Raw genomic sequence first — 57,671 nt, 5'->3', positions numbered from 1 at the left:
CCACGAAGGTGAATGGCTAGCGCTGATCGGTCAAAATGGGAGTGGCAAGAGTACTCTGGCAAGATTGATCGATGGCTTGAACGTTTTAAAACAAGGGCAGATTATAGTGGACGGTTTATTAGTGAATGACGAAAATATTCTTGATATTCGCAATAAAATTGGAATGGTCTTTCAGAATCCAGAAGATCAATTTGTCGGGGCCACTGTCGAAGATGACGTTGCCTTTGGACTCGAAAATCGTCAGGTTGATCGGGAGCAAATGCATCATATTGTTGAGAGAAGTCTCAAAAATGTGAATATGTGGGATTTTAGAGACCGAATCCCTGCTAACTTATCAGGTGGGCAAAAGCAGCGAGTCGCAATTGCCGGAATTGTTGCTTTGAGTCCCCAAATAATTATTCTTGATGAAGCAACCAGTATGTTAGATCCGCGAGGGCGACAAGATATTTTGAATCTGGTGCGTGAGATCAAAGCAAAAAATCATTTAACGGTTATCTCAATTACCCACGATATTGACGAAGCTGCTGGTGCGGACCGGGTTGTGGTGATTAATCACGGTAAAAAGATTGATGAAGATGTTCCAGACAAGATATTTGCGAATACTGAACAATTGGAACAAATTGGGTTAGATGCCCCATACACATCCCAACTCATTGCAGCCTTAAAAGGAAAAGGTGTCAATCTGAATCAGCAATATCTTGATAGCGAGAGGTTAATAGCATGGATAAAGCAATTAGTTTCGAACAAGTAACCCACACATACCAAGCAAATACCCCATATGCACAAAATGCGTTGGCTGATGTTTCCTTAGTCATTCCGAATAATTCATTTACGGCTATCATCGGTCATACAGGGAGTGGCAAATCGACCCTTGTTCAACATATCAATGCCCTGCTAAAGCCCACCAAAGGAAGCGTTCAAGTACTAGGTAAGGTAATCACATCAGCTACGACAAACAAGAATCTAAAAGCGTTTCGTCAGCATGTTGGCATGGTTTTTCAATTCCCTGAAAAACAACTTTTTGAGGAAACGGTTATTAAAGATATCATGTTTGGCCCTAAAAACTACGGTGTCAGTGATGCTGATGCCCAGCAGGCAGCCAAATCGGCAATGAAGCTTGTTGGTTTGGATGAATCTTTGGCTGAAAAATCGCCATTTGATCTTTCTGGGGGTCAGATGAGGCGGGTGGCAATCGCTGGGGTCCTTGCTATGAAGCCGGAAATTCTCATTCTTGACGAACCGACTGCCGGGTTAGATCCCCGGGGCCATAAAGAGATTATGGATTTAGCTCAACAATTGCATGACAAAGATCAAATGACGATCATTTTGGTGACCCATCAAATGGATGATGTAGTGAACTACGCATCTCAGGTTGTTGTGATGGACGAAGGAAAAATTGTCAAAACCGGTACAGCTGCCGAAATCTTTGCTGATCCGGGATGGGTTTATAAAATGCAACTTAATTTACCTAGCAGTGCGGAATTTGCCCAAAAATTGGTTGACTCAGGTGTTCCAATCGGCAAATTGCCACTGACAATTGATCAGCTCGCCACTAAAATTTCACAATTGGTGGCTGAAGGAGCGGATACGGATGAATAATTTCTTATTTGGCAGATATTTACCAGGAAATTCCTGGGTTCATCAAATGAGCCCGCAGTCAAAGCTGATGTTGAGCTTTTATTTTGTGATTGTGATATTCTTTGCTAATAATTTGGCTTCCTACGCTGCCTTAGCAGCATTAATTGCAATTGTGATTTTGTTGTCTGGCGTTTCAATCCTCTTTTTTCTTAAAGGAATTCGGCCGTTGATTTGGTTGATTATTTTTACTGTAGCGCTCCAAATCCTATTTAGTGCTGGTGGAACAGTTCTCTGGAAATGGGGACCATTTTCGGTCACAAATTTAAGCTTGATTAACGGTGGCTTTATTTTTATCCGCTTTTTGCTGATCATTATGATTTCCACAGTTTTAACGTTGACGACAACTCCATTAGCAATTGCGGATGGGGTGCAGACAGTATTAAAGCCACTCAAGAAAGTAAAGTTTCCTGTTGATACGCTGGCACTCATGCTGTCGATTGCCTTACGGTTTGTGCCAACGCTGATGGATGAAATGGAAACGATTCTGAACGCTCAGCGGTCGCGTGGCGTTGATTTTGGTTCAGGAAGCTTAAAGCATCGAGTTCAAGCAGCCGTTCCGCTATTAGTCCCGTTATTTACTGGGGCAATCAATCACGCGGAGAATCTGTCGACGGCAATGGAAGCCAGGGGTTTTTCGGATAGCGAACACAGGAGTAAGTATCGAATTTATCGGTGGCAGTTAAAGGACACGGTTAGTTGGCTCGTCTTTCTGCTGGTCGGTGGGTTAGTATTATATCTACGAAAATAGTTGGGGTGATGATCATCCGTTATAAAGTAACGGTCAAGTATGATGGCACGCTTTTTAGTGGTTTTCAAAGGCAGCCTGGCAAACGAACAATTGAAGGGGTATTGACAAAAAAAGTGAATCTAATGGCCAAAAATCCTGATCCGCCAATTGTGGTCTATGGATCTGGGCGAACTGATTCAGGTGTTCATGCATTTGGGCAGGTGGTCCATTTTGACTTTCCATATAATCTACCGACTGAGGCCATTTATCGTGGATTAAACAGCATGTTACCCCTGGATATGGAAATTATGAAAGTCGAAAAGGTAGCACCGGATTTTCACGCCCGCTATGATGTATCCGGTAAACGATATTTTTATCGAGTGGATTTAGGCGAATTTTTGGATCCGTTTAAACGTAACTATACGGGTCACTGGAAGTTTCCAATTGATTTCAACCGGGTCACCGAAGCATTACCTGATTTCCTTGGCGAACATGATTTTTCTAGTTTTGTTGCCTCTGGCTCGACTGCCAAATCCAATGTTCGATCGATTTATGAAGCAACTGGGAAACTGGATGAGGCTGCCAATGAACTTCAGTTAGAGTTTTACGGCAATGGCTTCCTCTATAACATGGTTCGGATCATGGTGGGGGTAATTGTCGAGATTGGATCGAATAGACGCCCTGAACATGATATACGGCGCTTATACGAGGTCAAAGATCGAAACCAGGCACGGCTAACGATGCCCGCCTCTGGTTTATATCTTAAAAAGGTTTACTACGAGGGTGAAGATCCGGCTCACCCAACAAAATTATCCACTCGGCCCCGATAATCACAAAACTGATTGACTTTTAGTGGAATAATTTGTATTATGTTAGTTGGTATTGTTTGCCCCACGATAAGCCCCGGAATCTTATTTGGTGTCGAACAAACACAGGAACATGGAGGAATATAACGTGCGTACAACATATATGGCAAAACCTGGTGAAGTAGAACGTAAATGGTACGTTGTTGATGCAGATGGCGTTTCTTTAGGACGTCTTTCATCAGTAGTCGCATCAATTCTACGAGGCAAGAATAAGCCTACTTTTACCCCTAACGTCGATACAGGGGACAATGTAATCCTAATTAACGCAAGTAAAGTGAAATTGACTGGTCATAAGGATACTCGAAAGATCTATTATCATCACTCACGCTTTATTGGCGGCTTGAAGCAAAAATCAGCTGGAGAATTTCGTGAGAAGAACCCAGAAAAATTGATCGAAACTTCAGTTAAAGGAATGCTTCCTCATGGAACATTAGGTCATAAAATTGGTTTGAAGTTACATGTCTATGCAGGTCCTGAACATGATCACCAAGCTCAAAAGCCGGAAGCATTTGACATCACTAACCTAATTTAAGGAGGAACTCGCATTGGCTCAAGTACAATATAGCGGCACAGGCCGTCGTAAAGATTCAGTTGCTCGGGTACGTTTGGTACCAGGAACTGGAAAAATTATCATGAATGACAAAGCAATCGAAGATTATATTCCTTTTGCTAACTTACGTGAAGTTGTTGTGCAACCATTTAATGTTACTGAAACTTTAGGTAACTATGATACCTTGGTTAACGTTAATGGTGGTGGATTCTCTGGTCAAGCTGGCGCAACTCGTCATGGTATTGCACGTGCATTACTTGCAGTTGACCCAGATTTCCGTGGACCTTTGAAGCGTGCAGGATTATTAACCCGTGACGCTCGTATGAAGGAACGTAAGAAGCCAGGTCTTAAGAAAGCTCGTAAGGCTTCGCAATTTTCAAAGCGTTAAAATTCAAATTGTTACTTTCAAAACACTTCTTCTCGGAAGTGTTTTTTTGTAATCTGAAGTTTATGTTAAACTTTGTTCTCAAACGACTCGAAGCGTCGCCAATCTACTAGAATGAAACTTGTTATTGTATAATAAACGCAATAAATTTAAAGGAGCGGAACCATGCCAAAAACAAAGAATACTTTGAGGCTTAATTTATTGGCGATGTTTATTGCAATTATCATTCTTCAGACGTCGATCCCGTTGATTGGATATATTCCAATTGGTCCCTTAAGCATTACGATTATCCCGACGACGGTTGTCATTGCCACTATCCTCTTAGGAACGACAGATGGGGCAATTATTGGCGGTGTCTGGGGATTTATTACGTTTGTTCGGGCCTACATCTGGCCAACCAGCCCATTAGCGACAATTGTATTTGTTAACCCGATTGTTTCGGTTTTCCCAAGAATTATGATTGGTTTGGTTGCGGGTTGGGCATATACGGCATTGAGAAGACGATTCAAAAATCAATCGTTAAGCGTTTCGATCGCGGCTATTTTAGGATCAATCACAAATACGGTTTTGGTTTTAGGGCTGATTTATGTCTTTTATAAAGCAAAGGCGCCTCAGCTGTATCAGATTAATATGGAAAAGTTACTCCCGTATTTGATTGGCGTTGTTGGAACCAATGGTGTCCCAGAAGCGATTTTTAGTGGGATTGTGACCCCGTTAATTGCTGTTCCGTTAAGTCGAGTCATTAAACGCCGACAGTGAGTAATCAGGTCCGTTCCAAAAAAGCGTGCGAAGATGAAAAAGGGGCTGCAACAAAACAAAATGTTTTGCCACAGCCTCTTCAATCACTATTTCTTGTTGGGTTTCTTGGTTGTCTTCTCAGAATCTTCCTCGTCGTCTTCAGGATCTTCCTCAACTCGTGGGGCAGCCTTGATCATTTTTAGATGACGATTATTGATAACCACTTTCTTGTGGTACTTATCAATAATTTCAGGATCATCAGATTCAAATGTGATTAGGAATGAGTTGGTATAACTCTTATCAACATATCCTTTAAAAGTTTTCTTTTCGATCTTGAATGAAACCTCATCACCAACGTGGAACTTAGATTGTGCTTCTGATACTTCGGTGTTTTTAGCCATTGGTTTCCATCTCCATAATTAAGTGTCAAGTGATAACATAACTGATATTAGGAGATTTGTCAATTATGTCACCTTTTGTAAATTAAAAATTGTTAAATATTAATTGTCTTTATCGTCATTTATCGTTAGAATTAATGCTAAAGTCAGAAAGTTTGAGGTTGTGTTGGCTAAATATGGGAAACGGCGCCGTCGTCGAGTGAGAAAATCCAATACGATTGTCATGCTCGTTTTGATCTTTTTTGGGTTAATGGTCATTCTAGGATTTCGAGCGTTGTCAAATGGTTATTCCAATTCAAATCAGGTTGATAATGCGACAAATCAAATCGCCATCGAACATCGAAAGTTCATTACGAAGCTTGCTCCCCAGGCTCAGCGGCTGCAGGGTGAGTACAATGTGTTGCCTAGCATCACGCTTGCCCAGGCGATTTTAGAGTCGGATTGGGGTTCCAGCAAGCTGGCAAGCAAGTATCATAATTTATTCGGTGTTAAGGCACAAAGTTCAAGTACTAATTCGGTTTATTTAGATACTCAGGAGTTTGTGAACGGCCGGTACGTGACCGTCAAAGCGCATTTTGAAGTGTATCAGAGTTGGAATGATTCATTGACTGATCATGCCCGGTTGCTGGCATATGGGACCAAATGGAATAATAGTCAGTATCAGGATGTCATTAACGCCAGAAATTATCTGCAGGCTGCGGATGGATTACAACGGGACGGTTATGCAACCGATCCAACTTATACTAAAAAATTGGTTTCAATTATTAAAAAATATAAGCTATATCAGTATGATGATTAGAAAGGAATTTTGTAATGGATTTACTTAAGCAGCGAATTGTTGAGGATGGCACGGTTTTACCAGGCAACGTATTGAAAGTGGATAACTTTTTAAATCATCAAGTTGATACGAAATTGATGGATCAGATTGGCGAGGAGTTTGCAAAGCTCTTCAAGGATGAAAAGATCACAAAAGTCATTACAGTTGAATCATCAGGGATTGCCCCCGCGTTAATGACCGCATTTCATATCGGGGTTCCCCTCATCTTTGCTCGGAAGCACAAAAGCTTAACCCTGACTGATAATCTTTACACAGCCAATGTTTATTCATACACGAAACAAGTCAGCAACGATATCAGCGTAGACAAACGATTTTTGAATCCAGAGGATCGTGTTTTGATAATCGATGATTTCCTGGCCAATGGTCAAGCTGTTCAAGGCTTACTGGAAATTGCCAAAGTTGCCAAAGTTGACGTTGCCGGTGTGGGAATCGTCATCGAAAAGAGCTTCCAAAAGGGGCGCTCAATGATTGAAAAGACAGGGGTTCGATTAGAATCACTCGCCCGAATTGCTTCATTAGATAACCAAAAGGTTACTTTTGTGGAATAATAGGTTATGAAAGAATCAACAAGTTGTTGATAATAATTGGATGAAAGTAGTGAAATAATTGGCAAAAGCAAATGTTCTCTATCCAGGTCAAACAATTGGTATTTTAGGCGAGGGTCCAAGCACACCCGTTTTATTGATGACTGCAAAAAGAATGGGCTTTAATGTCGGAATGTATAGTTCAAATGAAGATAGTAAAGCAATGCAACTTGCCGATTATAAATATATCGGGCCAATCGATGATAAGCAGACGTTGAAGATGTTTGCGGAACGTTGTGACGTTGTGATGTATGATAACGACTTCATTGATTCAGACATTATCCGCTACATTTCGGAATTTACGTCAGTTCCTCAAAGTGACGGCTTGCTAGATATCATTCAAGACCGATTGATTGAACGGAGCTTTTTTGAAACGTTAAATATCAACATGGTGCCTTATTCAACGATCGTTACTTTAGAGGATATTTACCAAGCGATTAATTCCATCGGTTATCCGGCGATTTTAAAGCCAATCCAACGGGGCCTATTGAACGGCAAAGAATTGCTAATTAAGAATCAAGCTGATATTGTCCTTGCTTCTGGATTTTTGGATGCTGGCACTTACATTCTTGAGTCGTATGTTGAGCACGATATCGATTATTCTGTCATTGTGACCCGAACCGAAGCGGGGGATCAAGAAATTTTCCCGGTTGTCGAAGTTGTATATAAGAATAACCAGTTGATGACAGCATTTACTGCTTCCAAGCTAGACCCCAGCGTTGAGAAGGAAATGAAACGCATCACAAAAGAGATCACGAATAATCTGGATTACGTTGGCACTTTTGAAGTGAGCTTATTCTTAGCAAAAAGTGGGTCGATTTATGTGAGTCGGGTGGCGCCATTATTGAGCCCAGCCGGATTCGTGTTTGATTATGCAGCTAATGTGAACGAGTTTGAACAGCATATTCGCGCAATTGTTGGCTTATCACTGACCAAAATTATTACTGCTACGCCGACGGTTTACCAAACCATCCGAAAAAAGGATTATCAGCGGATCAAAACGCAATGGGTCATTAAGGGAAACTGGCACTTTACAATTTACGGTAATCAGGCGAGCGATGATGATCAGGCAGTCGGAAATGTCTTAATTCCTACTGAATCGTTGCCAGACACCTTGATGCAGTTGGAAGCAACTGGAATTTGGAACGATATTGATTACAAGGATAAGTATTTAAAAAAATAACTGGGCGTTCTAATTAATTTATCAAAACAACCGAAAGAATCAATTGTTCCGTACCTTTGGAATGGTTGATTCTTTCACTTATAAATACTCATTTATTGATGTTTATGAATGATTTAAGCTAGGAGCAAAAGCTGGTGTTTTTTGGTATAATTGACAGGATAAATGTGAGAGGATGAAATTTTTAGTGGCAGAAGAAAGTTTATTAGATGGTTTAAATAAGGATCAAAAGGATGCAGTTGTCCATACCGAAGGACCAGTGTTAATTATGGCGGGGGCTGGTAGTGGCAAGACCCGAGTTTTGACCCACCGGATTGCGTACATAATTGAACATAATCATGTGATGCCATGGCATATTTTGGCAATCACTTTTACGAACAAAGCTGCTAAAGAAATGCGTGAGCGGGTTGCTAAGCTGTTGGATGACAGTGGCAATGATGTATGGGTTTCGACATTTCACGCTCTCTGCGTGCGGATTTTACGGCGTAACATTGACCTGTTAGGGTACAATCGGGCGTTCACGATTGCTGATACCAGTGAGCAACGAACCCTTGTGAAACGAGTATTAAGGGACTTGAACATCGATCCCAAAAAATTTGACCCGCGTTCCATTCTGTCATCGATCTCAAATGCTAAGAATGATTTATTGACCCCAAAACAGTATAAAGCTCAGGCCGTGAGTGCATTTGACCAGATTGTGGCTGATGTATATGAACGCTACCAGGCTGAGTTGCGTCAAAATGAATCATTGGACTTTGATGACTTAATTATGATTACCATTCAGTTATTTGAGCAACATCAGGATGTTTTGGAATATTATCAGGATAAATTTCACTATATTCATGTCGATGAATATCAGGATACCAATGAGGCTCAGTATAAGCTGGTGAACACGTTAGCCCAGAAGAATCAGAATATTTGTGTTGTTGGGGATGCTGACCAAAGTATTTATGGTTGGCGGGGTGCCAATATGCAAAATATTTTGGACTTTAAGAAGGACTATCCTAATGCTCACGTGACGTTGTTGGAGCAGAACTATCGATCAACCAAAACGGTGCTGGATGCTGCTAACTCAGTCATTGCTCATAATGATAATCGAGCCGACAAAAACCTTTGGACTGAAAATGAAAAGGGCGACCAAATTTCATATTATCGTGGTCAAACCGAAAATGATGAGGCCCGCTACGTTGTGGCTAAGATTCAAGAGGAAATGAAAAAGCCAAAGCGCAACTATGGCAGCTTTGCGATTTTGTACCGAACCAATGCTCAGTCTCGAGTGATTGAAGAAACGCTCCTTAAATCCAACATCCCTTACACGATGGTTGGGGGCCATAAATTCTATGACCGAAAAGAAATTCGAGATATTTTGTCATATTTGACGTTGTTGGGTAACCCCAACGACTCCATGAGTTTCGAACGGGTGATTAATGAACCTAAGCGAGGAATCGGTGCCACCAGTATTGAAAAGTTACGGCTCTTCGCCAATGATCACGGGTGGAGCCTACTAGATGCAGCTAAGAATGTGGATCTGGCAAATGAAATTTCGTCTCGGGCAAAAAACTCAATTGCCGCATTTGAACAAATGATCAGTCAGATTTATGCCAAAATGGATCAGCTGTCCATTACCGAATTAACGGAAGAACTGTTGGATAAGAGTGGTTACCTGAGTACCTTGAAAGCCTCAAAATCCCTTGAAGCCCAAACTCGGCTTGAAAACTTGGAAGAATTTATTTCAGTTACTCAAAAATATGATGAAGCCAACTCAGAAGAAACCGGTCAAGACAATTTGGTCAACTTTCTCAGTGACTTAGCGTTAGTTTCTGATCAGGATGATCTGGAAGATGATAATTCGCAAGTGACTTTAATGACATTGCATGCGGCCAAAGGGTTGGAATTTCCGGTTGTCTTCCTGATGGGGATGGAAGAAGGGCTTTTCCCACTTGCCAGAGCGGCCGCAGATGAATCTGAGCTCCAAGAGGAACGGCGGCTGGCATACGTTGGTATTACCCGAGCCAAGGAAAAGCTCTATATCACTAATGCCTACTCCAGAATGCTTTATGGTCGCCGACAGAACAATCCGGAATCCAGATTTGTGAATGAGATTAAGCCCGAATTAATTCATTACGACAATCAACAGCAGGCCGAAACGCCATTGACCACGCCATTTGACAGGCGAACTCGGCGGGCAACCGCAACCACTTATCACCGTCCAGATCAGATAGTTGAAAAGCCTAAGGGAACTGGGGCTGATAGGAAAGCCTGGGAAGTCGGTGACAAAGTTTCCCACAAAGCCTGGGGAACCGGCACGGTTGTTAAGGTTTCTGGAACTGGCGAGGATATGGAATTGGATATTGCCTTTCAGGAACAGGGAATTAAGCGATTATTAGCTGCTTTTGCCCCAATCAAAAAACAGGAATAGCTATTAGAAATTAAATAACAGAAGGTGTTATCGTGGCTCTTGAAAAAATCAGTGAGCAACAGGCCGCAGAAGAAGCAGCCAATCTTCGAGCAAAACTAAACAAATGGTCCGATGAGTATTACACCTACGATTCTCCCAGCGTTGAGGATTCTGTTTATGATCAAACTTATGAACGGTTAGTTGAACTGGAAACACAATTTCCCAACATTGTAACGCCGGATTCGCCGACCCAAAAAGTTGGTGATCACACACTACCCGGATTTACAAAAGTGCCGCATGAGATTCCAATGCTTTCACTTGGGGATGTTTTCTCCAAAGAAGAGCTCGGGGATTTTGTTGACCGCCTGACGGACTCGGATGCTGTGCCGTTTAATTACAATTGTGAACTGAAAATTGATGGTTTGGCAATTTCATTGCGATATGAAAATGGAATCTTGGTCCAGGGTTCAACCCGTGGGAATGGGCAGATCGGTGAAGATATTACGCGAAATTTAAAAACAATTAAATCGATTCCGCGTAAGCTCACTCGACCAATCAATATCGAGGTTCGTGGTGAATGTTACATGCCCAAGTCTTCATTTGCTTCATTGAATGAGGAACGGCAGAATAATGGTCTTGAACCATTCGCCAACCCAAGGAATGCAGCAGCTGGCAGTTTGCGACAACTCGATCCCAGGGTAACTGCTCGCCGGAAATTGAGTACATTTATGTATAACGTTGCGGATTATGATGACCTGGAAACGGATACCCAAAGTGGTCTATTGGAAGAATTAAAGGCGTTGGGTTTTACGATCAACCCCACGTACCGGGTTGCTCATTCAATGAATGCAATTGATGCTTATGTTGATCAATATCAGCAACTTCGCGACGGGCTGCCCTACGGAATTGATGGAATCGTTATTAAAGTCAATTCACTGCCACTTCAACGGTCTTTGGGCGCAACGGTAAAGGTTCCTCGCTGGGCAATTGCGTTCAAGTTCCCACCTGAAGAAGTCCAAACGGTTGTCCGAGAAATTGTTTGGACAGTTGGGCGAACGGGGGTGGTAACCCCAACTGCAGTGATGGATCCCGTGACCTTAGCAGGATCGACAGTTAGTCGGGCTTCCTTACATAATCCCGATTATCTACAGGAGAAGGATATCCGCGTTGGTGATACTGTTAAGCTCCATAAGGCTGGCGATATTATTCCCGAGATTTCGCAATATATTGCTGAAAAGCGGCCCAAAGAGAGCCAGCCTTACTCAATCCCGACTAAGTGTCCATCGTGTGGCTCCAAGTTGGTTCATTTAGATGAAGAAGTTGCGTTGCGGTGTATTAATCCCAAGTGTCCTGCTCAACTTCAGGAAGGGTTAACCCATTTTGCTTCGCGGGACGCCATGAATATCGACGGCCTTGGTCCAAAGATCATTGCTCAGTTATTTGATAAGCATATGTTAAATGATGTTGCTGGGTTATATGAACTGACTTTTGACCAATTATTGACTTTGGATAAATTTGGTGAAAAATCTGCGGGTAATCTTCTTGCAGCTATTGAGAACAGCCGGGGCAATTCTTGTGAACGACTGCTCTATGGCTTAGGAATTCGCCATGTTGGGATTAAGGCAGCTCGGTTAATCTCACAGCGTTTTAAAAATATTGATAAATTGATGGCTGCTTCCGCGCAAGAGATTGCGGAAATTGATACAATGGGAATGATCATTGCTGACAGTGTCGTGACGTATTTTTCAATGCCGGAGTCAAAAGAGTTGATTCAACAGCTGAAACAGGTTGGAGTAAATATGGACTATCTCGGTGTGAGTGATGAACAGCTGGCCGAGAGCGGTTCCTTCTTTACTGGTAAGAAGTTTGTATTAACTGGTAAACTTCAAGAAATCACGCGTCCTGATGCCACTCAATGGCTTGAAGACCATGGTGCCACCGTTAGCGGCTCTGTATCAAAGAAAACTGATATCGTAGTTGTTGGTGAAGATCCTGGCAGTAAATATGATAAAGCCAAAAATCTCGGAATTGAAACGTGGGATGAAGCCCACTTCCGTGAGGCGATGGCAAATGAGAAGTAACAGTGGAGGAGAATCAATGTTAAAAAAAGCAATTGTTGGCATCTCGATTATCCTATCCGGGTTCATGTTAGCGGCGTGTGGCAGTATTGATAATCTGTCAAGTGACACCAACAGCTCGAATGGTTCAAAGACCAAGACGCAACTAACCGGTCAAACCAACGATAATTATTATCAAGGGGTCATCAAAAATGGTCGTTACCGGACAAGTAAATCAAGGGGCGTCAGCGTGTCCCAAGAATCCAACCAGTTTAATATCAAGGGATTTGAGAATGGCTTGCTGAATATTTCCAAGAAGGAATTTTCAACTAAAAAGTATGTTTTCCAAGAAGGCCAGTACCTTTCAACTGACCAGGTGGAAAATTGGCTGGATCGTAAATCTAAATCGAACCCAACCGGTCTCAATCCCGAAAAGGTTAAATCCACGACGCCGACTGGGCGGACACCCATTTACCTTTCCCAAATTGATGAACAGGACTTTATGGTTCCAAATGGGAAGTCACTCAAGCTATCAGCGATGACGGTTGGCCTGGCAATTAACTCGGTGGATTATTACAAGAAGACTCAATATGGGCCGACATATCAGACCAACATCTCCAATGCCGAGGTTAAAAAGCATGGCAAGGCGATTGCTAACCAAGTCCTTCAAAGATTGCGAAAGAAGAAGGCCTTGAAGAACATTCCGATCATTATTGCGCTTTATAAGTCGGCATCTGATGATAGTCTCGTTGGCGGGAACTTTTTTGCCTATTCGTTGAATGACGATTCGGAGACTAAGATTAGCAAGTGGACAAAAGTGAACCAAAAGAATTATGTCTTCCCACTTCAATCAAACAAAAAAGGTCCCAGCACCAACGATGAAGATTCCTTTGATAATTTCAAATCAACCATTCAAGGATTCTTCCCGAACCTGAGTGGGGTGACTGCTCAAGCTCAGTACACCGACGGCTCGTTAACTGGGATGAATGTCAATATTACCACCCAATTTTACAGCCAGACTGAAATTATTAGTTTCACTCAGTACATTCAAGGAGCCGCCCAGAAATACTTGCCGGCCAACGCACCAATTGACATTACGGTTCAGTCGACGGAGGGGATCCAAAGTTTCTTGAGCCGGAAAGCCAACGAGAAGAAGTTTTCAGCCCATATTTTCAATAGTTATTAATTTTACAAAAATGATGGACGTTATATGGTAAAATTATTGTTGTGATTAAATTAAGTAATTCAGAAGAGAGAAGGATTTCGATGACTGAAAAGATCTCTGAAGATCAAGTAAAACACGTTGCTGGTCTAGCAAAGCTCAAGATTGACGATGACCAGTTACCATACTTTACAACCCAATTAGATAAGATTATCGGTTTATTTGAAACACTCAGTGAAGTTGATACCGAGGGTGTCGAACCGACAAGTAGTGTCACTGACCAAGTTAATGTTATGAGAGAAGACGTTGCCGAAGATTGGCACCAACAACAAGCATTATTGGATAATGCCCCTGATACTCAGGATGGCTACATTCGAACTCCTACGATTATCGATGAAAGTGGGGAAAATGAGTAATGAATTATTTCAACGAATCTTTAACCAGTATCCACGAGAAATTAGCCAAAAAAGAAATCTCCGCTAAAGATCTGACCCAAGAAACATTGAACAATATCCAAGCAGTTGATGGTGATATTAATGCATTCTTAACGGTTGATGAAGCCAGTGCCGTAAAAGACGCTGAACAAATTGATCAGAATGGGATTGATGCTGATAACGGCTTGTCTGGCGTGCCTGTCGCCATCAAGGATAATATGTTGACTAAAGGGATGAAGACGACAGCTGCTTCCAAAATCTTGGAAAACTTCACGCCAATGTTTGATGCAACCGCTGTTGAAAAGCTCAAGAGCTTTGGCACGGTGACATTAGGAAAGACTAACATGGATGAATTTGCAATGGGGGGTTCAACTGAGAACTCTGCTTTCAAAGTCACGCACAATCCATGGGACACGACCAAAGTTCCTGGTGGTTCATCAGGTGGCTCTGCTGCCGCGGTTGCCGCTGGTGAAGTTCTAGTGGCGCTTGGATCTGATACCGGTGGTTCAATTCGCCAACCAGCCTCATTTAACGGGGTAGTTGGAATGAAGCCAACCTATGGGCGGGTTTCTCGTTGGGGCTTAATTGCCTTTGGTTCAAGTTTGGATCAAATCGGCCCAATTACTCGAAATGTTCAGGACAACGCAACTGTTTTGAACGCAATTGCCGGTCATGATCAACATGATTTAACTTCATCAACTAAGGAAGTTCCTGATTTTACCAGCACCTTGAATAAAGGTGTTAAAGGGATGAGAATTGGAATTCCAACAGAGTTCATGTCCCAAGGGCTTGATGATGATGTGAAGCAGACAGTATTGGACGCTGCCGACGAATTTAGAAAACTCGGGGCCACTGTTGAAGAAGTTTCGTTACCTCATACTAAGTATGGTGTTGCGGCTTACTACATCATTTCCTCATCCGAAGCCTCTTCAAACCTTCAGCGATTTGATGGCATTCGTTACGGTCGTCGGGCTAAAGATGTTAAGAACCTCGAGGACCTCTATGTGAAGTCGCGGTCTGAAGGATTTGGCGATGAAGTTAAGCGCCGAATTATGTTAGGGACCTTCTCGTTGTCTGCCGGCTTCTATGATGCGTACTTTAAGAAAGCCGCTCAGGTTCGGACATTGATGAACAATGATTTTGCCAAAGTATTCAAGGACTTTGATTTGATCTTGGCACCAACTGCCCCAACCCCGGCATATGGCATCGGTGAAGATGTTTCTGATCCAATGACAATGTATATGAACGATGTGTTGACATTGCCAGTGAACTTGGCTGGCCTGCCAGGAATGTCGATCCCAGCTGGTTTTTCAAATGGCTTGCCGGTAGGTGTTCAACTAATCGGTCGACCATATGATGAACTAAGCGTTTATCAAGCTGGAAATGCTTTCGAACAAGATACTGACTTTAATCAGCAAACACCAAAGATGGGAGGAACTAACTAATGAATTTTCAGACAACAATTGGGCTTGAAGTGCACGTTGAGTTAAAAACAAACTCCAAAATTTTTAGTCCTTCTCCTGTAGAATTTGGTGATACGCCAAATGCCAACACTAACGTGATTGACTGGGGCTATCCTGGTGTCTTGCCAACCACTAACAAAGGGGTTGTTCATGACGGTATTATGGCCGGATTAGCGCTACATGCCCAAATCGAGCCTAAGCCTCATTTCGATCGAAAGAACTACTTCTATCCTGATAACCCAAAGGCTTACCAGATTACCCAATCCGAAACGCCCATTGCCCATGACGGCTGGGTTGAAATCGAAGTAGATGGAAAAAAGAAGAAAATCGGGATTGCTGAGATGCATATCGAAGAGGATGCTGGTAAGAATACCCATGCTGCCGAACATTCTTATGTCGACTTAAACCGTCAGGGAACCCCACTAATTGAAATTGTTTCCAAGCCTGATATTGAATCTCCAGATGAAGCATATGCTTATCTGGAACAATTACGGCAAATTGTTCAGTTTACCGGCATTTCTGATGTCAAAATGGAAGAAGGTTCCATGCGGGTTGATACCAACATTTCGATCAGACCACTTGGCCAAAAGGAATATGGTACCAAAGTTGAAATGAAGAACATTAACTCATTTAACTATGTCCGTAAGAGTCTTGAATACGAGGAGCAACGTCAACAGCGGGTGTTGATGTCCGGTGGTGTGATCCAACAAGAAACTCGTCGATTTGATGAAACGACTGGTAAAACCGAATTGATGCGGGTTAAGGAAGGTTCCGATGATTATCGTTACTTCCCAGAACCAGATCTACCCGTTTTGGAAATTTCTCAAGATTGGATTGACCAAATCAATGAGGAACTTCCAGAACCACCTGCTAAGCGTCGTGAGCATTACGTCAATGAATTAGGCATTACCGACTACGATGCAATGGTTATCACCCAGACCAAGGAAATGTCTGATTTCTACGATGCCATGATTAAAGCCGGGGCCGATGCAAAGCTGGCTGCCAACTATCTACAAGGAGACGTTAACGCCTACCTAAATGATAATCAGGTTGACCTTCAAAATACTAAGATTACTCCTGACCATCTGGCAACGATGATTAAACTGATCACCGATGGCACAATTTCGTCGAAGATGGCCAAAAAAGTCTTCAAAGCCATTACCAAGGGAGACGATCCCAAGGCATTCGTTGAAGAAAAGGGCATGGTTCAATTATCAGATCCCGCTAAGCTCCAACCAATCGTAGACGATGTTGTGGCAGCCAACCCACAATCTGTTGAAGATTTTCATAATGGTAAAGATCGAGCAATCGGTTTCTTAGTTGGTCAGATCATGAAACAAACTCATGGTAAGGCCAACCCTCAAGTTGTAAACAAAATGTTGAAAGAATCAATGAGTAAATAGGAAAGTCAGGATTATTATGCGAAAACGGGCAAGAGTCATCTATAACCCAACTTCTGGAAGAGAAATCCTCAAGCAGAAGATGGTGGATATTTTGGATGTGTTTGAACAGGCTGGTTATGAAACCAGTGCATACGCCACCACTGCTGCTAAGGATTCTGCCAAAAATGAAGCTCGCCGAGCCGCTGAAGAAGGGTTCGAATTAATTGTTGCGGCTGGTGGAGACGGAACAATTAATGAGGTTGTCAATGGGATTGCCCCATTGAAGAAACGACCGAAGATGGCGATTATCCCTGCCGGTACGACGAATGATTATGCCCGCGCTTTGCATATTCCCCGTGAGGATCCCGTTGAAGCTGCCAAGATGGTATTCAAGAAGCAAACCATTCACATGGATATTGGCCAAGCTGGTGACAATTACTTCATTAACATTGCTGCTGGTGGGCTACTAACTGAGCTGACTTACGATGTGCCTTCAGATTTGAAGACGGTTTTTGGTTATTTAGCCTATTTGGTCAAAGGTGCCGAATTGTTGCCTCGAATCAAACCCATCCAGATGGATTTGAAGTATGATGGCGGCGAATTTAAAGGTAAGGCCTCGATGTTTTTCCTCGCCTTAACCAATTCAGTCGGTGGGTTTGAGCAAATTGTTCCAGACGCGTCACTTGATGATGGTAAGTTCACGTTAATCATTGTTAAAACCAGCAACCTGGTGGAAATTCTTCATTTGGCTTCTAAAGTCTTGAATGGTGGAAAGCACGTGGACGATCCCCGAATCATTTACAAGAAGGTCCGTAAAGTGACGGCTAAGCCAGTTAATGATCGCATGCAGATTAACTTGGATGGTGAATATGGTGGCGATGCGCCAATGACGTTCGTTGATTTGAAACAACACATTGAAATTTTTGCGAATACTGATGAAATTCCTGATCGAGCGTACACTGATGAAATCGATCGAATTCGTGAAGCTGAAAAGAACTTCGTCAAAGGCGTTGACAAACTGCCTGATAAGGAATAGTTTTATATGATGGTTATGAATTGCGTTGCGATGTTGTCGTTTCGCAATTTTTGTTTCTACGCAAATAAAGGTGAATAAATGAAAAGAACAGCTCCAGTATTAAAAAATGAAAATTATGATGTTGATATTACTGATTTAACTTATCAAGGCATGGGGGTTGCCAAAATTGACGACTTCCCAATCTTTATTGAAGATGCATTGCCGACTGAAAACGTGACAATGAAGGTTATTAAGGTCAAGAAAAATTTTGCATTTGGGAAAGTTATTAAGATCAATCAAAAGAGTGCTGACCGAGTCGAGTCGGTTGATAAGGCATATACGCAAACCGGCATTGCCCCATTACAACATCTCAAATACGATGCGCAACTTGAATTCAAGCGTCATCAAATTGAAGAAGATTTCAAGAAATTGAAGCTTGATGTGCAGGTTGACCCAACAATTGGCATGGATAAGCCCTATGAATATCGTAACAAGGCTCAGATCCCGGTTCGTTTGATCAATGGTCAATTGCAAACAGGATTTTATCGTAAGCATTCCCATGACCTCGTCCCAATCGAAGACTTTTATATTCAGGATCCTGAGATTGATAAGGCAATCGTCGTAGTTCGTGATATTTTACGCAAGTATCGGATTAAGCCTTATGATGAACGGGTAAACGGCGGGGTTATCCGGAACGTGATGGTTCGTCGCGGGCATTATTCTCATGAAATGATGATTGTGCTCATTACCCGAACCGAAAAGTTGCCAAGTAACAAGGAAATTGTTGCCGATATCACTAAGGCGTTGCCAGAAGTTAAGAGCATTGTCCAAAATGTGAATCCGAAGAAGACCAATGCATTGATGGGTAAGGAGAATAAAGTCTTAGCAGGGCAAAGTACGATTGAGGACACGCTGCTTGGACTTAAATTTGAAATTTCTGCTAATTCGTTCTATCAAGTTAACCCAGTCCAGACTGAAAAATTATATGATTTAGCTACCAAAAAGGCTGACTTATCCGCCGACGATACGGTTATCGACGCTTATTGTGGGATTGGGACAATTTCACTTTCGATGGCCCGAGTTGCCAAAAAAGTATACGGGGTTGAAATCGTTCCGGAAGCCGTTGAAGACGCTAAAAAGAATGCCAAGATTAATGGGATTAATAATGTGAAGTTTGTTGCAGGTTACGCCGAAGATCAAATGGCAAAATGGCAAGAAGATGGCCTAAAGCCTGACGTGATTGTGGTCGACCCGCCACGTAAGGGGTTAGATGGCACGTTGATTGACAGCGTTGTTAAGATGCAACCGAAACGAGTTGTGTACGTATCGTGCAACCCAGCAACCCTTGCAAGGGATGTCAAGTTATTTAATGAACAAGGCTATCAAGTAAACCAGCCAATCCAACCTGTTGATCAATTTCCTCAAACGGTGCATATTGAATCAATTACGGTTTTAACAAAATAGCTGTGTGACGATCACATTTGAACGTGTCCCTATAAAAGGTTCTCCCCAAATTTTTTGAATTTTGAGGGGATCTTTTTTTGATGCGTGATTTCTAATCGTGGGCGCTCTTGTAACCTTCGAAACCGCATTTTGATAATATTCAAGCTCTGGCTTGGAAAATGGGGTAAAGATGACGGCTGATTCTAGTGAGTCAATGACAGAAAACATATCAAAGTGACAAGCTAATTCGATTTTAGGAACCGTTTCCAATCACTTTTTGGAGAAATTTTTCAACTTTTTTTGAAAAAAGACGGTAATTCCTATTACCATGCCCATTCAACGGCATTTGTAAGCCTTTTGTTAACTGAATAGTAATAGTTGACCCAAGCCTTATAATATCAGTCGTTACAGCTAACCAATTTAGTCCAGGCTTCAAATTTGCATTTGGTCTATATGTTTGAAACAAGTCCATATCTTTGTTATGCTTTTTAAAGTGAATTTTTAGCGACAGGCACAACCTATTAGGAAGTGCCTTTTTTAATTTCTTAGATCGTTAATACGGAACATTGATAAGGAGGGGCACATGACAGCAAAATTAGAAGTGCGACATCTTACCAAGATCTTTGGCCGCCGGATCCCCCGGGCCGAAGAATTATTAAAAGCAGGTAAGTCAAAAGCTGAGATTTTAAAATCAGCAGGTGCCACAGTTGGTGTGAACGACGCCAATTTTGAAGTGAACGATGGTGAAATTTTTGTCATCATGGGATTATCTGGAAGTGGTAAATCAACGATGATTCGGATGATTAACCGACTAATTGAACCCACATCCGGTGAAGTCCTCATTGATGGTGAAAATTTAACCTCACTTAATAAAAAACAATTGTTGGATGTTCGCCGGAACAAAATGAGCATGGTTTTCCAAAACTTTGCGTTGTTTCCCAATCGGACCATCATCGATAACACCGCCTATGGATTGGAAATTAAGGGTGTTGATAAAGATGAGCGTTTGAAAAAGTCACATGATGCGCTGGAATTAGTTGGCCTTCATGGTTACGACAATCAGTATCCCACTCAATTATCAGGCGGGATGCAGCAACGGGTTGGCCTTGCCAGAGCCCTTGCTAATAACTCGGAGATTCTATTGATGGATGAAGCCTTTTCAGCCTTGGATCCATTGAACAGAAAAGATATGCAGGACGAGTTGTTGGATCTGCAGGAAAACCTGCACAAAACGATTGTATTTATTTCTCATGACTTGAACGAAGCGCTACGAATTGGCGACCGAATCATGATCATGAAAGACGGCGAAATTGTCCAAACTGGTACGCCGGAAGAAATTCTGACCCAGCCAGCAGACGACTACGTTGAGAGATTTATTGAAGATGTCGATCGGACGAAGGTTTTGACTGCTTCTAACGTCATGATTCGGCCGACATTTGTTAACATTGACAAAGATGGACCACGGATTGCTATGCGACGGATGGTTGAAAACGAGATTTCATCCGTTTATGTTGTGAACAATAAACGTGAATTTATTGGGGTGGTTGATGCCAGTCACGTGATGAGCTTAATCAAGAAGAAGGAGCGTAAGCTTGATTCAGTCATTCAAAAGAACGTGCCGACAACTTCACCAGATACCCCAATCACGGATATCATGGATACCATTTCTTCAACGCCAATCCCTTATGCAGTGGTTGACGATCAAAATCATCTGTTAGGAATCATTATTAGAGGTGCCGTTCTTGGCGCAATTTCTGGAAATGAGGTGGGCGAAGATGAATAACATTCCTCAATTACCTGTTTCAAGTTGGATTGACAAATTTGTTGACTGGTTGGCGAGCTTTGAAGGGTTCTTCAATGCTGTTACCAACTTCATCGGCGGCATTATCAACGGATTTCAATGGATCTTTGATCTGTTGCCAATTTGGTTGTTCATGCTGCTGGTTGTTGGTTGTACGTACTGGTTAAACCGAAAAACCAAGCATTGGACATTAATTGGATTCGAAATCGTTGGCTTACTTTACATTTGGAATCAAGGCTTCTGGCGTGATATGACCCAGACGTTGACATTGGTTCTGACTTCAAGCTTGATTGCCCTAGTGATTGGGGTTCCGCTTGGAATTTGGATGGGTAAATCAAAGGTCTTCGAAACCATCAACAAACCAATTCTTGATTTCATGCAGACGATGCCAGCCTTTGTTTATTTGATCCCGGCAGTTGCCTTCTTTGGGATTGGAATGGTTCCTGGAGTCATTGCTTCGGTGATCTTTGCAATGCCGCCAACGATTCGGATGACCAACTTAGGAATCCGCCAAGTGCCGGCAGACTTAATTGAAGCTGCTGATTCATATGGCTCAACTTCTTGGCAAAAACTCTTCAAAGTTCAGTTACCGTTGGCAAAATCAACTTTGATGGCTGGTGTCAACCAAAGTATGATGCTGTCGCTTTCGATGGTTGTGATTGCATCAATGATCGGGGCGATGGGACTTGGAAACAAAGTCTACTTTGCCGTTGGTCGAAATGATGCCGGGGGTGGGTTTGCCGCCGGACTAGCCATCGTTATCTTAGCGATCATTTTGGATCGAATTACGCAGGCGATTAATCGTAGCAAGATCCCTAAGTCATAGAAGGGGGTTCATATGAAAAAACGAAATCACAAATTAATCCTTTTTCTCTCGCTCATGTTCTCTGTCGTTTTGTTGTCAGCTTGTTCGAGCAAGGTTGCGAAATATAACCCCAACGAAAGTCTCGGCAAACAGATTAATTATACGATCACTGGAATTGAAGCCGGGGCTGGTGAAATGACGACCACTCAAAAAGCGATGAAGGCATATGGACTGACCAATTCCAAGTGGCAATTGCAAACCAGTTCAACTGCTGCCATGACAAGTACGCTGGCTAAATCGGTTAAGAACCACCAGCCGATCGTTGTGACAAGTTGGACACCGCACTGGATGATCAATAAATTCCATTTGAAGTTTCTGAAGGATCCTAAAAACATTTATGGAAAATCGGAAGACATCCATACGATTGTCCGTAAAGGGTTGAAAAAAGACAAGCCGGAAGCCTATGAAATGTTGAACAGATTTAACTGGAAACCGGATCAAATGGCTGACATCATGTTAAAGGTGAACAATGGTGAAAACCCTAAGACGGCAACAGCTAAATGGATGAAACAAAATCAGCAGCAAGTCAATTCCTGGACCAAAGGCATTAAGCACGTTCACGGTCAATCGATCAAGTTGACCTACGTTGCGTGGGATTCAGAAATTGCCTCCACAAATCTAGTTGCCAACGTATTGAGATCTCTCGGGTATAAAGTTGAAATCCAAGCAATGGAGCTGCAACCATTATGGGCTTCAATTGCAACCAATGCGGCTGATGGCATGGTCTGTGCCTGGTTGCCCAACACCCAAGGATTGTATTACAAGGATTATAAAGGTAAGTTTGACGATCTTGGAACCAATTTAAAGGGTGCCAAAGTTGGGTTAGCCGTTCCTTCTTATATGAAGAATATTAATTCGATTGAAGATTTGAAAAACTAAAGTGGATTAATTAGAACCGTTTAAAGTCAAAGGATCATCTGAAGTCAAAATCCTCTATGTGAACTTGTCCATGAGGAAATCGAATAGCTAAACTCTCGAAGAGGTTGAAACGCAAAAAATTGCGAATTTCAACCTCTTTTCTTATCGGACAAAAAATCGATGAATAATGTACATTTTTTCACAAAAGTGAACATTATTTCATCATATATCTTTACATATGTTCTCGGTTCCTGTAAACTATGCTTGTAATAATAAATGAAAGGGGTTACATTACCATGACAACAGACTTAACTACTGCCCAATTAGCAAAATACTTGGACCATACCAACCTGAAACCTGACGCTACTGAAGAGAGTATCCGTGAAACCTGTCAGGAGGCGGTGAAATACAACACAGCTTCCGTTTGTGTGAACTCTCACTGGATCCCACTGGTTGCTGAAGAACTCAAGGATTCAACGGTTAACCCAATCACGGTTGTGGGCTTCCCATTAGGCGCAACCAACACTGAGACTAAAGTATATGAAGCAATTACCGCAATTGACCAAGGCGCTGAAGAAATCGATATGGTTTTAAATGTCGGTGAATTAATTGGCGGTAACGACAAATTTGTAACTGAAGATATTCAAAAAGTTGCCGAAGCCGTTCATGCAAAGGGCAAACTGCTTAAAGTGATTCTAGAAACTTCGTATCTTAACAACGACCAAATTGTGAGTGGCTGTCAAGATTCCGAAACAGCTGGTGCCGATTATGTTAAAACGTCAACTGGCTTCAGTTCAGCAGGGGCCAAGCTCGATGACGTTGCCTTGATGCGCAAAACCGTTGGTGATCGCTTGGGCGTTAAAGCATCCGGTGGCATTCATTCACGCGAGGAAGCTTTAGCAATGATTGATGCTGGTGCCAGTCGTTTAGGGGTCAGCGCAACCGTTAAGATCTTATCTTAAAAGACTGCATGGGGAGGCATATCTATGAGTACAAAGAATTATAAACGGGTATTTGGAATTGTAATGGATTCAGTTGGAACCGGCGCCGCACCCGATGCAGCCAAATTTGATGACGTTGGCTCAGATACCTTGGGGCACGTTGGAGAAGCTTATAAAGGCAAGTTGCAGATCCCCAACCTACAAAAGCTAGGGATTTCCAACTTGCGGGACCAACCGATTGAAGGGGTTGCCAAAGTTGACCAGCCAATTGGTTATTATGGCAAAATGCAAGAAATCTCAGCGGGCAAAGACAGCATGGACGGTCATTGGGAAATGATGGGGCTGCCCGTCAACAAGCCGCTGAACACATTTCCAAATGGGTTTCCAGCTGATATCTTAGAAAAGCTGGCCGCCTTCTCTGGCCGTAAAATTATTGGTAATCGGCCGGAATCAGGAACCAAGATTATCGCGGAGCTTGGCGAACAACAGATGAAGACCGGCGATTTAATTGTCTATACTTCTGGTGATTCGGTTCTGCAAATTGCTGCTCACGAGGACGTGATTCCGCTAAACGAATTGTATCGGATTTGTGAGTATGCCAGAACATTGGTCAATGGGCCGGAGTACACCGTTGGTCGGATCATTGCCCGGCCATACGTTGGCCCTGATAAAGATCACTTCACCCGAACAGCCAACCGCCATGATTTCACCTTGGAACCAACTGGTAAGACGGACTTGGATTATTTACAAGCTGCTGGCGTTCATACCATTGGAATTGGCAAGATTAATGATATCTTCTCAGGTCATGGGATTGATGAAGGCTACCACAATGAAAGCAACATGGATGGAATGGATCACGTCGATCATGTGATGGCTGAAGACTTCACTGGATTTGCTTTCACTAATTTAGTTGATTTTGACGCAATGTATGGTCACCGCCGTAATCCGATTGGCTTTGGTGAAGCCTTGATGGACTTTGACAAACGACTGGGAACGGTTTTGAAGAACCTAAAGGACGATGATTTACTAATGATTACGGCTGATCATGGAAACGATCCGGGCTTTAAAGGAACTGATCATACCCGTGAGGAAGTGCCACTACTGGTTTATTCACCATCCATGAAGAATAGTGGTTCATTAGGCGTTCGAAAGACGTTTGCTGACTTTGGCGCAACGGTTCTTGATAATTTTAACGTGACCGGCAATCCGGTTGGAACGAGTTTTCTTAACGAGATTTAAACGGAGGTAATCATATGAGTACACACATTGGCGCCAAGCCTGGTGAAATCGCCGATACAGTCTTAATGCCCGGTGATCCACTGCGCGCAAAATTTATTGCTGAGACCTATCTGGATAATCCGGTTCAGTATAGTCACGTGCGAAACATGTTCGGCTATACCGGCACCTACAAAGGTAAAAGGCTCTCTGTCCAAGGTTCTGGCATGGGGATTCCATCGCTGGCAATCTACACGACTGAGTTGATCAAAGAATATGGTGTCAAGACCATTTATCGAGTGGGTAGCTGTGGTGGGATGAGCCCAGATGTTAAGATTCGCGACGTCATCTTGGGCCAGGCTGGCACGACTGATTCATCGATTATTCAAAATACGTTTGGCCCTGGCCTATACTATTCACCAATCGCTGACTTTGGGTTGCTGGATTCCGCATACCATACGGCTCAGGAAATGAACATTAAAACGAAAGTCGGCAATATTTTTGCTGCTGATCGTTTCTATAATGATGAGTTGGATATTCATAAACTCATTGACTATGGGGTTTTAGCAACTGAAATGGAAACGTCTGGCCTTTATTTATTGGCGGCTAAGCACCACATCCGCGCCCTGACTATCCTGACGGTTAGTGATCATCTACTCACTGGCGAGGCATTGTCAGCCAAAGAGCGGGAAACGTCATTTGATGAGATGGCCAGATTATCATTGGAAACCGCTATTAAGAACATGAACAATTAAAAAAATCGATCGAAGTCCAAAACGATTCGGAGAGAAGCGACCATGGCAGAGATTAGGGATGTTACCAAGTTAAAGCAGAGCTTGCAAGTAGCCGAACTCTACTATCAGGACAATTTAAGTCAGTTACAAATCTCGAAACAATTGGGGGTTTCGCGGCCAACGGTTTCCCGGTTAATTCAGTATGCCAAGGATAACGGGTTGGTGAAAATCCAGATCATTAATCCACTGGTAGATTCCCAGGTGTTGGGCCAACAGTTGGCGGAAAAATACGGGGCCCAGTTTCACGTTGTGCCAAACAACTACGCGGGGATGGCTTCACTTTCTGATAGCGTTGGTAAATTTGCCGCCGATTATTTGACATCAGTGGTTGAACCTGGGGACATCATTGGAATTGGTTGGGGTCATACCATTCATGCGGTGACCAAACAGGTTGAGGAGCAGAATGCAGCTGGTGTTCAGGTTGTTCAACTCAAAGGGAGTATCAGTCATTCTCAGGAGAAAACTTGGGCGTACGAAAGTGTCAATGAGTTGGCACGGGCTTACCACACCCAACCTGAATATCTGCCGTTACCCGTCATCTTTGATCATAAAGTGACCAAGGACATGGTCGAAAGCGATCGGTACATCAAAAGCATATTGGACCTCGGTCGCAAAGCCAACGTTGCTTTGTTCACGGTTGGCACGGTTCGATCTGACGCATTGATTTTTCAATTGGGGTATTTCAACAAACAGGAGAAAGCTCAATTGCAGAAAAAGGCCATCGGTGACGTATTTTCACGGTTTATTGATCGAGATGGCAAAATTGTCAGTCAACAAATTGATGATCGCACAATTGGCATTCAGCTTGATGACTTAAAGACAAAGAAGTATGCGATCCTGGTGGCAACTGGGAACCGAAAAGTTGCCGGGGTGCACGCGGTGTTGAAAGCAAACTATACAAATTGTGCCATTATTGATCAAAGCTTGGCACAGTTGTTGTTGGATTATTAACGAAGAGTCCGGGGGATTATTAAGTGGGGGACTGATAATTTCCCGGATTTTGATAATAGCAATATGTAAACGGTTACTTGGAAGGAGACTTCGTTATGAGAATGGTTGATATTATTCATGCAAAACGTTCAGGAAAAGAATTGACGGACGAACAAATTCAATATTTTGTTGACGGTGTGGTGTCGGGTGACATTCCTGATTACCAAACCAGTGCCTTGTTGATGGCGATCTTCTTTAAGGGAATGACGACTGAAGAGCAGTCGACCTTAACGATGAAAATGATGGAATCTGGCGATCATCTTGATTTGAGCAGCATTCCCGGTGTCAAAGTCGACAAACATTCCACTGGCGGGGTCGGGGACAAAACCAGTATTCCTTTGGCAGCAGTGGTGGCCGCTTTAGGGATCCCGGTACCCATGATTTCCGGTCGTGGCCTCGGCCACACTGGCGGAACGTTGGACAAACTAGAAGCCATTCCAGGCTATCAGGTTGAAATTAGTGAGCAGGATTTCATTAAACAAGTCAAAAAAGATCACTTAGCCATTATCGGTGCCACAGGAAATATTGCGCCCGCTGATAAAAAGATTTATGCTTTGCGCGACGTGACGGATACGGTTGATTCGATCCCCTTGATTGCCGGTTCGATCATGAGTAAGAAGATTGCTTCTGGGACCGATGCCTTGGTGATTGACGTTAAAACCGGTGCTGGGGCCTTCATGAAGACCCTGGACGATTCCAAAGCGCTTGCCAGAGCTTTAGTTGATATTGGTAAAGGCGTCGGCATGAAATGTATGGCATTGATAACCGACATGAACCAACCACTCGGGGATGCCATTGGGAATTCACTTGAGATCGAAGAATCAATTGACTTATTGAAAGGCAATGGTCCAGCTGATTTAGAAAAACTGATTGTGACTATTGGCGGCTATATGGCAGTCATGGGTGACAAGGCTAAAACGACTGCTGAAGGGCAGAAGATGTGTGAGGCAGTCATTCATAATGGCAAGGCCTTAGCCAGCTTCGAAGCGATGGTTAGGGATCAGGGGGGTGATCCCAATGTTGTCAACGATCCAAAAGGGGTCTTGCCACAGGCTAAATACCAAATTCAATTACCTGCCAAAACTTCCGGCGTGGTTGCTAAAATTGTGGCCGATGAAATTGGTGTGGCCAGCATGCTACTTGGTGGCGGCCGTCAAAAAGCTGACGACCAACTGGACTACTCGGTTGGCATTGTGCTCAACAAGAAGATTGGCGACAAGGTCGAATCGGGTGAGCCGCTGTTAACGATTTATAGTAATCGTGAAGAAGTTGATGATATTAAGAAGTTGTTGTATGACAATATTGAAATTTCAGATACGGCCAAAGCACCAGAGTTGATTTATACAACGATTGAATGAGCCGATTTTAATCAGTGAGTATCATTAACAATAATGTGATTTTGGACAGTTATCATCCATTTCCCAAAGCTTCACCTGCTAACGCGAAACAGCGTTTAAAGGTGAAGCTTTTTTGACGGCTCATTCACTTTGGCTGTCCGTTCTTCAAAAAAATCTTTACGCCCGCTCACAACCCGTGTACAATGACGTTTATCGGTATGCCGTTAACCAGAATAGTTTGATATTCAAACTAATATGGTATATGATGTGTTTTGTTCAAAACGAGGGTGCTTCAGGGTTCATTTCTAAAGGACGCCTCTCAGTAATTAGTTCGGGTTTCGAACTAATTTAATTGAATGTAGATGTTTGTAACTGAAAGGAAGAAATCAATGAGTGTATTAGATGCAGCTGAAATTATGGATTTGATTCCGAACCGTTACCCAATCCTATTTATGGATAAGGTCGACGAATTAAATCCTGGTGAGTCAATTGTTTGTACCAAGAACGTGACAATTAATGAAGAATTTTTCCAAGGCCATTTTCCTGGCAATCCAGTCATGCCTGGTGTGTTGATCATTGAGTCACTTGCCCAAGCCGCTTCAATTTTGATTTTAAAGACCGAGAAGTATCAAGGCAAAACGGCTTATCTGGGTGCGATTGACAGTGCCAAATTCAGAAAAGTAGTTCGTCCAGGCGATGTCCTCAAATTGCATGTCACCATGGAAAAGCAACGTGACAATATGGGCAAAGTCAAGTGTGAAGCAAAGGTCGAAGATAAGGTTGCCTGTTCTGCAGAGTTAACCTTTATCGTCCCTGATCCTAAGAAGAAAATCTAATTTGGACAAATTTGTAGGAGACCAATCTCATGAATGCAATAAGTGATGAAATTAAAGAAGACTACAACTTCATTAGCGATTCTTTGGTGGACATTTATGATCAGATTATGCGAATCGAAGAGAGCGAAATCAAGAAAAGCCGTTTTAAGGACATCACCGCAAAAGAATTGCATTTGGTTCATACGATTGGCTTGCATGACCATAAAACGACGTCTGAGGTTGCGCGGATCCTGCGATTAAGCAAGGGAACGCTGACAGCTAATTTAAATAATTTGGAACGCAAAGGGTACATTTCCCGGATAATTAATCAACGAGATCGGCGAATTATCAATTTGGCGTTAACTAGTAAAGGCCGACTGCTTTACCGAGCCCATTATGCATTCCATCGAAAATTGGTTGAGCAGTGTCTCAAGGGATTCGACGGTTCGGATATCAAAAAAATGAAGCAAGCGTTAATGAACGTGGAAGATTTTATTGGTGAGGTTTCGGGTAGATGAAATTTGAAGATTTCAAAATCATGGCAACAGCCAGTTCAGCACCTGACCACGTTGTGACTAACGATGAGTTAGCGACGATGATGGATACGTCAGATGAGTGGATCACGCAACGGACCGGGATTAAGCGCAGACGGATTGCGACTGAGGAAACCACCAGTTCAATGTGTACCGATGTGGCGACCCAATTAATTGCCCAAAGCGACTTGACTGCTAAAGATATTGATTTGATTGTGGTGGCTACGATGTCACCGGATTATCTCACGCCATCAGTGGGTGCGACGGTTCAAGGTCAGATTGGCGCGGATCATGCCATTGCTTTTGATATTGATGCCGCCTGTTCAGGATTTGTTTACGGGTTACATTTGGTAAAACAGATGTTGATGGCCAATCAGCAAAAGAACGCCATTTTGATTGGTGGTGAAACCCTCAGTAAATTGTTGGATTGGTCTGATCGATCCACCGCAGTGCTGTTTGGCGATGGTGCTGGTGGCGTTTTGATTCAGAACACAACTGTTGAGAACGGTTCGTTTATCAGTGAAGATCTTCGGACATTAGGTAATCTGGGTCAATATTTGACTGCTGGCCAAACCGGTAAGCCATCACCGTTTGCAACAGATCAACAGCCATTTTCACCGTTCTTCAAGATGAATGGCCGGCGAGTTTATAGCTTCGCCGTTAAGAACGTGCCAGAATCAATTAACGACGCCTTGAAGCAGGCCAATTTAACGGCAGACGAGGTTGACTGTTTCGTTTTGCATCAAGCCAACCAACGGATTGTTGAACGGATCGCCGATGAATTGGCGGTCTCAATGGCCAAGTTTCCAATTAACATTGATGAATATGGAAACACCGCTGCGGCCAGCGAACCCATTTTATTAGATCAATTAGTTAAACAAAAAATCATTAAAAGGGGGGATGTCATCGCCCTATCCGGATTTGGCGGCGGATTAACGGTTGGAACCATGATTATTAAATATTAGCAAGCAATGAACATTGATGAACAAAAAATGACTAACAAAAATTTGGAGGAAATTTATTATGACTAAAGAAGAAGTATTCAACAAGATTAAGGACATTATCGTAGACCAATTGGACGTAGACGCTGACAAGGTTAAAGAAAACACCAATTTCAAGAACGACTTGGATTTAGACAGTTTGGACATCTTTGAAGTGATTGACAAGATCGAAGACACTTACGATATCGAAATCGATACAGACGAAGGTATGGAAACTGTTGGTGAATTAGTTGATTACGTTTTGAAGCAAAAAGCTGACAAGTAGGTCGATAATTTGAAAATAGGTTATTTATTTAGCGGCCAAGGTAAGCAATTTGACGGCATGGGGCAGGACTTGTATCAGCAGGAACCTGTTTATCGCCAGACAATTGACGAAGCTTCCGAAGCTTTAAATATGGATATGAGTGATTCCGCTGTCTTTGATAAGCCGGTCAATACCCAAGTGGCGATTGTCGCCATGAGTACAGGGATTGAGCGGATTCTCAATCAAGATTTTGGTGGTCCGGTTGGTGCCACTGGTTTGAGTCTTGGTGAGTATAGCGCGATTGTGGCTGCCAAGGGATTGGACTTCAGTGATGCCCTTCAATTGGTTCGTGATCGCAGTCACTACATGGATCAAGCTGGTCAGGATCATCCTGGCAAAATGGCGGCCGTCTTAAAAACGACTGCTGACATGGTGGACCAAGCGGTAAAAGCCGGCTCGAAGCAGGGTGAAATCTATGCTGCCAATTACAACACCGATTCTCAAATTGTGATTGGCGGTTCCGTTGAGGGCCTTCAGGCAGCTACCGATTATCTGCATGAGCACGGTGTTAAACGCGTTGTTCCGTTGAAAATGACGGTCGCATCTCACACACCATTCATGCAGGAGGCCTCCGATTTGTTGGCAAAACGAATTCAAGATGTTTCGTTCAACCAGTTGGCTTTCCCCGTGATCAGTAACACAACGTCTCAACCTTTCGAAGTTAACACGATTAAGCAAACGTTAATCGATCAGCTCATTAATCCAACCCATTTTTATAGCTGCATCCAACAGCTTACTCAATTAGGTGTTGATACGGTTGTTGAACTGGGCCCTGGCGATACACTGATGAAGTTTGCCAAGAATGTGGTGGCGAACGATCATACATTCCATATTGATAGTGTTAAGACGTTAAACGATTTTCGATCAAAAGCAAAGTTGGTGAAATAATGAGTGACACAAAACAAGTTGCATTAGTAACCGGAGCTGCCAAGGGAATTGGCCTGGCAATCGCCAAACGGCTTTCAAGTGATGGGATGACGGTTGTGATTAACTCACATCATCCCTTAACTGACGAGGAGAAACAAAGCTTTTCAGATGCAGGCTTTTCATTTGATAATTTGGTTGGCGACGTGGCTAATGAAGCCGACGCTGAAAAAATGGTCGGCGAAGTTGTTGAAAAATACGGCCAAATTGATGTTCTGGTGAACAATGCCGGCATTACAAAGGACAAGTTGTTAAGCCGGTTAAAGTTAGCTGATTTCAAAGCCGTGATCGACACGAACCTGGTGGGTGCTTTTAACATGACCAAGTTTGCCATGAAGTTCATGCAAAAGAGCCGCTCAGGGGCCATTGTGAACCTGTCCAGCATTTCTGGATTACATGGTAATTTGGGTCAGGCAAACTATTCAGCCAGCAAGGCCGGACTAGTTGGTTTAACGAAGACTGCTGCCAGAGAGGGTGCCCTGAGAAATATTCGGTGTAACGCGGTTGCCCCCGGAATGGTTGCCACTGACATGACTGGTAAAATGAGCGAACGCCGGCAAAAAGAATTTACGGATCAGATTCCGTTGAAACGATTTGCCGAACCCGACGAAATTGCCGATGCGGTCGCATTTTTGATTCATAACCAGTACATCACAGGCCAAGTGGTCACGGTCGATGGCGGTTTAACAATTTAGAATTGTTGAAGGAGTAAATTAATGAGCAGAGTAGTGATTACCGGAATGGGAATTGTTTCCCCAATTGGAAATGATGTTGATAGTTTTTTGAAGAATTTATTTGCTTCTAAAGTGGGCATTAATCCAATTACCAAATTTGACGCAGAGCCAACTGGCATTACCGTTGCTGGTGAGGTGAAAGACTTTGACCCGTTAAAACGAGTTGACAAGAAATTTGCTAAACGGAATGATTTGTTCTGTACCTATGCACTGTATAGTGCCAAAGAAGCAATGGAAATGGCTGGTCTCACCGAAGACAACATTGATCCCGAAGATCTTGGCGTGATTTATGGTTCTGGAATTGGTGGCTTGACCACTATTCAAGAACAGGTCATCAAGATGCATGATAAGAGCCCAAAGCGGGTATCCCCATTGTTTGTTCCGGACTCAATTATTAATATGGCGGCTGGTAACATTTCGATTGCCTTTAATGCGCTGAACACCAGCCAGGGAATTGTTACCGCCTGTTCATCAGGAACGAACGCGATTGGAAATGCCTTTGAGTATATCAAGCAAGGCAAGGCGAAAGCCATTATTGCGGGTGGAACCGAAGCGTCAGTGAATGAAATTGGAATTTCTGGATTCGCGGCCTTAACGGCATTGTCCAAAGCAACCGATCCAAAGAAAGCTTCAATTCCATTTGACAAAGATCGGAATGGATTTGTGCTTGGTGAAGGTTCAGGAACTGTGATCCTTGAAGATTACGATCACGCCAAAGCCCGTCATGCCAATATTTTAGCTGAAATTGTTGGTTATGGAACCACCAGCGACGCCTATCATATGACTGCCCCTGATCCAGAAGGCAAGGGTGCCATTCGGGCCATGCAACAAGCTGTTGACGAAGCTGGCATCGATGAAACCGAAGTCGATTACATCAATGCTCATGGAACCAGCACTCATGCTAACGACAGCGCCGAATCTAAAGCTATCAAACAAGTCTTTGCCAAGAACGACCACGTTAAAGTCAGCAGCACTAAAGGGATGACTGGCCATGCACTGGGAGCTGCCGGCGCAATTGAAGCCGTTGCAACGATTGGCGCAATCCAGCATAACCAGATGCCCGTGAACGTTGGGGTGGTTAACCAGGACGAAGACTGTGATATTGAGTTGGTTAACGATGACAATAAAAAAGTCCCCGTTAACTACGCAATTAGTAACTCATTTGGTTTTGGAGGCCATAACGCGGTAATTGCATTTAAGGGATGTGATTAAACAATGAACGAGAAAGAAATTGAACGCTTGCTTGAGAAATTTGATCAATCCTCACTGAAGGACTTCGAATTGACTCAGGATGACTTCAAATTAAAGTTGAGTAAACGTGAGCAGAATGACCAAGTTGTTGTCCAGCAGCCGGCTGGTGCTAAAACGCCGGTCAGTGAAGCACCAAAATCTACCGATGCCAGTTCTCAGCCTGCTGGTGAACCGCAACAGCCAGTTAAAGACAATGTTGCCGAAATTAAGGCACCGTTGGTCGGCGTCGTTTACTTTGCGCCAAGTCCGGATAAACCGGTTTATAAAAAGCAGGGTGACCACGTTGAAAAAGGTGAGGTTGTTTGTGTGATTGAAGCCATGAAGATGATCAACGAAGTCAAGAGCGACGTCACTGGAACAATTTCTAATATTTTAGTTGAAGATGGCAGCATGGTCGAGTACGACCAGCCGATTTTTCAAGTTACGAAGGGGTAATTAAATGAAGCCAGCAGTAAATGATGTCATTCCACAGCGTTATCCCTTTGAAATGATTGATAAGTTTATTGATGTTCAACCAGGAGTTTCAGCATCAGCCATTAAGCTGATTTCGATTAATGAGTGGTTCTTTGCCAACCAAACGAGTAGTCGATTAGCAGTGCCACGTCCAATTATGATCGAAGCAATGGCCCAAACTGGGGTTGCGGCGATTTTGTCGATTCCTGAAAATAAAGGGAAGAATGTCTTATTCGGTGGAATCAAAAATGCTACTTTTCAAGATGACTTTCACCCCGGCGACAAGTTGGAATTTGAAGTTGTTATGAAAAAATTGAAACGGAATATTGGCTTGGGTCACGGGACGATTCATCGTGATGGCGAGTCAATTTGTGAAGCTGATTTAATTTTTGCAGTTGAATGACGGAGGTGAGCAGATGTTTAAAAAAGTATTAGTGGCTAATCGTGGTGAAATTGCCGTCCAAATTATTCGGGCACTGCACGATATGGGCATCACAGCGGTAGCGGTCTATTCTAGTGCTGATAAAGACAGTTTGTTCGTTCACTTAGCTGATGAGGCAATCTGTATTGGTGGTCCGCAGCCGAGCGAGTCGTATTTAAATATGGCTCAAATCATTAGTGCTGCCAACCTGACGGGGTGTGAAGCAATTCATCCCGGCTATGGATTCTTGTCAGAGAACGCCGAATTTGCGGAACTCTGCGAAACCTGTCATATCAAGTTCATCGGCCCAAGTCACGAATTGATTTCGCTGATGGGTGATAAGTCAAATGCCAGAGAAGCCATGGAAAAAGCTGGCGTGCCGGTGATTCCTGGTAGCCAGGGAGTTGTGAAAACAACTAACCAAGCAGAAACGGTTGCCGAAAAAATTGGCTTCCCAGTCTTACTGAAATCAGCTGCAGGTGGCGGTGGTAAGGGAATTCGTGAGGTTGATCGGCCAGAAGACCTTCGCAGTGCCTTCGAGCAGACTCAACAAGAAGCTCGAGTATCGTACAATGACGATGATATTTATGTTGAAAAATTGATTCGAAATGCCAAACACGTCGAAATGCAAGTCATTGCCGATGAATTTAACGACGTGGTCTATCTGCCAGAACGGGATTGTTCCCTTCAGCGGAACCACCAAAAGGTGATCGAAGAAAGTCCCTGTGTCCTGATTTCGCCGACTGAACGAAAAAAATTGGGCGAAATTGTTGCCAATGCGACTCTAAAGTTAGGCTATACCAATACAGGGACTTATGAATTTTTGATGGATGAAGACCACCACTTTTACTTTATGGAAATGAATACCAGGCTTCAAGTTGAGCACACGATTACTGAAGAAGTGACCGGTATCGAATTGGTTAAAGCTCAGCTGATGGTTGCTGATGGGCAAGAGTTGCCATTTACCCAAGCGGATGCAGCCGTAAAGGGACATGCCCTTGAGTGTCGTCTCAACGCCGAAGATCCTAGTCATAACTTTGCTCCCCGACCAGGTCGGATTAATCATTTGTTCTTTCCGGCTGGGTCACTCGGGGTTCGAATTGATTCCGGGGTTGCCCAGGGAAGCTTTATTTCACCATTTTATGATTCAATGATTGCTAAAGTGATTGTTCATTTGAATGATCGGAATACCGTAATTGCCAAGATGAATCGAATTCTAGGGGAACTCGAGATCAATGGCGTGGTGACAAATCAAACCTTCTTAAAGTATTTGATTAACACTACTGAATTTAATTCGGGCCAGTATTCAACCAGCTTTATCGAAAATCAGGTTTTAACGAACAAGGAGGGATTCCATGTTGCAGAGTCGGTTTAAAATGCCCAGTCATGACGAATTAGTCAAACGAATGGATGCCATTCCCGACCATGTACTGCGGGAATGCCCAATTTGTCATGCTAAGTTTTTATCGATGAGGTTGGGCCGTGACCATACGTGTCCAAAATGTGGGTATGGTTTTCGGATTTTGGCCAAACGGCGTGTCAAGATCACATTTGATAAGTTCACTGAAATTGATCAAAATGTCACCGTCCCTGATCGTTACACTGATGAGAAGTATCGAGCTAAGATTGCCAAAGCCAAGAAAGTAACGGGCCTTAACGAAAGTGTGCTGACTGGAATTGGGTCGCTGAATAAGCAACAGGTTGCTGTTGGCATTATGGATCCATTTTGGATCATGGGTAGTCTGGGGAGTGCAACCGGTGAAAAGATTACCCGGTTGTTTGAATTGGCCACCCGAAAGGATTTGCCGGTGGTCATGTTCACTTCTTCAGGTGGGGCTCGGATGCAGGAAGGCCTACACTCCTTAATGCAAATGGCAAAGGTTTCCAGTGCGGTTGCGGAACATAGTGCGGCTGGGCTATTGTACATCGTGGTTCTTTGCGATCCGACGACTGGTGGGGTGACTGCCAGTTTTGCAATGGATGGTGACATCATTTTGGCTGAACCACATGCTTTAGTGGGATTTGCCGGTCGTCGTGTAATCGAACAAACAATCATGCAAACACCCCCCAAAGATTTTCAAAGTGCTGAAACCGTCATGAAACATGGCTTCATTGATCAGATTGTGAAACGGTCCGATATGAAGAAAACATTGACCCAACTCCTCCGCTTACATACAAAGGAGAATGCATATGGTTAATAAAACGGCCTATCAACGAGTTCAAGGTGCTCGTAGAAAAGATAAAATTTCGACTGCAGAGCTGATTCATGGCTTGACAACTGACTTCTTTGAGCTTCATGGCGATCGATTAGAGGCGGATGATCACGCGTTGATTGGTGGAGTTGGTTTATTGAATAACCGGCCAATCACGGTTGTGGGTATTCAAAAGGGCGCTGATACTGACGAGAATATTGACCGTCATTTTGGCAGTCCGACGCCACAAGGTTATCGCAAAGCACTGCGCTTAATGAAGCAAGCCGAAAAATTTCACCGGCCCATTTTGGCGCTGGTTAATACACCGGGCGCTTGGCCGGATGTGGAATCCGAATATCATGGTCAGGGTTCAGCAGTTGCCCAATGTATCATTCAGGGGATGCAGCTCAAGGTGCCTTATATCAGTATCATTGTTGGCGAAGGTGGGAGCGGGGGAGCTCTCGCCTTGGCATGTGGTGATCGGGTGTTGATGTTTGAGGACAGTATTTATTCCGTTCTCTCGCCCGAAGGTTATGCAAGTATTATGTGGAAAGATTCATCAAAGGTGCAACAGGCTGCCGAAGAACTTGGATTAACCCCAGAGAGTTTACTTAAAGATGGTATTATTAATCAAATTATTCATGAATATAAACCTGGTGATGATTTAAGTGATTTGCGCGACTTCTTGGACCAACAGTTTACCGAACTTGAGAATTTGCCAATGAGCGAATTAATTGAACAGAGACAACGACGGTTTAGAAATTATTAATTAAAAATAAAATGGAGGCCCAATCATGAGTGGCTTTTTAGATGGTAAAACAATCGTAATCATGGGGGTTGCGAATAAGCGAAGCATTGCTTGGGGATGTACTCAGGCAATTATGGACCAGGGCGCAAAAGTTGTCCTGACGTATCAAAATGATCGGATCAAGAAGAGTCTGGAGCGCTTTGTCCCCGAAAACCTGGACTTACTTGAATGTGACGTTTCAGAAGATGAAAACATTGAAAAGGCGTTCGCTGAAATTGGTAACCTCTATGGTAAAATTGACGGCGTCATTCATGCCATTGCTTATGCCGACAAGGATACATTGACTTCTGGACTGGTTAATACCACGAAAGATGGGTATGATTTAGCCCAAAATATCAGTGCTTACTCACTGATCGCAGTCGCCAGATATGCTCAACCAGTGCTGAATAACCCAGCCAGCATCTTGACGCTGACCTACTTTGGTTCCACTCGCGCAATCCCTAATTACAATATGATGGGCGTTGCCAAGGCCGCTTTGGAAGCTAACGTCCGTTACTTGGCATCAGATTTAGGTGCGACTGGTATTCGAGTGAACGCAATTTCTGCTGGGGCCGTTAAGACATTGGCAGTTACTGGGATTAAACATCATGGCGAGTTATTAAAAGAATCCGAATCACGGACAGTTGATCAAAAGAGTGTCACAACTGATGAAATTGGCAACGTCGCTGCCTTTTTGATGAGTGACTTGTCAACTGGCATGACCGGTGATGTGGTGTATGTTGATAAGGGCGTTCATCTGATTTAATCGGGATGGGCATTTGTCAACGCCGGTGAGGAAAATGAGGTAATAAAATGGCGGATCATCAATCACAGATTTTACGAGCATTATTGGAACTGGATAACCGTTATATTTCCGGAAATGAACTTGCGCGGCGCTTCAACATCAGTCGGCCGGCCGTTTATAATAACATTCAAAAACTTAAGCAAAAGGGTCACCTGATTGAGACGAAGAAGGGCTTGGGATATAGCTATCAGAAGTCAAAATGTTTTGATGCTCAAGTGATCGATCATTATCGAGTGACAACTTACCCGGTCAGAACGCACGTGTTTGCTCAGCTGACATCAACCAATGATTACGCTAAGCAGTACGGCACTGAAAAAACAGTGTACAAACCCCAGATTTTCGTGACGGATACCCAGACGAAAGGGCGTGGGCGCTTGGGCCGGCGATTTTATTCGCCAGCTAAGACCGGTATCTATATGAGCTTACTGATTCCGATTCAAACTCGCCAAACGTTGCATTCCGGGTTAATCACAACTGGCACAGCCGTCTGTGTGGTACGTTCACTTCAATCCTTTTTCCCACAAGTCGATTTTCGCGTGAAATGGGTCAATGATATTCTTGCTCACGACAAAAAATGTGGTGGGATTTTGACTGAGACAACTGCCAGTCTTGAGGACGGCTCTCATGAAAATGTGATCGTGGGGATTGGTCTCAACATTGATTCAGATGACTTTCCCGATCCGATTAAACACAAAGCCGGGGCAATTGTTGCCCACAGCCAAATTGACCGGAACAAGATTGTGGCCAAGATTATCGACAATTTCTTTTACATGTATCAAACTTACCAAACCGGCAATTTTTTGCCGGAATATGCGCGATTGTCAGATATCCTAGGTCGAAAGATTCGGGTCGAAATGGGCAGCCGGGTCTATCTAGGCATTGCTGATCATTTCGATAATGAAGGGGCGTTGGTGATGAACACTGATTCAGGGCAGCTGACGATTTCTAGTGGTGAAGTGACGAAAGTTTATTTACCAGAGAATGGTTATACTGGCTGAGTTGATTCATTACATTTATGGTTAACTTGGATTGGGTTTCACTTAACCGTTAACAACTCATAGGAGCGTTTAGATGAAAATCAGAGAAATTGTTCAAACGGCACTGATTACCGCAACCATTATTATTTTGGGGATGATCCCACCGTTACCACTTGGTTTCATTCCGGTCCCAATTGTGATGCAGAATTTGGGGATCATGTTAGCAGCCGTGATTTTAGGGCCGAAAAAAGGAACCCTGGCGATTCTCGGGTTCCTCTTGCTGGCGTTGATTGGTTTCCCAGTGCTTAGCGGTGGTCAGGCAGGGCCTGCAGTTTTTGCCGGACCAACCGGCGGCTACTTGCTCGGGTGGTTATTAACGCCACTCATGATCGGCTATGGTCTTTCCAGGCCATTTATTAACCGTCGTTGGAGTCGATTAAGCATTATCTGGTTCGCTGGCGTCTTATTGGTCGATGTTATCGGCTCAGTCTGGTTATGGCTGGTCAGCCCGATTTCATTGATTGGGTCACTCGTGTCAAATTTGGCATTTATTCCGGCGGATACGTTGAAAGCAGTGGCCGTTTATTTGGTGGCAGAAAGAATGCGGATTTGGAATAAAGAAACCACTCGTTTATAAGAATAGTAAAATTGTTAGTGTCCAACAAATAAGGTTCATCATCCGAAATTCGAAAATTTCAGATGATGAACCTTATCTAGTAACGGACGACTTTTAAAGTGGCATTATTCGGAATTTCAAGGTAATTGAGAAGTCGCTTGATTGTTAACGAGGTTGAATTTCACTGGTGCTTTTTTGACTCCAAAATTGAATCGCTTTTTCGAGATGATCCAGATCAATAGAAGTCACGCTGCCATCACCATTTGTTATCATCAGACTGGGCAAGGTGGTGATACCAAGCCGGTTAAAAAGGGATTGGTAGTCATCCGGGTCAGCATCAGCAAAATCGAAATAATAAACCTGCATCGAATTTAATTTCAGCGCGTATTTTAATTTAGGAACAATGAGGCGACTCAATCGATCGCGAGGGCTGCCAATAAAAATCAATTTGAACTGAGATTCCTGGATCAGGGCAGTTAGTTTCTGCAGATCGACTGGGGAAATAAGCTTGGAAGGTTTCATCTCACTGCGGTAACGATGGCTTTCGACCGCTAAAATGATGGTTTCAAATAAGTGCCAGTTAAATATTTTTGAAAGGATCATCAAAATTAATAACGGCAGAGAAAAGATATACAATATCAAGTCAATACAGAAAAGTAATAGGACCTTAAATATAATCGAATCATAGCCACCCGGGATAAGCACTGTTGCATTACTGGTCTGAACCGCTAAAAAATAGGCAGAACTATCCACCCCACGATTCAAAGTGCTCTCGCTTGTGGCCCCAGGGTTGTCTCGAGTATTCCGGATAAGGGCTCGAAACCAAATTAATGAAACCGGAAAAAAGAGCAACCCAGTTAAACTATTAATGAGATCAAGGGGTGTGATTGTGGTTCTTAAAGCATATGTATTTGTCAAATGGCTCAAAAATAAAATCATGACAAAATAGATGAAACTCAGCAGGTAAATGCCGATGATTGAGAGGGTTTTCCGCATGTTGAGGCCTCCAATTGGTGAATGATTGAGAACAGGATAGCACTTTGTCAAGAATGGATAAGTTGAAAAATCTATCGGCAGGGACCATAAATTTCACGGCGTCAATTTAATGGTGAATTCTCGGAACTCTATTGATCAAACGCGCAATTTGGGTAACCGTTGTTCGCAATAAAAGCCCCATGATGATGACGATTAACAAATACTTCGGCAAAAAGTAAGCAAAACCGAGATAAACAATGCTAACGCCAAGCATAATTTGAGCGGAACGGATTTCTTCACGATCGTGGGCGGTTACCTCAGTACTGGTTTTTTCAGCAAGGTTGGCAACTTCTCTAAACATCAAGGACTGCGTAAAGTTCACTAAAATGATTAACACAGAATAGGCGATGGCGCTGTCACGGCTGAGGAAGCTGTCGTTGAGCCACGATGTTGCAAATGGCGTTAAGCTGATGAAACACAGGTAGTAGATGTTCGTAATGGTCAACATTGGGGTTGCCTTCTTAATCCCACTGAGCAACTCTTGATGATAAACCCAATACTGAGAGACAATCCCGAAGCTGGTAAAATAGATGACCAAATGTTTAAGCAGTTCAGTCATTGGTCCGACTGATTCGTTGATCGGTGATTTGATATCCAAGACCATGATGGTCAGGACTACAGCAAAGATTCCATCAGAAATACCAACTAAGCGTGATTTTGAGTAGTGAAACATAAGAATTCCCCCTAAGATGATTCGGTTATGATCATTATTTTACACCAGAATCAATCAGGTGGTTGATAGTGATGGTCTAATTGGGAAGTTGATATTGGAAATGCGAAAGGGTCGAGGCAAAACGGTTCGTTTTGTCCCGGCCCTTGAAAAGTCTCCACTACGTCGAGTCGTTAAAATGTATGGAAACAATATCGTCTTTACCTAAACTGCTTCAATTTTGCCTGTCGCAATTGGCAAAGTCGTGTGTTGATCATATTGACCGACAGCCCCTTGAATTGTGTCAGGTAGGATCATTGAATCAGGCACACCATGAATGTAAATGACCCGTTTGTCTAACTGCAAGTCATGATCGTGGAAAACTTCATTAAATTTATCACTAATTTCCTTTAGCGGCACTTCCTTCTTGTAGTGGAAATGGCCGTTTGCGTCCGAGGTTGGGTAAGTATCCGTTGGAATTGCCATCTTTTCAGGCTGATCGTTAAATGGCACCATGGTTGTTCCCGAAACTGGTTCGGTTTCTGGCAGGTCAACATAGCCATCGTGATTAGTATCTTGGGCAATCGTGGCCGGTTGCGCATCCTTGCCGTCCGGGAACCCATGAAAATGCATCCAATGCTGGGTATTAGGTGACGTATGATCCATTGTGATTTCAACCGTTAATGTATCATCGTCGACCGTAAAAGTGGCCTCACCAGTTGGGTTAGTCCCAATTTTGTCGCCGTTCAGTGCAGTGATCTTTGCTTGATACTGTTTTGCCATTATAACCACGCTCCTTAGATAGTTTGATGATCCAGGTTCAATATAGCACCGAAATAGGCTGTGGACAATTGATAAGTCGGGGAGTGTTCAGAATTGATATTTTTGGTTTGCGGTGAAGAAAGGCCCTTCGTTTAACACCCAGAATCGGGATTTCAAACGAAGGGTCTTTCAGGCACGGAAACTCGTTGGTCTCTGCACTTTTAAATTAATGGAACAACAAATTCAATCCCATAACCATCACAATACCAACAACAGAAATCACGGATTCAAGTACCGTCCATGTCTGTAAGGTTTGCTTGATTGTCAAATCGAAATATTCTCTGAACATCCAGAAGCCGGCATCGTTAACATGTGATGCGGCAAGGGAACCGGCACCAATTGCGAGAACCATCAATGCTGGGTCAACGCCTGCTTGAGCCATCAATGGGGCAACAATTCCTGCGGCAGTTAATGAAGCAACTGTGGCGGATCCTAAGGCAATCCGGAGCACGACGGCAACTAGCCAGCCTAAGATTAATGGCGAGATAGATGAGCCTAAGAACAATTGGGCAACGGCTTTACCAACACCACCGTCAATCAGAACTTGTTTGAAGGCTCCACCACCACCAATAACCAAGAGCAGCATGGCAATTGATTTGACGGCATTTTCCAAGGACTCCATGATTTGGGCTGTCGTTCGTTTCCGAGCCCAACCCATGGTATACATTGCAAAGAATAATGAAATTAACATTGCGATACTTGGTGAGCCAATGAAGGCAATGATCGAATCCAATAAGCTCGGATTCTTTGGATCGACACCACCGTTAACCGTCATTTTATAAATTGTAGAAATAGCTAGCAAAATAACTGGGAATAAGGCGGTTAAAACGGAAAGGCCAAACGAAGGTGATTCTTCCGGGGTAAACTCTTTAACTTCACCAATTGAAGAAAGGTTACCTTTACGTTCAAAGGCAGCTGGCGCATATTTTCTGGCGATCTTTGAGAACAGCGGACCAGCAATATATGCGGCAACAATGGCAATGAAGAATCCAAACAACAGAACTTTACCATCATTGGCACCCAAAACTTGCGCAATGGCAACTGGTGCTGGGTGAGGTGGCAAGAAGCCGTGGGTAACTGACAAAGCAGCTGCCATTGGAATTCCTAAATAAAGGATTGGCACACCGGCTTCAACGGCAATTGCGAAGACGATTGGAACCAGTAAAACCATCCCGACTTCGAAGAACAAGGCAATCCCAAGAATGAATGACGCAATCATCACGGCAACTTGCAGCCGGGCTTTACCAAATCGTTTAATCAAGGTTTCGGCGATCATATAGGCACCACCGGAATCTGATACCAGGCGACCAAGCATAGCACCAAACCCAAAGACCATTGACAATTCACCAAGTTGGCTGCCGATACCATTTGATACCGAATCAGCAACTGTTCCGAGTGGCATTCCCAACATCACAGCTGTAATGACAGCTGTTAGAATCAATGAAACGAAGGTATTAATTTTGAACTTGATAATCAAGACCAGTAAAATAATGATCCCGATTAACAGAGCAAGTAATTTAAGTAACATAACTTTTCCCCTTTTCTATCACCACTTGAAGTGACTGGCCTCATTACTTACCAACTATCCCTCTTTGTTGGCATCAGTGTCTTCGTGCTCATGGCGGCGCTGATAATCTGCAATATGCTTGTATTCAGGTTCCAAGGAGCGGCTTAATCGAATATAAATTGGAATCAATTCCCGATAAGCATTGAAGTTCTTTGGTTCTGGGTGATGGACAACGGTGGTACCAACAAAGTTTGAAACGTCGCTCAAACTATCAATTAAGCCTAAGCTATACATTCCAAGTGTTGCGGCTCCTAAGGCCGTGCTTTCAAAACTTTCTGGAATGGCAACATCTTGTTCAAAAATGTCAGTTAACATTTGGCGCCAAAGGGCAGAACGGGCGAAACCGCCACTTGCTTGAATGCTCTTCGGCCGGCCAACGACTTCTTCCAAGGCCAACATGACCGTGTACAAGTTGTAGACAATGCCTTCCAAGACGGCTCGAATCATGTGAGCCCGGGTATGCGTCCGATTCAGGCCAAAGAATGAACCGCGGGCATTGGCATCCCAGATAGGAGCCCGTTCACCGCCCAAGAATGGGAAGAACAAGAGTCCATCGGAGCCGGCAGGAATCTTAGCGGCAATTTCTGTTAATAAATCATATGGATCAATGTGCATTTGTTCGGCAGTGACTTTTTCTGGGGCACAGAGTTGATCACGGACCCAACGGAAGACGACACCACCGTTATTAACCGGTCCGCCGACAACCCACATATTCTTGGCTAAGTAATAACAGAATACCCGGGCCTTTGGATCCGTTTTTGGCTTGTCGGTGACAACTCGAACAGCGCCTGAAGTCCCGATCGTAACGGCAACAACTCCTGGCTGAATGGCGTTCACACCAAGGTTAGCCAGTGGGCCATCGGAAGCCCCAATGATAAATGGGGTCTTGATGTCAATTCCCAACACCTTGGCATATTCCTCGTGCATGCCGGTTAGCTGGTAAGTTGTATCGACAAGCTCAGGCAGTTGATCCCGGGTGACGCCGGCAATCTTGAGCGCTTGGTCGTCCCAGTCCAAGTTATAAATATTGAACATTCCAGTGGCGTTAGCGATGGAATAATCTTCCTTTAACACCCCAAATAATTTGTAGAGAATGTACTCTTTAATTCCGACGAACCAACGGGCTTTTTTGAAAAGATCCGGATGATCATTCCGAAGCCAAATCAACTTGGTGAGTGGCGTCATTGGATGAATTGGGGTTCCGGTATGTTGGTAAATTTCCATCCCTTCAGGACTGTGCTTCAACTCATCAGCGTACTTAACTGCTCGGTTGTCTCCCCAAGTAATTGCTCGGGTGAGGGGTTTGTGGTCTTCGTCCAAAAGAATCAGGCTATGCATTGCACAAGAAAAAGCAACCCCTTTCAATTCTCCTTTCTTTAAATTCGCTTTCCGCAGGATTTCGGTAATCCCATCCGACATCGCGGAAAAAATTTCTTCGGGGTCTTCTTCGGCCATGTCAGGCGTATCCTGATAAAGGGGATAGCCATCGTTTGAGTAGCCGTGAACTTTGCCGTGGATATCGTACAAAACGGTTTTGACACTGGTTGTTCCAATATCGACACCTAGTGTATAATCCATATGAATAACTTCCTTTCGATTATGAAATAAAGCAGTTGGTTATTGTGCTGGATTAATATAGAATAATAGCGGAGTCATCATTGTATTTATAAATGATGGGTTCTGAAACCAGCACCACCTCGCACTAAACTTAGCATTTTCACTGCTATACTTCAAATAAAGTGTCTGTTAATTTTCAGGCGGGTGTAAACGCCACCAAGTTATTATATGGAAATCAATTTCACAACGCAACTATTTTGATGTAAAATATTTACAATAGAAAAACTATGGATTTATCAGCTGAACAGCTAGAAACGAAAGGTGATCAAAATGAGCTCGCCAGTTCAATTATTAAAACAATCATTTGAGGATTTAAGTCGGACAAACAAGAAAATTGCCCGGTATGTGATCGACAATCCGCAGGCAGCCTCTGAGGCAAATATTGAGGACTTAGCAGCGAAGACTGAAACGTCGACAGCTTCGGTTTCTCGTCTGGTTAAAACATTAGGGTATGGGAACTTCCGTGAGTTTACGTTATCGTTGGCCTACACACAGCTGCGGCCCCAGAACCTACCAATTTTTAAGGATATTGATGCGAACGACTCGCTGTCAACCATCGCTGACAAGATTTTTACCAGTTCACAGCGGGCCATCCGCGATACCCGCAATGGAATTGATGAAAATGATTTTGCCCGCGCCGTATTGAGGATCATCCACTGTCGGCGCCTTGGCTTATTTGGACTTGGTGGGTCATCTGTGATCGCCCTTGATGGTTATCATAAGTTCCTGCGTACCTCAATTGACTGCTTTTACTATCCAGACTTTGACGTCCAACTCATGCAAGCAGTAAAATTGGGTGAAGATGACTGTGGCATCGTTGTGTCGCATTCCGGCAAGAACCGGCAAACATTGAAGATTGCTGAAACCCTTAAGCAGCGCAAAGTACCTGTAATTGGGATTACCGGTTATCAGGATTCCCCGCTCGCCAACCACAGCGACATTACTTTCGTGTCATCCAGTGATGAGTCTAATTACCGGTCCGAGGGGATGTACTCGCTGATCGCCCAGATGACGATTATCGATTCACTGTTTATGATGGCAACTGTTCGAATGGGGCCAGCGACCGAAGATACTATTCAAAATGTTCAAAATATTATTGAAAGTACTCGCAGCTAAGTTTCGCTGTGTTAACTGAGATGACTATTTTATGAAGCGTAGAGATATTCAACCAATATATGCAGAAACATACCGAAGACGTAAGGCGACAAGGAAGGTTTTGTTCGGCATTTTTCTATTAGTGGTTGTGATTGCTCTGGGCTTTTTTGTTGTCCGTTCACATGAAAAACACGAACTGGAGAAGTACCCAATTCGTGGGGTAACCATCAACCAAACCAATGGCTATATTGATTTTGAGAGTTTGAAAAGTGATGGGATCAGCTTTGTTTATTTGAAGGCTACCCAGGGCGCAACGTTTACCGATGACAGTTTTCAGAGTAACTTCGAGCGCAGTCAGGGCTCCCAGCTACCGGTGGGAGTCTACCACTATTTCAGCTTTAGTAGCTCACCAACGGCGCAATTCAAAAACTTTGTCCGTGCTGTTCAGGATAATACCGGGAGTTTACCAATTTGTATTGCGATTCAATATTACGGCACTTATGGTGAAAACAGTCTCCAATGGAAAACAGTTCGAAAAGATGTGGCCGATTTGAGCGATCGTCTGAGAGCCTACTATAAGCGCCCAATCGTGATTTCGGCGACCCGAAGTATCATTGACCATCTTCACGTTCAAGCGACTGGCAAACGTCAATTTTGGCCCACAGATGCCCAAATAGGGAAACCAAATGGGGATGCCACCTTTATTCAAGTCAATCAGAAGCAAGATTTTAAAATGGATAGGCAAATTGTCTTCCTCCCAATGTCCGTGTTTAACGGTGGAAAAGGGAAGTGGCATCGGTATCTGAATTAGCCTACGTAGAGAGCAAAAAAGCAACCCAGGTCATCCTAAGGTTGCCAACTCGATATCTTTAATTTTGTTTAACCGTTTGTTAAATCGTACGTAAAGTTTTCTGATTCATCATAGAATTTGACTGGCCTGGCTTCATTCCCCCGAATTTCCAGTTTATAGCCAAATTTGTCAATGTATGACAGTTCATACTTCGTCATCGATGAAACCTTTGCGGACATATTCTGACCATCAATTGTCAATTTTAAATCTGGATCAATGACAATTTCATGCTCCCGATTTCTGCGATCTTTAAAGAACCAGCTGCCCACAAAGAAACGTGGGTCGACGGCTGGCAATTCTTTTTTTGAAGCTTTTGGTGTGTGAAACAGCCCAAACCCCAGTGAAATTAAAAATAAAAAAATGCTTCTTTTTCGCATGGTAAACCATCCCCTAGCTTGTATTCATCTCAGATTATAACTGATTAATATAACAGACCTGCTGAAATTCGTTTTCATTGTATTAAAACCTTGTTACAATCTAATTAAGAAAGGGTGGATAAGATGATTAAATTAGGAACGATTGGAACTAATTGGATTACCCAGCAGTTTGTTGAGGCTGTGAAGCTGTCCAAATCATATGATCTAACCAGCGTTTATTCACGTCATGAGGATACGGCAAAAACATTTGCAGGCAAAAATGGCGCGACAGAAATCTTTACGGACTTAAATGCCTTCTTTGATGATGGCGTTTTTGATACAGTCTACATTGCTTCGCCAAATAGTCTGCATTTTGAACAGGCCAAGCTTGCGATTTTGCATGGCAAAAATGTGATCGTTGAAAAACCGGCATTTACGAATCAGAAACAAATGGCGCAAATTCAAGAGATGTTGGCCGATCATCCAGATGTGTTGTATTTTGAAGCGGCTCGAAATATCCACACACCGAATTTTCATGCCATTGAAGCACAACTCGCCGATTTGGACACCGTTCAGGGAGCGGAGTTTACGTATTCAAAATACTCATCTCGTTATGATCAAGTTTTGGCCGGAAAAGAGCCAAATGTCTTTTCATTGAAATATGCCGGTGGTGCCTTGCAGGACCTTGGCGTTTATACAGTATATGATGCGGTTGCTCTGTTTGGGATGCCGCAGGAAGTGGCCTATTTTCCCCAACTAATCCGAACCGGGGTTGACGGTAAGGGAACGGCAATCCTGTCTTATCCTGAATACAGCGTCACCCTCAATTTCTCTAAGGTTTCAAATTCTCATATGACGTCTGAAATATATGGCCTTAAAGATTTGATTTCAATTGACGATGCCGGTGAACTAAGATCAGTCACCTATGTCGATGAAGACAATAACAAGCAGGTGATCGCCAATACAATCGATGAGAATCCAATGCTGCCAGAGGCTGAGGACTTTGCCCGAGTGATCAATGATCCAACGGCCAAACAGAACCACGAAGATTATGAGAATTGGCGCCAACTGAGCATGTATGTGAATAAACTAATGTTTAATCTGCGACAAGATGCGCACCTGTATTTTGTTGGTGAAGAAGCATAATGAACGGAGAAAAACTTTGATAAAAGAGTTTGAAGAACACGCACAACAATTAGGATACAAGGAGCAGACAGCAATCCAGAAGGCGGTTTATCAACCATTAAAAGATGGTAAAAGTGTCCTGGGACTGGCACCCACTGGATCAGGAAAGACGGTTGCCTTTGCCGTTCCATTGTTGGAAAATATTCGCCCAGAAGATGGTTTGTCATTGTTGGTGGTGGAACCGTCTGCTGAACTGGCCATGCAAACCCAGCAAGTCTTAAGCGACTGGGGAAAATTGATCGGCTTAAATGTCGAAGGAATTGTCGGTGGTGCCAATATTAAACGACAGATGGATAAGCTGAAAACTCATCCAAACGTCATCGTTGGGACCACTGGACGAATCATGAATCTAATTGACCTCGGTAAGCTGAAACTGGACTCACTAAAAGCGATTGTGATTGATGAAGCTGACAATTTATTGAGTGAGGATACGTTAGATTCCATTCGCTCACTGGTGGATTTGTCACCACAGACGGTGTCACTTGGCTTTTTCTCGGCTACCAAGAGTGACTTGCTGGATCATCTCAATCGTTGGTTTGTTCAAGAGATTGAAACGTTTGATGTGTCTGATATTGACGATACCAGAGGTGAAGTAAATCATACCCTGTTGGAAGTATCAAATCACAAGAAGGAACAGATGCTCCTGCGCTTTTTGCATATGAAGGACTTCAAGGCGTTGGTCTTCTTTGATAAAATGGACACTTTAAAAAAAGTCGGTGGTTTTTTATCTCATCGACATATCAAAGAGGCAGCGGAGTTGACGTCTGAGCAGCGACAAACCAGCAGACAAAAGGCGCTCAAGGATTTTCGCCTCGGACGGGTTCGATTACTCTTGACGACGGATGTTGCTGCCCGAGGGATTGATATTCCTAAATTGCCAGCGGTTGTTAATTTTGATCTCCCCAAAGACCCGAAGACTTACATTCACCGGGTGGGGCGAACTGGCCGGATGCACGAAGCCGGTTTGGTTATTAACATGGGTGATGATCATGACCTGCGTGATTTGAAGAAGCTGGTTCGAGCTGACGGTTATGAATTGACCAACATCTACTTTGACGGTAATCAATTATCGGCGACTAGACCAAAAGATCCAGTCAAACTTGCTGAAGAACAAAATGGGTCTTCAGAAAGGGCTGATGTTCATGCTTCGAAATCAAACTCGAGAAAGAACGGTCAAAATAAAGGCAATCAGTCGATTAAATCGCATTCGGGCAAGAAGAAGCACAAGCACTCCAAACGAAAAGGGATGCACCATAAGCGCACTGAAAAATAATGCCTTTACACAACCCGCTTAAAATGAGAAAATTAAGTGGTGTTGTTTTGGCCCCATAGCACAACTGGATAGGGCACCCGCCTCCTAAGCGGTTGATCCCGGTTCGAGTCCGGGTGGGGTCATCAGTAGGTGACAAAAAAGTAGCAAACTGGAATTAAAAAATTAAATCCAGAATTTAACGACAAAGGACAAGCATTCTTGAGGTTGGAATGGTTGTCCTTTGTCGTTGAATGGTTGAGGGCAGCAGTTGTCGTAGCTCTCAGTTTAGGTGCATCAGTAAATAAAACGGTCGTCACCATTAGAGAATTGGTTGATGACTAACCCCTTACTTTTAGTTACCATAAATCCTTGGAGGACGGCATTCTGTGACATTTTGCTGCATTCAAACACGCTGTTGGCAGTGGATTTGAGCTGATTATTCGACTTGCTAATTTAACAGTTATGTCTATAATTATTATTAACTGGGTGTTATCATATCATTTTAGTTATCTAAATCGATCATTATAAAAGTTGAGTAGGTAGAAATTTTTGATTTCTGGTATAAAAAGATTAATAAAGTTCATTTCGCCAGCGTTGCTTGCCACAATTTTGTGTGCAGTCATCGTTGGTTATTTGTTGTTCGTTCCTCCTGTCAACGGGCTTGCGGATAATGGGGACTTTTTACAGGTGCTTTCACAAAACGGCCTTTATCGGTTGAGCACCCATGGTTCAGTCTATTTTAACTATGTGATCGAAAAATTTGGGATCATGCAATTCTACAATGAGAATGCGGTTCCAATTTATTCATCTCAGTTTTTATTTGTTAAAGCCGCCATTGCGCTTAACAAAGTATTCGCCAGCTCCCGTGTTTTCGATATCCGTTTCCTGGGGGTTGTTTACTATGTATTTTTCTTAGGAGCAATTTATCTCTTAACCCGGGGGCTAACGGCATCTCATCGTAATGTCCGCAATTATGTGCTTGCATTAATTATTGTTTTTGTATTTGCAGACACCGCCTTTACCATCCCGTTTAATTCCTTTTATCCCGAAGCCGGAACGTACATTTTAATGCTTTATTGCTCCGGTTTATTTTTATTGATTACCCGTAAATTAGTGAAGCATCATCGGTTAACGACGATTGCTTTTTTTGCGGCTTCATTGTTGTTAATTGCGGTTGATTACCATAATGTCCCCTTAACTTTGGGGCTTTTAATCATGGCTTGTGGGTTGTTGTTTGTTTTCAAAGGACGTTTAGCCCAAGTATATGTTGTGATTGGTATGTTGGCTTTGATCGGGATGGGAGCCTTTGTCCATCAGACAGTGGCGACGCGATATCAGTCTTTGAATCGATATCAAGCTTTTACCCATGGTGTCTTGCAAACGACTGAGCCGTCTTTAAAAGTGACAGCTGGGGGGATTGATTCACAGTATGCGTTAATGAAGGATAACGATTATTATCCCAACACTTACTCAGCCATTCTGCCGGATTCAAAATATGTTCATCGACACCTGATCAATAAGCTTAATGCGGCTTGGATAACCGGATACTATTTTAATCATTTTTCCCAGTTTTTGCGGCTATTGGATGATGCGGCCAAAAATGTGATGCAAATTCGAATTCAATCGGTTGGTAACTATGATGCGGCTGCAGGAAAGTTGCCGAGAGCAAAAACCCAATATTTTTCAGGGTATAGTTTGTTAATGCAAAGTTTTTATCCGAGAAAATGTGCCTTTAATCTGCTGGTAATGGCTGCTTTGTTGGTGGTTTATACAATCGGAATGGTGAATAGTTTTCGGCACCGCAACATCGAAGGAGTTCTCAAGTTCTTCTTGGTATTGGGACTATCAACTGTCGTGATTTTGTTGCCAATCATTGATATCGTTTCGTATGGTACATATAATCTTTCGAGAAATATGTTTCCGGTTGCGGTCAGTCTGAGCTTGGCATGGATCCTTTTGATTGCTGATTGGATGAATCATCGTTTGTGGGGAATGCCCGCCAAATCGGATCATCCAGGGGAGAAGACGGCAAAATGAAACTTTTAAGACAACTACTTGTGGTTCTCCTGGCCTTGATTGGGTTAGCCTTTATAGAATTTTTGCCCGCTGCTGCGGCGACTAATCGGGTATTACTCGTTTATGATTCACAGAATTCGGCTGATCACGGATACCGAAAAATCGATTCCCTACAACGGCTTTTGACGAGTCATCAATTGAGTGTTCGAACGATCGCTGAATCTCAGTACCGTTCTGGAATGCTCCGAAACGGAAAGTATAGTGGCGTCATTACGATGGTCAATTGGGCGCAAAACCCTGTTAATAATCGTCAGTTTCAACACGATCGGCACCAATTTTCTGGCATTAAGCTGCATATCGGCGGCAATTTGACCAAAGCAGAGGCTGACCAAATTGGGGGTGCTGCTGAAACTCTGCGCCATCAACAGCTCATCTTGAGTGACGCGCACGGTCATTCTCAGTTACTGCCATTGAGTGATACCCTGACGGTTTTTAAACCCGGCAAGTCAACCAAGATTCAACAATTTGGAAAATTGACAACTCAAGAAGTTCAGCAGCGTCAATTTGCAGCTGGGATCATTCACCACAAATCTGGGTACCTGCCGTTTTATTCGGTCAATGGCCTGGCATTACAGGTGGCTTCTCAATTGATTGGCAAATTGTTTCAACAGCAGCTAGACAAGCAGCAACCTTTATTGACGATCACAAATGTCACGCCATATTCAAACCTAAAATTGCTTAACCACCTGAGCCGCGACTTCTTTGACCGCGGAATACCATTTGCAATTAGTACAACCAGTGTTGGTGCCAATACAGACTTGGCGGCATTTAAACGGTTTACCAAGGTCCTCAGAAATATCGAGACCAGAAATGGGATTGTCTTCTTAAAGACACCAGCTGTAACAGCTTATCAAACGGATCAGCGGCAGCTTAATCAGCTGATGATTACAGAATTGACCAGTCTGGGTCAAAATCATGTATTTCCCGTGGGAATCAGTACCGACGGCTTTTGGAACCAGAATCAGCTGTATCAGCGTCAAGGGTTAAAAACTGCTGATCAGGTTGTGCTGTTGCCAAACTCTCAACGGCAACATCAGGTGACCTCAACAAGAAATTCCCAGGTGTTTAAGCAAAGTTACTATGGTTTGACAGGGGATAACTTGCTCACAATCCGCCAACGACAAAAGATGACTTTCGCCATGCCAACTGCGGTGACCTTTGGAATGCCAACCACCCAAGTCGGTTTACGGGATTTGGAAAGAAAAGTTGACCGACTGCCCTTCCGGTGGCTAAACCCGGCAACTCAATTGGACGCGCAAGTTAAATTTGGTTCCGCCAATTATCATTATCGAAAGGGAACCTACTTTCTGAATGGCAGTCCAGTTGATGTGGGCAAGGCCGGAAGCCGTCAGCCCGAGGAGACAACTCCCGAAACGGTGACCGGATCCTTAAACCACTTTTTCAAATTTCAGTCACATGTGTTATTGATTTTATTTAGCGCGATTTTGGTCGTCCTGCTGGTTTTTATTGTGATTGGCAGAAAAATTTATGTGGGAATGTTCAAAAGATAGAGTGCGAAAGCAAGCGATTAGCTTTCGAAGCGTAAGTGGCCTTCAACGAAAATCCCGGGTTTGGATTTTTGATGAAGGCGCTTATGAGCAGAAAGCTGCTTGATTGAGCACATTTCAACCAGAGTGCGAATCCAAGCGGTTAGCAATCGGAATGTAAGTCTTCTTTGGAGAAAATTCCCGGTTTTAGAATTTTTCCAGTAGGTGCTTACATGCAGATTGTTGCTTGGAGGAGCATGTTTCAACCAGAGTGCGAAAGCAAGCGGTTAGGGACTGGAATATAAGTCTCCTACTGGGAGAATTCCCGCTCTTGGAATTTTTCCAGTAGGTGCTTATATGGAAGTCGCTGCTTGATTGAGCACATTTCAACCAGAGTGCGAAAGCAAGCGATTAGCTTTCGGAGCATAAGATCAATATTTGGACAATTGGCACATTCAATGAAAGAGGGGATCATCATTTCGATTCTGGATGCATTTTTGTTAGTCGCGATCATTTCCATTTGGGGTATTTTGATCATTAACCTCGTACTCACGATAGCCGGCTATACATATTATTTAAAATGGGCACATACCAAAAGGCCCCAATTACCAGATGAACCACCATTTGTTTCAATCATGGTGCCCGCTCACAATGAGGGTGTCGTGATCGTTAAGACGGTTCAGGCCTTGCTTGATTTTGACTATCCCAAATCACGGTATGAAGTTATTGTGATCAACGACAACTCAAGCGATAATTCCGCTGAATTGTTAAAAGGACTCCAGGATTTGTATGCTGACCGTCAATTGGTCGTCATTAACACGGACCAGAAAACGGGTGGTAAGGGTAAATCAAATGCTTTAAACATTGGCTTGCGAGCTGCAAAAGGAACCGTGATTTCAGTTTATGATGCTGACAACACGCCTGAAAAAGATGCTCTTTCAACGTTAGTGGCGGAATTGCTGCAGGATGAGCAGGTTGGTGCTGTAATTGGTAAGTTTAGGACCCGAAATAAGAATGCCACGATTCTGACGAGATTTATCAATATTGAAACGTTGGCTTTTCAGTGGATGGCCCAGGCAGGACGCCGGCAACTGTTTAAATTGTGTACGATCCCGGGAACCAATTATGTTATCCGCAGATCCCTCCTTGAGAAGGTTGGCGGTTGGGATGTCAAAGCATTGGCTGAGGATACTGAAATTAGTTTTCGGATTTATCAAATGGGCTATCGCATCGAGTTTCAGCCCGCAGCGGTGACCTGGGAGCAAGAACCCCAAACTTTGAGTGTTTGGTTTCATCAGCGAACGCGCTGGGTGAAGGGCAATATTTATGTCATTTTAAAGAATATGCATTTACTTTTTTCAAAAAGGGCGCGAAAAATTCGATTTGATTTATTGTATTTTGCATCGATTTATTTTTTATTGATGACATCGTTAATCCTCTCAGATACTGTGTTTGTTCTATCAGTGGCTGGATATGCTCATTCAGAATTGCAGGGCTTCAGTAACGTTGTCTGGGCCTTTGCGGTTGTGTTGTTTGTGATTAGTACATTTACGGCGATCACAACTGAGAAGGGTGAGATGACTGGATCAAATTTATTGTTGATAATGATTATGTATCTTGTATATAGTCAAATGTGGCTGGCTGTGGCAGCATACGGAATGGTGGGGTATATTCGTGAACAAATCTTTCATAAACAAGCGAAATGGTATAAAACCGTTCGCTATAAATAAAATCGTCATTTGGGCTGGGTTAATGTTATTAACTCTAGGGATCTTTTTTGTTTCTGGTAAAGCAGCGTTTGCCAAGGATCAAACCTATACCCAACCTTTTCAAAATCAAACAGTGACCCTTTCTGGAAATGCAGTTCAAACAAACATGTATTTTGTGAAAATGGGGTATTGGGATGTTAAACGGGCAACGTTGAACTTAAACTTTCAAGTTTCTCAACTCAGTGATAAACAGATTTCAGACATCACAGTTTCTGTAAACAACGTTAAATTTTATTCCTTTCGGCCCAAACGGGTTTCGGGAATCCAAACCAAGAAAATTAACATTCCAACTCGTTTACTGAGTGGAGAGAACAACATTGAGGTGAGCGGCCAGATCTTAAATAAGGGTGGTCACAAAAATTACCAACTCGCTCAAACACCGGCTAATTGGCTGACAATTTATAAAAATGCGAATGTCAATTTCAAATATCAGTTGGTGCCACCAACGAAATCGGTCAAGTCCTTTTATGACCACTTTACCGGTGCGGATACAATTGTGAACCGTGATGCGGTGATTACAACATCTAGTCAGCCGACAAATAATGAATTGGCTGCTGGGATGTATGCACTTTGTGGGCAATCACGCGTTATTACGACTGAAACCGACCAAATTCCTGTCACAACCTTTAATGATTCACAGGCAAAAAAGGCTGCCTATCAACTGGTGATCGCAACTTACGACCATTTACCCGCTAATATCAAAAAAATGGTACCTAAAAGTGATGTCACCAATCAGGCCGTTATCAAAACCCATGATACGAAAACCAAACATTTATTAATTGTGACAGCTAAGAATGGCACTCTCTTGAAGAAAGCAGCCAAATATGTTGCCAATCAAGAGTTGATGAAGGAAACCAGCCAAGCCACCAAGGTGATCACACAGGATACGCCGACATATACGTCAGTATTGCAATATGATGGCAGCGTTCAATTAACGAAACAAGATAGCCAAATTGTCGGTGCTAATCACCAGGAGCAAGCGTACTTTGTGAGCTTGCCGGTAGATCGTGACAATGCTGATGGTTCTGAGGTAAGACTTCATTTTCGATATGCCAAGAATTTGAACTTTAAGCGATCAATGGTAACGGTCCTGATTAATAACAGACCGATTGGTAGTAAAAAGTTAACCGCCAAGCATGCAAATGATGATGAGCTAACGGTCAAATTTCCAGCGGGGCATTCGTTAGGAAACGAGTTTACCGTTCGCGTTGCTTTTGATCTGGATATTGATGACCAATCAAGAGCCAATAACAATCAAACGCCATGGGCAACGGTTAGCTCAAATTCAAAGGCGATTATTAAGTCCCAGCCCAAAAATAGTTTGCTATTTAGTAATTATCCAGGGGTCTTCATCAAGAATCAAACTTTTGATAACTTGATGGTAGTCCGGCCAAAAACGATGACAGGCCCGGATTTTCAAACGTTATCCAATATCTTTAATCTGATTGGGAACTATGCCCAAAGTAATACCGGGAAGGTGACGTTTGTGAGTCATCGCCCAAGTCGAGACCAATTAAAACGGAGTAGTGTAATTGCTTTTGGTGCACCCAAACAGAACCCGTTCATCAAGTCGTTGAATCCCCAATTGTATTTTCAGTTCGGAAATCACTTCTCAAGTTTGGTCTCAAATGAAAAACTGAGTATTGAACACCAGTACGGGAAGACCGTTGGGACTGCCCAACTGTTAAGGTCGCCATTTAATAAAAGGCGGGCGTTATTGGTGGTTACTGGCGCCACTCCGACGGCGGCAGTTTTAGGCTCGACTCAACTTGATTTTCAAAAAAATATCCAGATGTACCGCAATCAAGATGGCCTGCTTGTCGATCCAGATAACAATCATTTCAGTTATCGCTTTAAAAAACAGGCGGCAATTGAGCCTGGCAAAACAGTTCAACAAAGGTTCAGTCAGAATTCTAGAATTCTGATTTATTTGGCAGTTGCCCTGTTGTTCCTCGTCATTATTGGAATTGCAATAGTTGCACTTCTAAGAAACTGTTTGAGATCTAAATTGAGTTTTGGTATACTTTTGCAAAAAAGGA

Annotated in this window: 56 protein-coding genes and 1 tRNA gene (1 of these 57 running past the window's edge); 50 read left to right on the top strand and 7 right to left on the bottom strand. The window is 43.2% G+C overall.

Annotated features, from left to right (window positions below; genetic code table 11):
- The 7 genes from FD12_RS11130 to FD12_RS11100 form a co-directional block, all read left to right on the top strand.
- A protein-coding gene (locus tag FD12_RS11130) for an energy-coupling factor transporter ATPase (protein WP_054747166.1) crosses the window boundary here: on the top strand, positions 1–751 show its 3' portion. Its footprint begins 83 nt before the window's first position; the window shows 751 of its 834 coding nt (coding positions 84–834); its start codon lies beyond the left edge, outside the window; the stop codon is at positions 749–751.
- On the top strand, positions 721–1,599 hold the full coding sequence (locus tag FD12_RS11125) for an energy-coupling factor ABC transporter ATP-binding protein (RefSeq protein WP_054747165.1): 879 nt from the start codon (positions 721–723) through the stop codon (positions 1,597–1,599). Before FD12_RS11130 ends, FD12_RS11125 begins: the two co-directional genes overlap by 31 nt.
- On the top strand, positions 1,592–2,386 hold the full coding sequence (locus tag FD12_RS11120; RefSeq protein WP_056983211.1) for an energy-coupling factor transporter transmembrane component T family protein: 795 nt from the start codon (positions 1,592–1,594) through the stop codon (positions 2,384–2,386). The genes FD12_RS11125 and FD12_RS11120 overlap by 8 nt, the downstream gene beginning before the upstream one ends.
- An 11-nt stretch (positions 2,387–2,397) precedes the next feature.
- Entirely contained in the window at positions 2,398–3,195 is a 798-nt protein-coding gene (gene truA, locus FD12_RS11115; protein WP_056983260.1) for a tRNA pseudouridine(38-40) synthase TruA, read from the top strand.
- Positions 3,196–3,319: 124 nt separating this feature from the next.
- Positions 3,320–3,763 carry a 50S ribosomal protein L13 gene (gene rplM, locus FD12_RS11110; RefSeq protein ID WP_056983210.1) on the top strand — a complete coding sequence of 148 codons (444 nt, stop codon included), beginning with the start codon at positions 3,320–3,322 and terminating at the stop codon, positions 3,761–3,763.
- 13 nt (positions 3,764–3,776) lie between these two features.
- Entirely contained in the window at positions 3,777–4,169 is a 393-nt protein-coding gene (rpsI, locus tag FD12_RS11105; protein ID WP_008855771.1) for a 30S ribosomal protein S9, read from the top strand.
- A 162-nt stretch (positions 4,170–4,331) separates the two neighbouring features.
- Positions 4,332–4,925: an ECF transporter S component gene (locus tag FD12_RS11100; RefSeq protein ID WP_056983208.1), complete on the top strand. Its 594-nt coding sequence runs from the start codon at positions 4,332–4,334 to the stop codon at positions 4,923–4,925.
- Between the two features lie 86 nt (positions 4,926–5,011).
- On the opposite strand, the gene FD12_RS11095 is transcribed toward FD12_RS11100, so the two are convergent.
- Positions 5,012–5,305, bottom strand: a complete 294-nt coding sequence (locus FD12_RS11095; protein WP_054747158.1) for a hypothetical protein — start codon at positions 5,303–5,305, stop codon at positions 5,012–5,014.
- Positions 5,306–5,468: 163 nt separating this feature from the next.
- On the opposite strand from FD12_RS11095, the gene FD12_RS11090 reads away from it, so the two are divergent.
- The 34 genes from FD12_RS11090 (at position 5,469) to FD12_RS10925 (ending at position 39,893) form a co-directional block, all read left to right on the top strand.
- Positions 5,469–6,101: a glycoside hydrolase family 73 protein gene (locus FD12_RS11090; protein WP_235809044.1), complete on the top strand. Its 633-nt coding sequence runs from the start codon at positions 5,469–5,471 to the stop codon at positions 6,099–6,101.
- 14 nt (positions 6,102–6,115) lie between these two features.
- Positions 6,116–6,688: a xanthine phosphoribosyltransferase gene (locus tag FD12_RS11085; RefSeq protein ID WP_054747156.1), complete on the top strand. Its 573-nt coding sequence runs from the start codon at positions 6,116–6,118 to the stop codon at positions 6,686–6,688.
- A gap of 58 nt (positions 6,689–6,746) precedes the next feature.
- A complete protein-coding gene (locus tag FD12_RS11080; protein WP_056983206.1) occupies positions 6,747–7,907 on the top strand; it encodes an ATP-grasp domain-containing protein in 1,161 nt (386 codons plus the stop codon).
- Between the two features lie 184 nt (positions 7,908–8,091).
- Positions 8,092–10,323: a DNA helicase PcrA gene (gene pcrA, locus FD12_RS11075; protein WP_056983256.1), complete on the top strand. Its 2,232-nt coding sequence runs from the start codon at positions 8,092–8,094 to the stop codon at positions 10,321–10,323.
- 32 nt (positions 10,324–10,355) lie between these two features.
- Positions 10,356–12,383 carry an NAD-dependent DNA ligase LigA gene (gene ligA / locus FD12_RS11070; RefSeq protein ID WP_056983204.1) on the top strand — a complete coding sequence of 676 codons (2,028 nt, stop codon included), beginning with the start codon at positions 10,356–10,358 and terminating at the stop codon, positions 12,381–12,383.
- Between the two features lie 16 nt (positions 12,384–12,399).
- Entirely contained in the window at positions 12,400–13,545 is a 1,146-nt protein-coding gene (locus FD12_RS11065; protein ID WP_082622247.1) for a CamS family sex pheromone protein, read from the top strand.
- Positions 13,546–13,625: 80 nt separating this feature from the next.
- Positions 13,626–13,937 carry an Asp-tRNA(Asn)/Glu-tRNA(Gln) amidotransferase subunit GatC gene (gene gatC, locus FD12_RS11060; protein WP_054747155.1) on the top strand — a complete coding sequence of 104 codons (312 nt, stop codon included), beginning with the start codon at positions 13,626–13,628 and terminating at the stop codon, positions 13,935–13,937.
- Entirely contained in the window at positions 13,937–15,400 is a 1,464-nt protein-coding gene (gene gatA / locus FD12_RS11055) for an Asp-tRNA(Asn)/Glu-tRNA(Gln) amidotransferase subunit GatA (RefSeq protein WP_056983199.1), read from the top strand. The genes gatC and gatA overlap by 1 nt, the downstream gene beginning before the upstream one ends.
- Positions 15,400–16,821 carry an Asp-tRNA(Asn)/Glu-tRNA(Gln) amidotransferase subunit GatB gene (gene gatB, locus FD12_RS11050; protein WP_056983197.1) on the top strand — a complete coding sequence of 474 codons (1,422 nt, stop codon included), beginning with the start codon at positions 15,400–15,402 and terminating at the stop codon, positions 16,819–16,821. The genes gatA and gatB overlap by 1 nt, the downstream gene beginning before the upstream one ends.
- 16 nt (positions 16,822–16,837) lie before the next feature.
- A complete protein-coding gene (locus tag FD12_RS11045; protein ID WP_054747153.1) occupies positions 16,838–17,836 on the top strand; it encodes a diacylglycerol kinase in 999 nt (332 codons plus the stop codon).
- A 78-nt stretch (positions 17,837–17,914) separates the two neighbouring features.
- Positions 17,915–19,279 carry a 23S rRNA (uracil(1939)-C(5))-methyltransferase RlmD gene (gene rlmD, locus FD12_RS11040; protein WP_056983195.1) on the top strand — a complete coding sequence of 455 codons (1,365 nt, stop codon included), beginning with the start codon at positions 17,915–17,917 and terminating at the stop codon, positions 19,277–19,279.
- 562 nt (positions 19,280–19,841) lie between these two features.
- The gene (locus FD12_RS11035) at positions 19,842–21,041 is read left to right on the top strand and encodes a quaternary amine ABC transporter ATP-binding protein (RefSeq protein WP_056983193.1); all 1,200 of its coding nucleotides are present in this window, start codon (positions 19,842–19,844) and stop codon (positions 21,039–21,041) included.
- Positions 21,034–21,885: an ABC transporter permease gene (locus FD12_RS11030; RefSeq protein WP_056983191.1), complete on the top strand. Its 852-nt coding sequence runs from the start codon at positions 21,034–21,036 to the stop codon at positions 21,883–21,885. Before FD12_RS11035 ends, FD12_RS11030 begins: the two co-directional genes overlap by 8 nt.
- A 12-nt stretch (positions 21,886–21,897) precedes the next feature.
- Positions 21,898–22,803: a glycine betaine ABC transporter substrate-binding protein gene (locus FD12_RS11025; protein ID WP_054747150.1), complete on the top strand. Its 906-nt coding sequence runs from the start codon at positions 21,898–21,900 to the stop codon at positions 22,801–22,803.
- A gap of 275 nt (positions 22,804–23,078) precedes the next feature.
- Entirely contained in the window at positions 23,079–23,744 is a 666-nt protein-coding gene (gene deoC / locus FD12_RS11020) for a deoxyribose-phosphate aldolase (RefSeq protein WP_054747147.1), read from the top strand.
- A 24-nt stretch (positions 23,745–23,768) separates the two neighbouring features.
- The gene (locus FD12_RS11015) at positions 23,769–24,962 is read left to right on the top strand and encodes a phosphopentomutase (RefSeq protein WP_056983189.1); all 1,194 of its coding nucleotides are present in this window, start codon (positions 23,769–23,771) and stop codon (positions 24,960–24,962) included.
- A gap of 14 nt (positions 24,963–24,976) precedes the next feature.
- Entirely contained in the window at positions 24,977–25,693 is a 717-nt protein-coding gene (deoD, locus tag FD12_RS11010; protein WP_056983186.1) for a purine-nucleoside phosphorylase, read from the top strand.
- Positions 25,694–25,735: 42 nt separating this feature from the next.
- On the top strand, positions 25,736–26,683 hold the full coding sequence (locus tag FD12_RS11005; RefSeq protein WP_054747145.1) for a sugar-binding transcriptional regulator: 948 nt from the start codon (positions 25,736–25,738) through the stop codon (positions 26,681–26,683).
- Between the two features lie 95 nt (positions 26,684–26,778).
- A complete protein-coding gene (locus tag FD12_RS11000) occupies positions 26,779–28,080 on the top strand; it encodes a pyrimidine-nucleoside phosphorylase (RefSeq protein ID WP_056983185.1) in 1,302 nt (433 codons plus the stop codon).
- Positions 28,081–28,448: 368 nt separating this feature from the next.
- Positions 28,449–28,895: a 3-hydroxyacyl-ACP dehydratase FabZ gene (fabZ, locus tag FD12_RS10995; protein ID WP_003625233.1), complete on the top strand. Its 447-nt coding sequence runs from the start codon at positions 28,449–28,451 to the stop codon at positions 28,893–28,895.
- Between the two features lie 29 nt (positions 28,896–28,924).
- On the top strand, positions 28,925–29,392 hold the full coding sequence (locus tag FD12_RS10990; protein ID WP_056983183.1) for a MarR family winged helix-turn-helix transcriptional regulator: 468 nt from the start codon (positions 28,925–28,927) through the stop codon (positions 29,390–29,392).
- Complete coding sequence (locus FD12_RS10985) at positions 29,389–30,372, top strand: beta-ketoacyl-ACP synthase III (protein ID WP_056983181.1); 984 nt, start codon at positions 29,389–29,391, stop codon at positions 30,370–30,372. Before FD12_RS10990 ends, FD12_RS10985 begins: the two co-directional genes overlap by 4 nt.
- A gap of 58 nt (positions 30,373–30,430) precedes the next feature.
- Positions 30,431–30,673, top strand: a complete 243-nt coding sequence (locus tag FD12_RS10980) for an acyl carrier protein (RefSeq protein ID WP_054747143.1) — start codon at positions 30,431–30,433, stop codon at positions 30,671–30,673.
- A 9-nt stretch (positions 30,674–30,682) separates the two neighbouring features.
- Entirely contained in the window at positions 30,683–31,600 is a 918-nt protein-coding gene (locus tag FD12_RS10975) for an ACP S-malonyltransferase (protein WP_054747141.1), read from the top strand.
- Positions 31,600–32,331 (top strand): 3-oxoacyl-ACP reductase FabG, encoded by a 732-nt coding sequence (gene fabG, locus FD12_RS10970; RefSeq protein WP_056983178.1) that lies wholly within the window; start codon positions 31,600–31,602, stop codon positions 32,329–32,331. The genes FD12_RS10975 and fabG overlap by 1 nt, the downstream gene beginning before the upstream one ends.
- 21 nt (positions 32,332–32,352) lie before the next feature.
- Positions 32,353–33,582, top strand: a complete 1,230-nt coding sequence (gene fabF / locus FD12_RS10965) for a beta-ketoacyl-ACP synthase II (protein ID WP_056983176.1) — start codon at positions 32,353–32,355, stop codon at positions 33,580–33,582.
- 3 nt (positions 33,583–33,585) lie between these two features.
- Positions 33,586–34,056 carry an acetyl-CoA carboxylase biotin carboxyl carrier protein gene (gene accB, locus FD12_RS10960; RefSeq protein WP_054747137.1) on the top strand — a complete coding sequence of 157 codons (471 nt, stop codon included), beginning with the start codon at positions 33,586–33,588 and terminating at the stop codon, positions 34,054–34,056.
- A gap of 4 nt (positions 34,057–34,060) precedes the next feature.
- Positions 34,061–34,477, top strand: coding sequence for a 3-hydroxyacyl-ACP dehydratase FabZ family protein (locus tag FD12_RS10955; protein WP_056983173.1), 417 nt, complete (start codon positions 34,061–34,063; stop codon positions 34,475–34,477).
- Positions 34,478–34,490: 13 nt separating this feature from the next.
- The gene (gene accC / locus FD12_RS10950; protein WP_056983171.1) at positions 34,491–35,870 is read left to right on the top strand and encodes an acetyl-CoA carboxylase biotin carboxylase subunit; all 1,380 of its coding nucleotides are present in this window, start codon (positions 34,491–34,493) and stop codon (positions 35,868–35,870) included.
- Positions 35,851–36,693, top strand: a complete 843-nt coding sequence (locus FD12_RS10945) for an acetyl-CoA carboxylase carboxyltransferase subunit beta (RefSeq protein WP_054747135.1) — start codon at positions 35,851–35,853, stop codon at positions 36,691–36,693. The genes accC and FD12_RS10945 overlap by 20 nt, the downstream gene beginning before the upstream one ends.
- Positions 36,686–37,456, top strand: a complete 771-nt coding sequence (gene accA / locus FD12_RS10940; RefSeq protein ID WP_054747133.1) for a carboxyltransferase subunit alpha — start codon at positions 36,686–36,688, stop codon at positions 37,454–37,456. The genes FD12_RS10945 and accA overlap by 8 nt, the downstream gene beginning before the upstream one ends.
- Positions 37,457–37,481: 25 nt before the next feature.
- On the top strand, positions 37,482–38,240 hold the full coding sequence (gene fabI, locus FD12_RS10935; RefSeq protein WP_054747132.1) for an enoyl-ACP reductase FabI: 759 nt from the start codon (positions 37,482–37,484) through the stop codon (positions 38,238–38,240).
- A gap of 47 nt (positions 38,241–38,287) precedes the next feature.
- On the top strand, positions 38,288–39,277 hold the full coding sequence (locus FD12_RS10930; protein ID WP_056983170.1) for a biotin--[acetyl-CoA-carboxylase] ligase: 990 nt from the start codon (positions 38,288–38,290) through the stop codon (positions 39,275–39,277).
- A gap of 73 nt (positions 39,278–39,350) precedes the next feature.
- Entirely contained in the window at positions 39,351–39,893 is a 543-nt protein-coding gene (locus tag FD12_RS10925) for a biotin transporter BioY (RefSeq protein WP_056983167.1), read from the top strand.
- 144 nt (positions 39,894–40,037) lie between these two features.
- Here FD12_RS10925 and FD12_RS10920 read toward each other — a convergent pair whose 3' ends face one another.
- The 5 genes from FD12_RS10920 to gntK form a co-directional block, all read right to left on the bottom strand.
- The gene (locus FD12_RS10920; protein WP_056983164.1) at positions 40,038–40,868 is read right to left on the bottom strand and encodes a hypothetical protein; all 831 of its coding nucleotides are present in this window, start codon (positions 40,866–40,868) and stop codon (positions 40,038–40,040) included.
- 106 nt (positions 40,869–40,974) lie between these two features.
- A complete protein-coding gene (locus FD12_RS10915) occupies positions 40,975–41,580 on the bottom strand; it encodes a TMEM175 family protein (RefSeq protein ID WP_056983162.1) in 606 nt (201 codons plus the stop codon).
- Between the two features lie 201 nt (positions 41,581–41,781).
- A complete protein-coding gene (locus FD12_RS10910; RefSeq protein WP_054747126.1) occupies positions 41,782–42,339 on the bottom strand; it encodes a CHRD domain-containing protein in 558 nt (185 codons plus the stop codon).
- Positions 42,340–42,544: 205 nt separating this feature from the next.
- Positions 42,545–43,906: a gluconate:H+ symporter gene (locus FD12_RS10905; RefSeq protein WP_054747124.1), complete on the bottom strand. Its 1,362-nt coding sequence runs from the start codon at positions 43,904–43,906 to the stop codon at positions 42,545–42,547.
- Positions 43,907–43,960: 54 nt separating this feature from the next.
- Positions 43,961–45,523: a gluconokinase gene (gene gntK, locus FD12_RS10900; protein WP_056983160.1), complete on the bottom strand. Its 1,563-nt coding sequence runs from the start codon at positions 45,521–45,523 to the stop codon at positions 43,961–43,963.
- 309 nt (positions 45,524–45,832) lie between these two features.
- Here gntK and FD12_RS10895 point away from each other — a divergent pair, with 309 nt between their 5' ends.
- Together FD12_RS10895 and FD12_RS10890 are read left to right on the top strand one after the other, a co-directional pair.
- A complete protein-coding gene (locus FD12_RS10895) occupies positions 45,833–46,678 on the top strand; it encodes a MurR/RpiR family transcriptional regulator (protein WP_054747122.1) in 846 nt (281 codons plus the stop codon).
- A 31-nt stretch (positions 46,679–46,709) separates the two neighbouring features.
- On the top strand, positions 46,710–47,468 hold the full coding sequence (locus FD12_RS10890; protein WP_056983158.1) for a GH25 family lysozyme: 759 nt from the start codon (positions 46,710–46,712) through the stop codon (positions 47,466–47,468).
- 68 nt (positions 47,469–47,536) lie between these two features.
- Here FD12_RS10890 and FD12_RS10885 read toward each other — a convergent pair whose 3' ends face one another.
- Positions 47,537–47,884, bottom strand: coding sequence for a DUF4828 domain-containing protein (locus FD12_RS10885; RefSeq protein ID WP_056983156.1), 348 nt, complete (start codon positions 47,882–47,884; stop codon positions 47,537–47,539).
- 123 nt (positions 47,885–48,007) lie between these two features.
- Between FD12_RS10885 and FD12_RS10880 the strand changes: the two genes are divergently transcribed.
- The 7 genes from FD12_RS10880 to FD12_RS10850 all read left to right on the top strand — a co-directional run.
- Complete coding sequence (locus FD12_RS10880; protein ID WP_056983155.1) at positions 48,008–49,009, top strand: Gfo/Idh/MocA family protein; 1,002 nt, start codon at positions 48,008–48,010, stop codon at positions 49,007–49,009.
- A 16-nt stretch (positions 49,010–49,025) separates the two neighbouring features.
- Positions 49,026–50,321 carry a DEAD/DEAH box helicase gene (locus FD12_RS10875; protein ID WP_056983153.1) on the top strand — a complete coding sequence of 432 codons (1,296 nt, stop codon included), beginning with the start codon at positions 49,026–49,028 and terminating at the stop codon, positions 50,319–50,321.
- A gap of 49 nt (positions 50,322–50,370) precedes the next feature.
- Positions 50,371–50,443 (top strand) — tRNA-Arg (locus FD12_RS10870).
- A 406-nt stretch (positions 50,444–50,849) separates the two neighbouring features.
- Complete coding sequence (wsfD, locus tag FD12_RS10865; RefSeq protein ID WP_054749045.1) at positions 50,850–52,337, top strand: glycan biosynthesis hexose transferase WsfD; 1,488 nt, start codon at positions 50,850–50,852, stop codon at positions 52,335–52,337.
- Complete coding sequence (locus FD12_RS10860) at positions 52,334–53,887, top strand: hypothetical protein (protein WP_056983151.1); 1,554 nt, start codon at positions 52,334–52,336, stop codon at positions 53,885–53,887. Before wsfD ends, FD12_RS10860 begins: the two co-directional genes overlap by 4 nt.
- A 434-nt stretch (positions 53,888–54,321) precedes the next feature.
- On the top strand, positions 54,322–55,593 hold the full coding sequence (locus FD12_RS10855) for a glycosyltransferase family 2 protein (RefSeq protein ID WP_054749047.1): 1,272 nt from the start codon (positions 54,322–54,324) through the stop codon (positions 55,591–55,593).
- A gap of 22 nt (positions 55,594–55,615) precedes the next feature.
- Positions 55,616–57,671: cellulose biosynthesis cyclic di-GMP-binding regulatory protein BcsB (locus FD12_RS10850; RefSeq protein WP_056983149.1), on the top strand; the 2,056-nt coding region annotated here is incomplete at its 3' end.

This window comes from Lentilactobacillus rapi DSM 19907 = JCM 15042 (assembly GCF_001436255.1).
Classification (GTDB): domain Bacteria; phylum Bacillota; class Bacilli; order Lactobacillales; family Lactobacillaceae; genus Lentilactobacillus; species Lentilactobacillus rapi.
The sequence above is the reverse complement of the archived record's forward strand: the minus strand, read 5'-3'. Positions and strand labels throughout refer to the sequence as shown.

Excerpts from the sequence above, each read along its gene's own strand:
- FD12_RS11125 (WP_054747165.1), top strand. The coding sequence starts at position 721 with ATGGATAAAGCAATTAGTTTCGAACAAGTAACCCACACATACCAAGCA.
- FD12_RS11120 (WP_056983211.1), top strand. The coding sequence starts at position 1,592 with ATGAATAATTTCTTATTTGGCAGATATTTACCAGGAAATTCCTGGGTT.
- FD12_RS11100 (WP_056983208.1), top strand. The coding sequence starts at position 4,332 with ATGCCAAAAACAAAGAATACTTTGAGGCTTAATTTATTGGCGATGTTT.
- FD12_RS11095 (WP_054747158.1), bottom strand. The coding sequence starts at position 5,305 with ATGGCTAAAAACACCGAAGTATCAGAAGCACAATCTAAGTTCCACGTT.
- FD12_RS11085 (WP_054747156.1), top strand. The coding sequence starts at position 6,116 with ATGGATTTACTTAAGCAGCGAATTGTTGAGGATGGCACGGTTTTACCA.
- FD12_RS11065 (WP_082622247.1), top strand. The coding sequence starts at position 12,400 with ATGTTAAAAAAAGCAATTGTTGGCATCTCGATTATCCTATCCGGGTTC.
- gatC (WP_054747155.1), top strand. The coding sequence starts at position 13,626 with ATGACTGAAAAGATCTCTGAAGATCAAGTAAAACACGTTGCTGGTCTA.
- gatA (WP_056983199.1), top strand. The coding sequence starts at position 13,937 with ATGAATTATTTCAACGAATCTTTAACCAGTATCCACGAGAAATTAGCC.
- gatB (WP_056983197.1), top strand. The coding sequence starts at position 15,400 with ATGAATTTTCAGACAACAATTGGGCTTGAAGTGCACGTTGAGTTAAAA.
- FD12_RS11045 (WP_054747153.1), top strand. The coding sequence starts at position 16,838 with ATGCGAAAACGGGCAAGAGTCATCTATAACCCAACTTCTGGAAGAGAA.
- rlmD (WP_056983195.1), top strand. The coding sequence starts at position 17,915 with ATGAAAAGAACAGCTCCAGTATTAAAAAATGAAAATTATGATGTTGAT.
- FD12_RS11035 (WP_056983193.1), top strand. The coding sequence starts at position 19,842 with ATGACAGCAAAATTAGAAGTGCGACATCTTACCAAGATCTTTGGCCGC.
- FD12_RS11030 (WP_056983191.1), top strand. The coding sequence starts at position 21,034 with ATGAATAACATTCCTCAATTACCTGTTTCAAGTTGGATTGACAAATTT.
- FD12_RS11025 (WP_054747150.1), top strand. The coding sequence starts at position 21,898 with ATGAAAAAACGAAATCACAAATTAATCCTTTTTCTCTCGCTCATGTTC.
- deoC (WP_054747147.1), top strand. The coding sequence starts at position 23,079 with ATGACAACAGACTTAACTACTGCCCAATTAGCAAAATACTTGGACCAT.
- FD12_RS11015 (WP_056983189.1), top strand. The coding sequence starts at position 23,769 with ATGAGTACAAAGAATTATAAACGGGTATTTGGAATTGTAATGGATTCA.
- deoD (WP_056983186.1), top strand. The coding sequence starts at position 24,977 with ATGAGTACACACATTGGCGCCAAGCCTGGTGAAATCGCCGATACAGTC.
- FD12_RS11005 (WP_054747145.1), top strand. The coding sequence starts at position 25,736 with ATGGCAGAGATTAGGGATGTTACCAAGTTAAAGCAGAGCTTGCAAGTA.
- FD12_RS11000 (WP_056983185.1), top strand. The coding sequence starts at position 26,779 with ATGAGAATGGTTGATATTATTCATGCAAAACGTTCAGGAAAAGAATTG.
- fabZ (WP_003625233.1), top strand. The coding sequence starts at position 28,449 with ATGAGTGTATTAGATGCAGCTGAAATTATGGATTTGATTCCGAACCGT.
- FD12_RS10990 (WP_056983183.1), top strand. The coding sequence starts at position 28,925 with ATGAATGCAATAAGTGATGAAATTAAAGAAGACTACAACTTCATTAGC.
- FD12_RS10985 (WP_056983181.1), top strand. The coding sequence starts at position 29,389 with ATGAAATTTGAAGATTTCAAAATCATGGCAACAGCCAGTTCAGCACCT.
- FD12_RS10980 (WP_054747143.1), top strand. The coding sequence starts at position 30,431 with ATGACTAAAGAAGAAGTATTCAACAAGATTAAGGACATTATCGTAGAC.
- fabG (WP_056983178.1), top strand. The coding sequence starts at position 31,600 with ATGAGTGACACAAAACAAGTTGCATTAGTAACCGGAGCTGCCAAGGGA.
- fabF (WP_056983176.1), top strand. The coding sequence starts at position 32,353 with ATGAGCAGAGTAGTGATTACCGGAATGGGAATTGTTTCCCCAATTGGA.
- accB (WP_054747137.1), top strand. The coding sequence starts at position 33,586 with ATGAACGAGAAAGAAATTGAACGCTTGCTTGAGAAATTTGATCAATCC.
- FD12_RS10955 (WP_056983173.1), top strand. The coding sequence starts at position 34,061 with ATGAAGCCAGCAGTAAATGATGTCATTCCACAGCGTTATCCCTTTGAA.
- accC (WP_056983171.1), top strand. The coding sequence starts at position 34,491 with ATGTTTAAAAAAGTATTAGTGGCTAATCGTGGTGAAATTGCCGTCCAA.
- FD12_RS10945 (WP_054747135.1), top strand. The coding sequence starts at position 35,851 with ATGTTGCAGAGTCGGTTTAAAATGCCCAGTCATGACGAATTAGTCAAA.
- accA (WP_054747133.1), top strand. The coding sequence starts at position 36,686 with ATGGTTAATAAAACGGCCTATCAACGAGTTCAAGGTGCTCGTAGAAAA.
- fabI (WP_054747132.1), top strand. The coding sequence starts at position 37,482 with ATGAGTGGCTTTTTAGATGGTAAAACAATCGTAATCATGGGGGTTGCG.
- FD12_RS10930 (WP_056983170.1), top strand. The coding sequence starts at position 38,288 with ATGGCGGATCATCAATCACAGATTTTACGAGCATTATTGGAACTGGAT.
- FD12_RS10925 (WP_056983167.1), top strand. The coding sequence starts at position 39,351 with ATGAAAATCAGAGAAATTGTTCAAACGGCACTGATTACCGCAACCATT.
- FD12_RS10920 (WP_056983164.1), bottom strand. The coding sequence starts at position 40,868 with ATGCGGAAAACCCTCTCAATCATCGGCATTTACCTGCTGAGTTTCATC.
- FD12_RS10915 (WP_056983162.1), bottom strand. The coding sequence starts at position 41,580 with ATGTTTCACTACTCAAAATCACGCTTAGTTGGTATTTCTGATGGAATC.
- FD12_RS10910 (WP_054747126.1), bottom strand. The coding sequence starts at position 42,339 with ATGGCAAAACAGTATCAAGCAAAGATCACTGCACTGAACGGCGACAAA.
- FD12_RS10905 (WP_054747124.1), bottom strand. The coding sequence starts at position 43,906 with ATGTTACTTAAATTACTTGCTCTGTTAATCGGGATCATTATTTTACTG.
- gntK (WP_056983160.1), bottom strand. The coding sequence starts at position 45,523 with ATGGATTATACACTAGGTGTCGATATTGGAACAACCAGTGTCAAAACC.
- FD12_RS10895 (WP_054747122.1), top strand. The coding sequence starts at position 45,833 with ATGAGCTCGCCAGTTCAATTATTAAAACAATCATTTGAGGATTTAAGT.
- FD12_RS10890 (WP_056983158.1), top strand. The coding sequence starts at position 46,710 with ATGAAGCGTAGAGATATTCAACCAATATATGCAGAAACATACCGAAGA.
- FD12_RS10885 (WP_056983156.1), bottom strand. The coding sequence starts at position 47,884 with ATGCGAAAAAGAAGCATTTTTTTATTTTTAATTTCACTGGGGTTTGGG.
- FD12_RS10880 (WP_056983155.1), top strand. The coding sequence starts at position 48,008 with ATGATTAAATTAGGAACGATTGGAACTAATTGGATTACCCAGCAGTTT.
- FD12_RS10860 (WP_056983151.1), top strand. The coding sequence starts at position 52,334 with ATGAAACTTTTAAGACAACTACTTGTGGTTCTCCTGGCCTTGATTGGG.
- FD12_RS10855 (WP_054749047.1), top strand. The coding sequence starts at position 54,322 with ATGAAAGAGGGGATCATCATTTCGATTCTGGATGCATTTTTGTTAGTC.